Below are 57,671 nucleotides of genomic sequence, written 5' to 3' on the forward strand. Positions count from 1 at the left end.
GATTCATTGAAAGCAGAATTCAAGCAAAAAGAAGGCTTCAACTTGACGTACTTCGCATTTTTCGTCAAAGCAGTTTCTCAAGCACTAAAAGAATTCCCGATGATGAATTCAATGTGGGCTGGCGACAAAATCGTACAGAAAAAAGACATCAACATTTCGATTGCTGTAGCAACAGATGAGGCATTATATGTCCCAGTAATCCAGCAAGCGGATGAGAAAACAATTAAAGGCATTGGCCGTGAAATTACTGAGCTTGCCGGAAAAGTTCGTTCGGGCAAACTGAAATCACAGGAAATGCAAGGCGGTACGTTTACTGTGAATAACACAGGATCATTCGGTTCTGTTCAGTCAATGGGAATCATTAATCACCCGCAGGCAGCAATCCTCCAAGTTGAATCGATTGTTAAACGTCCAGTTGTTATGGACAATGGCATGATCGGCGTACGGGATATGGTTAACCTTTGTCTGTCACTGGACCACCGTGTACTAGACGGACTCGTAGCTGGTCATTTCCTGGCACGTGTAAAGGAAATACTAGAGAACGTTACACCAGAAACAACATCTGTCTACTAAATTAGACACACCAACCCCCTCGGCCATATTAAGAAATGGACGTGGGGGTTGTCTTTTCAAAAAGGATCCATTTCAGGTACACTATGAGGTAACAGTTATACAGGGAGGGATTTTAAATGAGCAGCTCTGACATACATAACATGATGCAACAGCGATTTGAACTTCCAGATTGGAACGAATGGGAAGAAGCAGCAGAGAGATCATTGAAAGGGAAGACCGTAGACTCCCTTAAAACAATGACGGCAGAAGGAATCACACTTCATCCGTTATATTCAGCACCCGCCGAGTCAAATGAAAATATACGTCCGAGTCAAAGGAAATGGATAAGCGCGCAGCCCGCGGCTGGACGTACAGGCTCTGAGTGGATTGCTTCAATGTCTGAAAGTCTTGAAAAGGGAAATGAAGCGCTTTATATAGAAGGCAGAACGTCGATTGAATGGGACGATGCTTCCTTACATGCTCTTGCTGAACTAATGAAACAGCATCCAATAGCCTTCATGCACATTGACCCGCAAGATCATTTGCTTGAAGTATTTGAGATGATTCCGCCTCATGAACGTAAAAAGGTGACAGGTCTTTTGATGGCTTCTGAATTTGAGCTGACTTTAGGATATGAGCAAATCAGAACAATCGGTATTGATTTGGAACCTCTTCATATGGATGGAGCCGATAGTGTTACTGAGCTTGCAATTGCATTAACAGAAGCAGCAGATCACGCAGCGAAAGCGCCTTCCTTTGATCAATTTAGGGAAAATGTCTTTTTCAGATTTCCTGCAGACACCCACTTCTTTATGGAAATCTCAAAATTTAGAGCCTTCCGTACCTTATGGCAATTGTTCAGCAGTGCATACGGTGAAAGCGAGTTAACTTCCGTGCCTTTGATTGGAGTAACTTCACTTCGATCATTTTCTAAAATAGATCCTTATGTGAACTTGCTAAGGGCGGGAAATAGCGCATTTTCCGCAGTGTTAGGCGGAGCGGACTGGCTGACGGTTTATCCCTATAACGAGTTGACGGGAAATTCAGCACAATCGCTCAGATACGCTCGAAATGTACAACTCATTATCCGAGAAGAAACACATGCTGACAAAGTCATCGATCCCGGCGGCGGTTCGTATTTCATTGAACAGCTAACAGAAGAACTTGTTCAAAAAGCATGGGAACGATTCCTGGAGATTGAGGAAAGCGGCGGCAGAGAGGTCTTCTTGCAGTCTGGTAAGTTGCAACAGCTTGCTGATGAACGAAAAACTGATGCTGCAACTGGAGTCACTTCTTTGATAGGAACAAGTGTCTATGCAAATCCGGAGAATCATAATGCAGCCGATAATGCTTTTAGAATCGAAACATCGCGTCCAGCTTATCCATTTGAGGAACTGCGTAAAAAGGCAGCTGAAGGGCCGATTGATATTCGACTGCTTGTTTTCGGAAGCTTGAAATCGTATAAACCCCGGGCCGATTTTGCAACAGGATTTTTGGCAGCTGGCGGGTTAACTGCCCTGCATAGTCCAGCGTTTTCAGATGCCGCGTCTGCAATTGAATGGCTATGTGTTGAGAAACCAGACTATGCAATTGTCTGTGCTGCTCCAGATATGACGGAACAGGTTACTCCAGACCTAATTGCGAATAAGCCTGCAAGTCTGCTATTGGATGTTGCTGGGCGTGTCAGTGAAGAGCTAACGAGCGAATGGCTGTCCAGGGGACTAAATGGGTTTGTGTACAACGGACAAAATCGTATAGAGAAGATTACTCAAATCCTCAATCGCTGTAAAGGAGGTGCAGAAGCATGAAAAAGCCTGATTTTAGCAAAGTGGATATTAAGCAAGTGATTCAGAACACGGGATCTAGTCAGAACGATGTCACGGAACCTTTCCTAACAAATGAAGGGATTCTAGTTAAACCTCACTATACTTCTGAGGATAGTGAAGGACTTGATCACTTGGGGGATTTTCCGGGAATCGCACCGAATACAAGAGGACCGTATCCGACTATGTATGTCGCGCGCCCATGGACTGTCCGCCAATATGCCGGGTTTTCAACTGCTGAAGAAAGTAATGCGTTTTACCGAAGGAATCTTGCGATGGGTCAAAAAGGGTTATCCGTGGCTTTCGATTTGGCGACACATCGAGGTTATGATTCCGATCATCCGCGTGTAACGGGAGATGTAGGAAAAGCAGGAGTTGCGATCGATTCAGTTGAAGATATGAAAATCCTATTTGATGGAATTCCTTTAGACCAGATGTCCGTATCGATGACGATGAACGGTGCAGTCTTGCCGATTATGGCATTTTACATTGTTGCTGCGGAAGAACAAGGGGTACCTCCAGAGCAACTTGCAGGTACCATTCAAAATGATATTTTAAAAGAATACATGGTGCGCAATACGTATATTTTCCCTCCAGAAATGTCGATGCGCATCATTGCTGATATTTTTGACTATACCTCAAAGAATATGCCGAAGTTCAACTCGATTTCGATTTCTGGTTATCACATGCAAGAAGCGGGTGCAACGGCTGATATTGAACTGGCCTATACGCTTGCTGACGGTTTGGAATATGTGCGAACAGGGTTGAAAGCCGGCATAGACATTGACTCATTTGCTCCGCGGTTGTCGTTCTTCTGGGCAATCGGCATGAATTATTTCATGGAGATTGCCAAGATGCGGGCAGCACGGATTATTTGGGCAAAAATGATGAAAACGTTCGAACCGGAAAACTCAAAGTCTTTGGCACTTAGAACTCACTCACAGACTTCAGGCTGGAGTTTAACTGAACAAGATCCTTTCAACAATGTAACACGTACATTAATTGAAGCGAATGCGGCTGCAATGGGTCATACCCAATCGCTGCACACGAATGCTCTCGATGAAGCGATTGCACTGCCTACAGATTTTTCTGCACGAATTGCAAGGAATACTCAGCTGTTTTTGCAAGAAGAAACGATGATGACGAAAACAATTGACCCATGGGGAGGCTCCTATTACGTGGAGTCCCTTACCAATGAGCTCGTTGACAAAGCTTGGGAATTAATCGAAGAAATTGAAGAACTTGGAGGGATGGCAAAAGCGATTGAAACCGGGCTTCCGAAAATGAAAATCGAAGAGGCCGCTGCCAAACGACAAGCGAAAATCGATTCGAAAAGTGAAACAATAGTAGGTGTGAATAAATATCGTTTAGACCAGGAAGAACCAATTGATATTTTAGATATCGATAATACGTTAGTCCGTCAAAAACAAATCGATCGAATTCATCGAATGAAGGAAGAACGTGATGATCAGTTGGTTGCACAATCCCTTGCGCAGCTCACTCAAAGTGCAAAAGAAGGAACTGGTAACTTACTTGCGCTTGCAGTAGATGCAGCTAGAGCGCGCGCTACAATTGGCGAAATCTCTGATGCAGTAGAAGTGGTGTCTGGCAGACATAAAGCGGTCATTCGTTCTGTCAGCGGTGTGTACAGTCAAAATTTCTCCAACTCAGAAGAAATTGATGAAGTGAAATCAATGACAGATGAGTTTTTGGAAAACGAAGGGCGGCGTCCGAGGATTCTTGTCGCTAAAATGGGCCAAGACGGCCATGACCGCGGTGCGAAAGTCATCGCATCTTCGTTTGCGGATCTAGGTTTCGATGTAGATATCGGACCGCTTTTCCAAACGCCAGAAGAAACAGCGCTGCAAGCTGCGGAAAACGATGTCCATGTCATAGGGGTCAGTTCGCTCGCTGCTGGACACAAAACGCTAGTACCGGCACTCCGCGCTGAATTAGCAAAAATAGGAAGACCTGATATTCTTGTCATTGTCGGAGGGGTTATCCCTGCACAAGATTACGAATTTCTCAGGGAAAATGGGGCCGCTGCAATATTCGGTCCGGGTACCGTCATTCCGGTAGCTGCCCAAAAAGTAATTGAAGAGATCTATCGCCAACTAGGATATGAGGAAGTGATGGAGTGAACCGGCGTGATGAGGATATGCGGGAAGAGAGCGCACTCAACGTTATGGAAGGTCTGCATTCGTCTCATGATGGCATGAAGTCTGTAAAAAGAAGAAAGTTTAAAAGAAACAAACCGCCGATCGATATGAATGAGCTCGCGCGGGGAATTGCGGAAGGCTCTCGGCTTAGTCTGGCAAAAGGAATTACTCTTCTTGAAAGTGTCGCCCTTCATGACAAACCGGCTGGTCAAGAATTGCTTCGTACGCTGCTGCCTAAAACCGGAAAAAGCATACGGATCGGAGTTACTGGAGTCCCAGGAGCGGGGAAAAGCACTTTTATCGAAGCGTTCGGACTTATGCTGACAAAGGCTGGCCATAAAGTAGCTGTTCTTGCAGTCGATCCAAGCTCATCCATTACGGGGGGAAGTATTCTAGGTGACAAAACTCGGATGGAATTGCTGGCACGCGATCCTCAAGCTTTCATCAGACCATCACCAACCGCCGGAACGCTCGGCGGGGTTCACCGAAAAACACGGGAAACGATGCTGCTATGCGAAGCTGCGGGCTATGACGTCATTCTGGCAGAAACTGTGGGTGTTGGTCAATCCGAAACTGCGGTTAGGGAAATGACGGATTTCTTCTTACTTCTTGCATTAACAGGAGCCGGAGATGAACTGCAAGGGATGAAAAAGGGAATTATGGAACTTGCGGATGGCATCATAGTCCATAAAGCGGATGGTGAAAACGAACGGCTTGCGAAGAAAACAGTGAGGGATTATCGCCAGCTTGCGCATTTTCTTCAACCTGCATCTCCTGGTTGGACAACGCGGGCACTGGCAGTATCTTCCATAAAGGAAACCGGATTGGCTGATACTTGGGAGATGATTCAAGAGTTTAGAACCGTAATGGAGAAGTCGAACTATTGGACAGACAGACGCCAATCCCAGACACGCAGCTGGTTCTATTCAATGATCAATGATCACTTGATTGATTCGTTCTACGAAGAACCAGGACGCAAGCAGGAAGTGTCAGAGTTGGAAAAAAAGTTATTAAGTGATCAGATAACAGTTGCTGGAGCAGTTAAGCAGCTATTCGACAAGCAGAAGGATTAATTGGGAACTCCGTATTGTTGAATAATCCGGTCAAATTGCTGAACTGTTTTCATTGAACTCGTAAACTGGTATGATGGATGTATTATGCATCAGAGGGGGACAACTATATGTCAATGGATTTTAATTTTTATATGGATGATATAACAAGCCAAGCTCGCGGGGAAATGGAAGCTGGCGGCTATGAGCAGTTGAAAACAGCGGAGGACGTGGAAAATGCGTTCAAACGTGAAGGTACAACTCTTGTCATGGTGAATTCTGTATGTGGATGTGCAGGCGGTATCGCACGCCCGGCAGCACTTCATGCAATTCATTTTGATAAGCGTCCAGATCATTTGGTTACAGTATTTGCAGGACAAGACAAAGAAGCGACTGCTCAAGCACGCATGCACTTTGGAGATTACCATTTGCCATCATCACCTTCATTCGTTCTCATGAAAAACGGTGAAATGGTTGCTGAAGTCGGTCGTCATGAAATTGAAGGCCACGATCCAATGTCTGTTGTAACGAACTTACAAGATCAGTTTGATCAGCATTGCGAAGAACTATAAAAAACAGGCCGGCATCAGTCAAACTGATGCCGGCCTGCATTTTCGTGTCTTCTATTAAAATAGTGTGCTGAGACCGAACAAGACACTGGAAGCAACCATGGCAGCAATCATAATAATGACGATTGTTTTTTGGACTTTTTTATTGCTCATGCGCAAAAACCCCTTAATTGGTTTGATACTTTTAGTTTAACAGAATCTGCAGATTTCTCAACTGGTGGCGCAATATTTTAGAAGCGGTTACAATAGAAGAGGGGTGTAATCTTGGAAAAAGTTGACCATATTGGTATTGCAGTAAAAAATCTTGATGATTCAATAGATTATTATATACATACACTTGGGTTAAAATTGTTAGGCGTAGAAAAAGTACCGCAACAGCATGTGACGGTGGCATTTTTAGATGCTGGTAATATTAAGCTCGAATTGCTTGAGCCGATCGGCAATGAAGGGGCCGTTGCAAGTTTCCTGGAAAAACGCGGGGAAGGGGTCCATCATATTGCTTTCGGTGTTCGGAATATTCGCCAGCGTATGGAGGAACTCCGGACAAGTGGTGTCCGGCTGCTGCAAGAAGAACCGAAAATAGGTGCAGGTGGAGCGGAAGTTGCATTCATGCACCCAAAATCTTCGTTTGGAGTTCTTTATGAACTATGTGCCAAGCGCTCATTGGGGGATGAGTAAGGTGGATATTTACGATAAAATTAACGAACTTTACGATAGAAAACGTAAGATTGAACTAGGCGGAGGCGATGAACGCATTGCACGCCAGCATGAAAAAGGAAAGTTAACTGCACGTGAACGGATTGATTTGCTAGTAGACAAAGGAACCTTTGTTGAATTGAACCCATTTGTTGTTCATCGTACTCGTGATTTTGGAATGGACAAAATGGAAGGTCCTGGTGATGGTGTAGTTACGGGGTATGGAAAAGTGAACGGCCGTGCCATTTATTTATTCTCTCAAGACTTCACAGTTTTCGGTGGAGCTCTTGGGGAAATGCATGCTATGAAAATCGCAAACGTCATGGATTTAGCTGCAAAAAATGGTGCTCCATTCATTGGACTTAATGATTCAGGCGGAGCCCGCATTCAAGAAGGGGTTGTCTCTCTGGATGGCTATGGCGAAATCTTCTATCGTAACTCTATTTACTCAGGCGTCATACCGCAAATATCTGTCATTTTAGGACCGTGTGCAGGCGGAGCTGTCTATTCACCAGCGATTACAGATTTCGTTTTCATGACCGATGATACGAGCCAAATGTTCATCACAGGACCGAAAGTCATTGAAACAGTCACTGGAGAAAAAATTTCATCTGAAGACCTGGGCGGCTCAAAAGTGCATAACTCAATTAGCGGTAACGCACACTTCCGAGGAGCGGATGAGCAGACAGTACTTCAAGAAGTTCGCCGTCTATTAACATACTTGCCTCAAAATAATGAAGAGAAAACACCGGTACAGCCATTGTCTGATCAAGATGATTACCGTCCAGACTTAGCGGATGTCGTACCATTTGAAACCATCAGACCGTATGACGTTCGGAAAGTGATTGAGCAAATTGCGGATGCAGACTCATTCATGGAAGTTCAAAAAGAATTTGCGCGAAATGCAGTGGTAGGATTCGCTAGAATAAAGGGAGAATCGGTAGGATTTGTTTGCAATCAGCCAAAAGTGATGGCGGGCGGACTTGATATTGATTCTTCGGATAAAATTTCGAGGTTCATTCGGACTTGTGATTCCTTTAACATTCCGCTGATTACGTTTGAAGATGTGACTGGATTCTTCCCAGGAGTTAAACAAGAGCATGGCGGCATTATCCGTCACGGTGCAAAAATCTTGTATTCCTATTCGGAAGCAACAGTACCCAAAATCACAGTGATTTTGCGCAAAGCATTTGGCGGAGCGTACGTAGCACTTAATTCAAAAGCAATCGGTGCAGATCTTGTGTTCGCCTGGCCGAATGCTGAAATTGCAGTAATGGGTGCTGAAGGTGCAGCGAACATTATCTTCGCACGCGATATAGCGGGAAGTGAAAACCCAGAAGCAACTCGAGCAGCTAAAATCGCGGAATATCGTGATAAGTTCTCGAATCCATATGCAGCGGCTGCAAACGGAATGGTCGATGATGTCATTGACCCCCGTGAAACGCGCATTAAACTAGTGCAAGCGCTAGATATGATGAGAAATAAGAAAGAACAGCGCCCTAAAAAGAAGCACGGCAATATGCCATTATAAGAGGAGAGATACTATGAATTACGAACGCATGCTGGACGAATTTTTTGAATTAGTAAAGATAGATTCTGAAACGCTGCACGAGGAACAGATTGTAGGCGTTTTGAAAGAAAAGATGGAGCAAATGGGCTTTGATGTTTTCGAAGATGACTCAAAAGTACGCACTGGCCATGGTGCCGGAAACTTAATTGCAACGATGAAAGGTACTGTTCCGGAAGCAGATCCAATTTACTTCACTTGTCATATGGATACCGTGACGCCTGGAGCAGGAATTGAACCCGTCTTAAAAGAAGATGGATATGTCTATTCTGCAGGAGAAACGATTCTAGGTGCAGACGACAAAGCGGGACTTGCTGCATTGTTTGAGATGATGCGGACGCTTAAAGAAAGCGGAGAAGCGCATGGTGATCTGCAATTTATCATTACTGCCGGGGAAGAAAGCGGTCTAGTAGGTGCGCGGGAAATTGATAGAACGGTTATGCATGCAAAATACGGCTACGCAGTTGACAGTGATGGAAAAGTCGGAGGAATCGTCACAGCTGCTCCATATAATGCAAAATTGAAGACAATCATTCATGGACGGACAGCACACGCTGGAGTAGAACCTGAAAAAGGTGTTTCCGCGATTACGATTGCTGCAAAATCAGTTGCAGCCATGAAACTTGGAAGAATTGACTCAGAGACAACAGCGAACATCGGAATGTTTTCTGGCGGACAAGCAACGAATATTGTTTGTGATGAAGTTAACATCGTCTCAGAAGCTCGGTCCATCGATTATGAGAAGTTACAAGCTCAAACTGAACATATGGTAAAAGCGTTTGCCGAAACTGCTGAAAAAATGGGAGGTACGGCTGAGACGGAAGTGCGTCTTATGTCACCAGGGTTCCATTTTGACGAGAATGACGAAGTCGTTCAAGTAGCTTCGGAAGCAATTCGTGCGATCGGCCGTACACCGGAATTGAAGACGAGTGGCGGAGGCAGTGACGGTAATATCTTTAATGGACATGGCTTCCCTACAGTTACATTGTCTGTCGGTTATGAAGAAATCCACACTAAAAACGAGCGTATGCCTGTTGAAGAGCTCAACAAACTTGCGGAGTTACTGCTTGAAATTGTGCGTACCGTGACTAACCGCGGAAAGAAGGTTCAATAATATGGAAAACACGAAAGCGATAGTCGTTCGCTGCGGCAATGAAGAATATGCCATTCCAGTTGAACAAACGGTTTCCATTGAAGAATTGGAAAAAGTGAATCCGATTCCTCATTTACCGGAATACCTTCTTGGATTAATGAAAATACGAGGAGAGCTCGTTCCGATTTTGGATTTCCAGCAAATTTTATATGGCAACTCTGCAAAAGATGATCCAAATGCTAAAGTTGTGGTTGTCCAGACGGAAGGAGTCTACTTTGGCTTACTCGTGCTGGAAGCAAAAGAAATTCTTGATATTTCCGAGGATACGTTGACGTCAAAAGGGCTGATGGCTTATTCTAAAACCCCTTATTTCTCTTCAGTAGCTAATTTGGAAAATCGAGTCATTACAATGATTGATCCGACCATTCTTTCTGATACATTGGCAGGTATGGATGATATTACTGACTATGTGGATCAGCAAGTTTCAGAAAACGTGTAACTGTGAAAACCGGGGAGTACGCTGCCCGGTTTTTTCTTGAAGGTGAGGGGAGAATAAATGGATCGCAAAGAACATGTCAACCGTCGAGTCATTCTTCATTTGGATATGAATTGTTTCTTTGCGTCTGTTGAACAAGCGCATAATCCAGATTTGAAAGGACTCGCATTGGCTGTGGCAGGGGACCCAAAAGCACGGAGAGGAATCTTAGTTACCTGTTCATATGAAGCGCGTGCATTTGGAGTCTACACGACAATGACTGTCGGCGAAGCGAAACGACTGTGCCCTCAGCTGGTCCTGATACCTCCAGACTTTGAAAAGTACAGACAAGCTTCCCAGGCAGTGTTTGATATACTCAGGACATATACAGAGTTAGTGGAACCGGTCTCGATTGACGAAGCCTACATCGACATTACAGCTATTGGCGGATTAGAGGACGCACTGGGGATTGCTAAAGATATGCAGGAACGGATATTACGTGAACTGGACTTACCGTGTTCAATTGGAATTGCTCCGAATAAATTTTTAGCTAAAACTGCTTCCGACATGAGGAAACCAATGGGGATCACGATACTAAGAAAGCGGGAAGTTCACAAAGTCTTATGGCCGCTTTCCGTAATTGAGATGCATGGAATTGGTAAAAGCAGTGCCGAAAAGCTTGCTCAGGCAAAAATTCAAACAATTGGCGACCTTGCTACTGCAGATGATTTGAAGATGAAAATGACGCTTGGTAAAAGAGGACTAAGATTGAAAGAGCGTGCCAATGGAGAAGATCATCGAATTGTGGATCCTGAAGCATCAGCAGAACGAAAAAGTGTTGGAAGTTCTACTACACTTGCCATTGATGAAACCGAGTTGGAACCGTGTCTAGCCGTATTTCAAAAACTCGCAGAAAAAGTGGCCAGCCGGTTGGAAGCTAAACAGCTGGCGGGCACAGTTATTTCTATTCAAATCCGTACAGCAGCTTGGAGGAACCAATCTAGAAGTAAAACTGTCTTGAATCCATTATATCGCTCAAACGAGATCTATACAGAAGCCGCACAGCTGTTTCGTCTGCACTGGGATGGAGAACCTATCCGACTTTTGGGAATTACAGTATCCAATGTCATTCCATTTGAAGAATTGCACGAACAGCTTTCTTTCGATACCTTTGAGCGTCATGATAAAGAAGTGTCCATGCAAAAATTAGTTTCACGAATGAATGATCGATTTGGTCCGGGTACGATTCATAAAGGAAAACAATAGAAAGGAGGAGTTGATTATGGATTTACAGTTTTTAGGTACTGGCGCAGGGATGCCTTCAAAATTGCGCAATACGACGTCAATTATTTTGAATCTGTCTTCCGAAGAGCGAGGATATTGGATGTTTGACTGCGGGGAAGCGACACAGCATCAAATGCTTCATACAACATTAAAGCCGAGAAAAGTGACAAAAATATTTATTACACACTTACATGGAGATCATTTATTTGGAATACCGGGATTTATCGGTTCCCGCTCATTCTTGGGCGGAGACAGTCCGCTTGATATTTATGGGCCAGCAGGAATCGAAGAGTGGATCCAAACGACATTACGACTAACGAAAACTCACCTTACATACCCGTTAAAAATCCATGAGATTAAAGAAGGTAATGTATTTGAGGATGACGACTATATCATTACTGCGCGCGAGTTATCGCATGTCGTCCCATGCTTTGGATTCAGGGTCGTTCAAAAGCCGCTTCCTGGAAAGTTATTGATCGACAAAGCTACGGAAGCTGGTGTGCCGAAGGGTCCTCTTCTGCAGCAGCTCAAAAACGGAAATGATATTACATTAGAAGATGGGAAGATTGTTACAAGCGCCTCTGTCATAGGTGAGCCGAAATCAGGATTTGTTGTAACGATTCTAGGAGACACCAGTGTGTGTGAAGCGTCCATAGAACTTTCAAAGGGTGCTGATCTAGTCGTGCATGAAGCGACATTCAACGAAGAAACGGGCCAGCTGGCAAAAGATTTTGGGCATTCTACGATTCAACAGGCCGCAGAAATTGTGAAAACAGCCGGTGCAAAAGCGCTCATCGCGACACATATTAGTTCCCGCTTTCTTCCAAGTGACATTGATGCATTTAAGAAAGAAGGACAAGAAGTTTACCCTGACGTTTTTGTAGCAAGTGACTTTGCTCAATATTCTTTACATAATGGGAAAGTCATTGAAAGTAATTTTAAGAAATAACAAACTTCTTCAATTCATTGGATTGCCTGCAAGTGAACGCTTAAATGACTGCTCAAACAGTAGTATCCTTTAATAGTGAGACGAGTACTCTGGAATTCAAGGATCTTTTCAGATGAAAACTTTCAGAAGTAAGACAAACACTAAATGCCTCCATTCATAATAAGATGGTATAGGAGGCGATGAGGATGAACTGGCATTATAAAATAGACACTTTAATCAATCAGCCTGTTGGAATTTCATTGTCAAATGGGCAAGGGACGTCAGGGATTTTATGCGGAGTTACTAATGGTCAACTTCATGTAATTGAATACTTATACCAAGCGCAATTTGCTTTAAAAAAGTACGATTTCTATATGATTCAGGATATAAATGGATTTCCTCCTTGTCAGAATCAAAGCCGGCTCTATTAGAAGCAGTGGGTGAGCTGTGAAATAATGCTATTGAAATAATGAGAAGATGAGACTATGTATCAACTTCTGATTTCTATTTGCAAAAACGTGAGTCAGTCTAAAAATATCCAGTTTTGCAATAGTGAAACCAACAATAAATTCACATCAAAATAAAGTCTTGTTAGTAGCATCGCAATTAGCGATGCTTTTTTCATTTTTTTGAAAATTTTTATGGATATCTTTGGTATAATGATGTTAGCGTTGTAGTAGTTTTTGATATTCAGCAAAAATGGCGAAACAATATTGCATATAAACTGTTAGTTTCCGTACCTCCGAACACTTTCCGAAGGAAGAAGCTTAATCCGTTTCCTTCAGGCATAAGATCCATACAAAAATCCAGTCATTTAACAGACTTTTTGAAAGGAAGAATTTTATGGATGGAGAAGTGAAGAAAAAAGACGTCCAAGAAATTGATGGCATTCATATTATGATTATTTTAGGCATTGTCATTTTAACCAGCCTTTTGCACCTTTCAGACACTATCCAGTGGTTTTTACTAGTAGGATACGCTTTAGTAATGATCTTTTTTCATGAAAAAGGGAATCTTAAACGTTCTCTGGTTTTTGTTGCAATTGGTTTTGGGCTTGTTTTATTGAAAATGGTTTATATGAAATTAAACATTTGAAAAATAAAGTCAGCGTATTCTTGATTTATAAACTGGCGTTTTAACCGTATATGGTTTGGGCTTCAAACGGTCCATTTTTTGGTTAATACAAAAAATTTAGATGGAGGATAGCAATGAAACCCAAATTCCATGTTACACAAAACAGTTCCTTTATAGATACAGCATTGGAAATCCGAATCACCAATCTTCCACCGTGTGAGGTTGTAACGTTAAAAGCTGAAATGTGCGATAACCTTGGCAAGAATTGGGGGTCGTTTGCAGAATTTATATCTAATGACGAAGGGGAAATTAATTTAGCAACTGCGAAGCCTAGATCAGGTACATATTTAATTCCTGATGTGACTGGTCTTTTTTGGTCTATGTCACCTATCTTGAATGATAAACCGAAAGGAAAGACCCCTTTAAAGCCATTGGAAACAAAGCTGTTTCTAATGAGAGGGCAAGAAGTCTTGACATTCACCTCGATAATTCGTGAGGTTGTTTCGCCTAAAGTGGATAGATTTCCTGTACGTCAACAAGGAATTGTTGGAACATTCTTTTTTCATTCTAAGGCCGGACCGTTACCCACAGTAATCGTATTAGGTGGATCTGAGGGGGGATTAAGAGAAAGTAATGCCGGATTGTTGGCATCGCATGGATTTAACACGTTAGCATTGGCGTACTTTGGTATTGGAGACTTACCAAAAGAGCTTGTGAATATTCCCTTGGATTATATCGAAGGAGCAATAGATTGGTTGACCGGTAATCCGAATGTTGACTCCAAAAAAATAGGTGTATTTGGAACATCTAAAGGTGCGGAACTAGCTTTATTAAGTGCATCAATCTTTCCATCAATCAAAGCCGTTGTTGGATATGTACCTAGTGGAGTTGTTTACCCAGGATTAGGTCAATCCGCACTTGGTTTAACCTCTTGGCAATATAAGGGGCAATCGTTACCATTTGCCAATGGTAAGATTCCCAGGGAGGTCACAGAGAAATTGGAACAGTCAATACGTACAGGTAAACCGATATCCTGGCGTGAAATCTACCAATATTGGGCAAAAGATGAGAAACAAGCAGAGATTGCAGTCGAAGATATTCAGGGTCCTATTCTTTTGATTTCAGGAGGGGATGATCAACTTTGGCCTTCTGATTTCTTGTCTGAAAAAGTAATATTTAGATTAAAAGAACATAACCATCCTCACAATTTCATGCATATCAACTTTCCGAAAGCTGGTCATTCATTGTCGATTCCAGGATTTCCAACTACACAAACAGTCATATCACCATTTGGAAATGGGAAGTTATTACTTGGGGGAACACCTCAAGATAACTCGCAGGCTCAATATACCGCTTGGCGAAGAATAGTCGCTTTTTTAAATGAAACCCTAACTTCTAGATTAGATTGATTCATGGAAGTTCAGCAAAAAGGGACAATTCTGGAATTAAGATTATGCCGTCAATGGGCCATTTTGAGGGAGAGGAAATAATTGCTTGAAGAAATAATTAATCACTGGAACTCGTATTGTAAAGATGAAAACTTTGTTGGTATTGGCTCTACACGAAAAGTATTTAAAGTATCGAATTATGTAATTAAAGTACACTTGCACACAAACGGGTATAAGCAATCACAAAATGAACTCAAAGTTTTCAGAGCAATGGAGAAAAAAGGGCTTGCTTCAATACTTGCCAAAACTTATTACGTGGATGACTTCATTTCCATACAAGATTTCTATCATCCTTTAGAACTTATAGATAATCAATCCTATGAAATCAATTCTGGAATTCACAGTCACCTCATCCCAGATCTTTTTGAAACGGTTATGAATGAGTTGGATAAAAACTTCGATTGCTTTGATTTAAAAGACAGCAGTAATTTTGGTTTAAATAATAGCGGGAAACTTGTTTTAACTGATTATGGCATGACAAAAGAGTTGTACGAAAAAGAATGGGTTCCATTAGCTGAAGAAGGTTTGCTTCCACAAATATATTTTGAGTCATGTAACACTTGTGGAGAAAAGAAAGAGTTACGGATATATGGTGATAATGATATAGACAAACGTTGCTATGATTGCGGGAAAGAATAACATCCCTGTTAACGGAAAATTGGCAAATCCGTCTGCCGTTAGTGGGGGCGATTCTTTGGTAATACATCCTTAGTTGATTGGAGTGCAAGCCGTCGACTCTGAGAGGATTAGCGTGCGCTTGAGACCCTGGACGTAGCGAAGCGAAGGAAGCGGCTCAAGCCACGTCCTCCGGAAAACGTGCGGCTGGAACGCAAATCAACGTGCTTAACATTATTCCAGATATGGGGGCTATTCACTAAAATGATCCGTTCTTCAAACGGACCATTTTCATATATTTGAAACTTTTCTATAGCATCAACGATTAACCTTTATAAAGGTGGAGAGAAAAAATGAAAAAACTTACTTTCTTAGGAGTTTTGTTCATTGCGATGATATTAGGTGCTTGCGGGGTTTCAAATAATAAAAATGCTGACACGATTTTAAGCGGAGACAAACCACCAAATGTAGTTGTAAAAATTAACGGCGAAAAATACGAAACGGTATTAGGTACATATTGTTGGGAAATCCGTTCTACTGGTGATAAAAAGACAGGTGAATGTGTCGACACTGCGGGTCCAGTAGATTTATTAAAGGATAAAGAGCCCATCCAAATTACGGCAGGTGAGGAAGTCACATTGATTATGGATTACACACCAAAGCCTAATGAAATGCATCTTTCACAGGTAAAGAGTCATAACGATGAAATGGAAATTGAAGTGAAAGACAATCAATTTATAGCTCCCAATGAAAAGGGTATATACTTTTATAGTTATGGCGTCTGGTGGATGGATGAAGAAGATAAAGATTTATCCCATGGTGATGCTTTTTATGCTTTTTCTTTAGAAGTTAAATAAACGGTTGCGTTTGCGTGATAAGGACAATGCATCAAACTTAAGATATTGGATTGGACCTAGGTAAAGGGAGAGATTTAAATGAATCAGGAAAAGGCGGAAATTCTTATACTTGGCAGCTTTCACATGTCCGAAATCGAGGGACTAGATACGCATCAAAGGCAAATGGAAATCGAGGAATTGGTTTCGAAAATAGGGAATTTCAAACCGACCAAGATTGCGGTTGAAATGGAACCGAAGGAGAGTAAGACATGTAATGAGCTATATAAGCGATATCAATCGGGTTCTTTTTCATTACCAATCAATGAAATCTACCAGGTAGGCTTCCGGCTAGGGGTTGAGCTTAAGCATAACGAAATCTATCCGACCGATTGGATGGGGACTGAAGACATGAGCTTCGGGGAAGTTCAGAGTTGGGCGGAGGAACACCAATCGGAGATGTTAAAAGAAATTCTTGCAGGAGTCGAGGATATACCTGTATGGACTGAGGATAAAACTGTACTGGGCTACTACAGAGAGTTAAATGAGCCAGCTTTTCTAGACCTGTTACATAAAGTCCATTTAAACATTGCGCGTATTGGTGAAGTAGATCACTATGTGGGTATAAACTGGCTCAGTTGGTGGTATAAGAGGAATCTAATCATGTTCTCCAACTTATCCCGTCTCATTGAATCCAAGGAAGAACGCATTCTATTCATTGTAGGGATCGGACACTCTTCCATTGTCACGAAGTTTATTGAGGAAAGTGAACTTTGCGAGGTAGTTAAACCCCTTCATTATTTGTCTTGAAAATATATTTTTTGAAGGATTCTTCAGAATCTGGGAGCGTTTGCTTTATAAGAGATTTAGTCTATATCGCAATGGACCATTTTGCTAGATAACTTTGTTTGAAAGGCGTGAGTAAAGTGGGGAAAGAAAATATAAAATTATTCGGGATTCCTATTGTCTTCTTATTGTTGGGTATTTTGTTTTTAATATTGGGAGCAAATGGGGATAGTATTGCGGTAAACTTTTCAAGACCACCTGGTGCTACATCGTGGACGACTTCAGGCAGTACCGCTGATGCTTTTACATCAGTCTTAATGATTATAGGTATCTCTTTTCAAATATTGTTTATTAGCACTTTTTCTATATCATTTTATCTCTGGCAAAAGGGCAGTCGCTAAATTTGACCTTCTGCAAAAGGGTGCGATTCCGAAATTGGGACCTGCACTCTTTGAACAAAAGGGCCACTTTGCGGTGTAAATATATTCTTTAAAAAAGGAACTTTTACTATTTGAAAAGACGTGTTTTGGGGAGGGGCAGACATAAATATAGCAGAATTCAAGAAAAATCTATCCACTGTAAACTAGATTATTTACTTCGATAAAGGTCAGTATCTTCGTGAAAAGACCTCTAATCCTGTAATGTTAAACCAAATTATTAGCCAAGGAAAAGGCTTATTAGAAGACAGTAATGAAAACGATAAGTATTTTCTTTATGGGGCTTTAGGAAATTTATACAGAATAAATGGGCAACCCAAAAAAGCAATTAACTGTTTAACATATTGTCTTAATCAAGCAGTAGTAGAAAGAAACCCCACAAGGAAAATCGTTGCTTCAATTCGTCTTGGTGAGGTTCTTAAATACGATAGCAATCATAAAATGGCTTTGGACCATTTTAATAAATCTTTGAGAATGTGTGAAGCCCACAAGATTGACGAATACTTGGATTTCGTACTGCAACACAAAGGTAAATGTCTAATGGAATTAGCAAATCTAAACGAAGCCGAAGAATGCTTTCAAAAAGCATTGATACTAAGAAAATCAAAAGAAAATCGCTCCTTAATTGACTCGACTGAACAAGCAATTGGATTAGTAAGAGAAATGCAAAGATAAATAGGTGCAATAAGCCTGTGTATTAAGTTAACAGGGGCCATAGTTCAGTGACTGCTGAAATAAAAACGGGCCAATTACTGAAAAGTATGCCCTACAAGGTTAAGCAACAACTGCTAAATTAAACTTGGAGGTTTGAAAAAACATGAGACAATTGGGGACGTTATATTTTTTCTGCGGGAAAATGGGTGCAGGAAAATCAACTAAATCAAAACAATATGCAATAGATAAGAATGCAGTACTATTATCTGAGGATGAATGGCTTTCATCTCTTTATCCCAATCAGATCGAATCATTTGAAGATTTTCTGAAGTTTTCGGCGCAGATTAAGCCGTTGGTGAGAAAACATGTCCAAAATATATTAAGTGTAGGTACAGATGTAGTAATGGATTTTCCCGCTAATACTCAAAAGCAACGTAAGTGGTTTTTGGATATGGTGTCCGATGTCAATGCAAGCCATCAATTAATTTTCCTTAATCTAAATAACGAACAATGCTTACGTCAAATTGCACAAAGACGTAACGAACAACCTGAAAGAGCGGATTTTGATACTGAAGAAATGTTTACCCATGTTACTAACTTTTTTGAGGCACCAGAAGCATCAGAGGGATTAAATATTTTAGAGTTTAATGGATAATAACAAGGAGTTCAATATAACATTGTCGTACATTGCAACAATAGGGCGCAATTCTTGAAGAAGGATTGCGCCTATTTCAGTAATCGGGCCAAAGAGTTGAATTAGAACTTAACTTCTTCTGCTAAGGGGTAGTGGAGTGAAGAGGATGACTTGTCTTATGGGGGAGTTTATGAAAAAGATAATTATATCGTTTGTTCTTGTAATATTAGTTGTTGTAATTCTGGTGAATTTAGATACAGTATACCTAAAATTACAAGAAAGTAATGTGAGTAATGGAGATTACTATGTCAGTGAGATAAATGCCGAAAGAGATAGAAAAGGACAAAATATCTTAGATATAACTGACCTTAACTTTTATACAAAATACTCCGGAAACAACATTTATTTAACACAAGTATTTTTTGAAAATAAACTTGAAATGATTTTTTTAACGAAAGCGTCTAAAAACGGTTTCCTTGACTGGGAATATCACACGCTCCCATTTACAACCACAGAAAACATTACTAAAGAATCGTTGGACGATTGGATCTTAAACTAATGGGGGCGATTGTTTGGTACTACACTCTTAGTTGATTGGAGTGCAAGCCGTCGACTCCGGGAGGATCAGCGTGAGCCTTGAGACCCTGGACGTAGCGAAGCGAAGGAAGCGGCTCAAGCCACGCCCTCCGGAAAGCGTACGGCTGGAACGCAAATCAACGTGCTTAACACTATTCCAGATATGGGGGCGTTTCTTGCATAAGGTGTTTACTTCAAACGGGCCATTTTGAAACTTAATAATTTATATGCTTAAGGGAAAGAGTCAACATTACTCTAACTTTTTTCAGGTTTGTATAATTTTTTAGTTTTAGAAAGGTTACAGAATTTACTAAAATTAACTATATACCTCTGAATGCAATAAAAAACCGCAATTTCATTTTTGAATTTGCGGTTTTTCACGTCTGTAATTTGTTTTTTGTAATTTACATTTTTAGCAGGTCATCTGGACAAAAGCTATGACTTTATAGAAAGATTTGATGTATTTAAGAAAATAGCTTGATTGTGACACTTAGGACAACCATTTTAAAACGTCCATCCTCTGCTGTATTGAGCAGGAGCCTCAATTTCTGTATGAAGTTCACGAGCAGCTCGATATGGCCAATACGCGTCTCGCAACAGTTCTCTGCCGATTAATATGAGGTCAGCACGGTCATTCCTTAAGATTTCCTCGGCTTGGAGACCTGAAGTGATTAATCCTACTGCGCCAGTTGCGATATCTGCACCTGTTCGGATGGTCTCGGAGTAGGGAACTTGATAACCGGGAAATGGATCGATTTTTGCAGGGACCACAGCTCCGGAGCTCACGTCAATTAAGTCTACTCCTTGATCCTTCATCCACTTAGCCATTTCAATATAGTGTTCAGAAGTCATGCCGCCAACCGTATAGTCTTCAGCAGAAATTCGTACAAATAAGGGTCCTTCCCACGAAGTTCTGACGGCATCGATGATTTCACGAAGGAACCGGTAGCGATTTTCAGCGCTTCCGCCATATTCATCAGTACGATGGTTGGATAGCGGGGATAGGAATTCGTTGATGAGGTAACCATGCGCCCCGTGAAGTTCCAATAAGTCGAATCCCGCATCTGCTGCACGTTTTGCGGCTGCAGCGAATGCTTGAATGGTTTCTTGAATCGCATCTTTGCTCATTTCAACTGGTGTTTTGTATTGATCACTAAACGCTAGGACGCTTGGTGCCTGGATGGCGCCGTCCACTGTTGCTTTCCTGCCTGCGTGTGCAAGCTGGATTCCTGCAGCTGCACCGTGTTGTTTAATGAGACGTGTCAGTTCAGTTAAGCCTTCAATATGAGCATCTTCCCAAATCCCGAGATCTTGGGGACTGATTCGCCCCTGTGGCTGAACGGCAGTCGCTTCTAGAATGATTAATCCCGCCTGACCGACAGCCCTTGAGCCGTAGTGCACGCGATGCCAATCTTCCACTTGACCATCTTCGTTATGCGATGAGTACATGCACATTGGCGCCATCGCGATTCTATTTTTCAATGTGAGATTGCGAATCGTGTAAGGTTCGAATAATTTAGCCATTTCTAAGTCACTCCTTTTCATGAATGACTATACTATAGCAAAAAAACTTAAAAAGTCCTTTATGAAGAGCTCGGACTTTCTTTAAACGTATCGGACCCAAGTTCCCTGGAACGTTTCTCAGCATGTTGGATGCAACTGAAAACTGCTTCATGAAACCCGCCGGCAGTGAGTGCCCGAAGGCCGGCTTCCGTCGTACCGCCAGGACTGGTTACATTTTCTCTAAGTGCGGCTGGCTCTTCATTCGTTTGGCGCAGCATGGATGCAGCGCCTTCAATCGTTTGGATGATAAGATTACGAGCAGTCGGCTGATCAATTCCAGCATGCATGGCAGCTGTCTCTAAGGCTTCGGCCAAATAGTAGATATAGGCAGGGCCGCTTCCTGAAAGAGCAGTAACGGCGTGCAAGTCATCTTCTTCAACTTCTGCTACGATTCCTATTGAACTTAATAAGGTTAGAATTTCTTGTTTTACTTCTGAAGTCACCGAACAATTGAATGCCACACCTGTAGCAGACTTACCAATGGCTGCTGATGTATTTGGCATAGATCGGGCAATCGCGTGTTTTCCTAAACCTGATTCGATGGTAGCGATTGAAATTCCAGCAAGTACAGAAAGGATAGCTGCATGTTCATTTATAAAAGGAGAAATTTGTTCCATGACCGTATAGACATCTTTAGGTTTAGTAGCCATTACAATTAAATCTGCACTGGTTAGCTCTGATTTGTCTGCACTTACTAAAGAAATACCGTATGTACTTTTCAACAGTTGAAGACGTGATTCATCTGCACGGTTCATGACATAAATATGAGAAGGGTTAATCGTCCCTTGCTTACAAATCCCGGAAATTACAGCTTCAGCCATCGATCCGGCTCCTACAAATACGATTTTCTCCATGGAATTCCCTCTTTTCCTAAATGCGTGTATTCCATCAGTGTATGCGTTTATGGAAATAAGTCAACAGACGATTCAGTCATCGATACATGACGAACGTACAGAAAGCATGTACAATGGAATGAATAGCGATTCAATAATGGAGGCAAAACCATGATTCAACAACTAACGATTCCCACGCCTTATGCTGTAGGCGATGTTAATGCATTTTTAGTAAAAGGAGATACACTGAGTCTTTTCGATGCGGGTCCTAGAACTCCAGAAGCTTTAGAAGCAATCAAGGCGGGACTTAACGATTCGGGCTATTCACTGGAGGATATTGAACAAGTCATTCTAACCCATCATCATCCAGATCATTCAGGCTGGGCTGATGGATTTCCAAATGCAGAGCTTTACGGTCATGAGTATAATAATCTATGGTTAACGAGAGATCCCGATTTCATCAAATTTCATGACGAATTTTATATGGACCGATTTATAGAACAAGGGGTTCCTGAAAAAGCGCTGGGAATTGTCGGGAAGATGAAGCGTGCGGCTGACTTGATGGCGCATCGTCCACTTGATCATATTTTAATGGAAGGGGACGAAATTCCGGGACATCCAGGTTGGATAGCTCTTGAAACGTTAGGGCATGCTCAAAGTCATTTATCATTTTGGAATTCTAAACGGAGCGAACTTATAGGCGGAGATTTGTTACTGGAAAAAGTTTCTTCCAATCCGCTTGTAGAACCCCCTAAAGGTCCTGACGATCCTCGACCTAAAACAATGCTGCAATATAATGCATCATTAAAACGATTGCTGGATCTGCCAGTTGAGAAGGTCTTCAGCGGACATGGAATGCCTGTAACGGGTGTTCATGAACTTGTTGAAAAACGTCTGCAAAAACAGCACGAGCGGGCAATGAAAGTTTACGATATGCTGTCACCGGGTCCGCGGTCTGTCTTTGAATTGACCGTGCAATTATTTCCAGCTGCCTATAAAAGAGAGCTGGGGCTGACACTCTCCGAGACACTTGGTCAAATGGATTACTTATTAGAGCTTGGCAAGGTTATAAGAAAAACAGACGAGCAGGGAATTCATCGGTATGAGAAATCTTAAAAAGATTTTAATAACAGGGGCTACTAGCGGAGTAGGTTATGAAACCGCGGTGAGGCTAATATCGGAAGGTCACCGCGTTCAAGTAACGGGGCGCTCATTGGAAGGTCTGGCCTTGCTTGAAGCTCTTGGGGCAGATGTGATTCAACTGGATTTAACAAGTGAGGGTGCCGCAGACCGGTTGCTGTGTGAAATGGAGATGCCGGATGTCATTATATTCTCAGCGGGAGTGGCAAAGTTTGCGCTTGCACATGAAACGGAGGATCAGCAGCTTGAGCAAATGTTTTCAGTTAATGTGATGGCACCGATTCAACTTACACAAAGAATCATCCCTTTATGGATGGAGCGCAAGGCCGGACATTTAATTTACATTGGCTCCCAAGCAGGAAAAGTTGCTACCCCTAAAGCCGCTGTTTATGCAGCGACGAAACATGCGCTTATTGGCTACACAGATGCAGTGCGTATGGAAGTTTCACAATATGGGATTGACGTATCTGTTATCCATCCAGGTCCAATCGATACAGCCTTTTTAGATAAAGCAGATGACGCCGGAACTTATAGAAAATCTTTGGGTAAGCATTTACTGTCGGTTGAGGAAGTTGCAAAGGCCGTCGTAAAGACAGTTCATCTACCAAAACGGCAAATCGATTTGCCAAGGGTGATGGGCATCACAAGTAAACTTCACGCAATAGCTCCAGACTGGGTAGAACGCATAGGAAGACCATTTTTCATGAAAAAGATGCAGTAAATCTAAACTTAACAATTAATTGAGCAATGAAGAAGAGGCGTCCATGTCGTTCGGACGCCTCTTCATTCGCGGAAAATTTGTTTGAGTTCGCTGCATGTAGCTGACGTATTACTCGAAAGCGTACTGCAAATTCATCTTGCACGCATTTCACTTCATGGTTCTTTAATCGAAGAGAAACGGTTGTTCATGTTGCACTTACACAAAAAACTTACTTCTTACTGGTTTTACAAACACACGTAACTCTTCTTACGGTGATGCTTCGTCAGTACAGCAAATTTCCCGCCAAGGCTGTGCATTTCTCCAAGTCAGCGCTAAGCGCCTTCCTTGATTTCGCCTTGTAATTATCTATACCCGGCAACACAAACTATAAACCTGTTTTTAAAAATTCTTTTGTTTTTTATTTTAAAAAGTTTCTAATCGCTTAAGCTGTTAGTCAACCTGGTATGAATCCAGCAATAGAGGCACTGCATTTAAAAAGTGTTTATGCTAAACTGAGACTAAACAATCCGATCAGGAAAGGTGTTCCTTCATGAAACAGTTAACTGTACAAAACATTGTACAAAAATTTTCTTTTGAGATCCTATCTGGGAGCGATCATTTAGGAAGACCGCTGAAAAAAACAAAAGTGCGCCGTCCGGGTTTGGAGTTCATGGATACGTTCGACTTTATAGCACGGGGACATATTCAAATACTCGGGAAAAACGAAGTGAATTATTTACATACCCTTACAGACGATGAATGCAAATGCCGGATTTCGAATCTGGTAGAATATGATCCTCCTTGTATTCTAATCACTTCCAATCAGGAGCAGCCTTATGGATTGCACACTTATTGTACCGAAAACGGAATACCTGTATTAAGAACTCCGGACTCGATGGGTGTCGCAAGTGCGAAACTGGATGCATTTGTCATAAGCTCAATGGCTGAAGAAATTGCAATCCATGGAGTCGTTGTAAATGTTGCAGGAATTGGTGTTTTACTAAGAGGTAAATCGGGTGTTGGGAAGAGTGAGACTGCACACACTTTAATTGGCCGCGGGCATCGCCTGGTAGCAGATGATATTGTTGTACTCCGAAAACTCAGTCCGCAAACGCTGCTCGGTACCCATAACCAAACTAACCGAGAGTTTTTGGCACTTAGAAGTATCGGTTTGATGAACGTGGTCCGTTTATATGGCCGCGCTGCTTTTCAAGAAGAAACCAGAATCGCTCTAGATATCGAATTGACGGAGTGGAAAGACAACTCACTTAACAACGAGCTGGAATTGGACGAGAAGTTCACAGAGTATATGGGAGTGCCTGTTCCTTACATTCAGATTCAGCTGCAACCAGGACGGGATGTGGCTGGATTGATTGAAGCAGCTGCAAACAACTGGTATTTAAAACAGCAAGGATATAGTGCTCTTGAGGAATTCATGGAGCGGCTGGAACCTGAATTTAATCAAGAATGAATTGGCATGCATAGAATCTCTTTCCCTGGGAAAACTAGAGGGACACTAGTTTTTGAAGGAGGATTCCAAATGACTGAGAAAAAAGAACCGTATGAAATGATGACAGAGAAAAATAACAACCTTTCCTCAGCACAAGAAGTTGAGTATCCAAGCGATTTCAAGAAAGCAGACAACGCAGATGATACTAAGAAAAAACGTAAAAATTAATCATAACAAAAAGTCCGGAAACGACTCATGGTTTCCGGACTTTTTGTTTACTTAACTTTCTTCAATAATTCCAATACTTCATTCGACCGTATGAACATTCCCACTTTACCATAGGGGTCTAACTCGGTTATTGCAAAAACAACGCCGATGACTTCGTCATTCTGAAAAACAGGACTTCCACTGTTTCCTCTGTAGACCGGTGCATCCAAAAGGATAATGGGAACATCCCGACCCGCCCAGCTGCTTTCGCCAATTAATTCACCTTCATTGGCAATCCCAAAAAAATTCAACGGATTTCCGATAAACCTGACTTTCGTATCCGGGGTATAAGCAGGAGATTCCGCTAGTTTAAGAGCAGGAATGTCCGGCGGATCATTTATTTGTAAAATAGCCAAATCATTTACGGAATCCTGTGCAACGAGCGATGCCGCAAAGCGACCTTGTTCTTCAAAAGATACTGTAATTTGCTTTGTATTTTCAACTACATGATTATTGGTAACAATCAGTCCATCAGGGGATACGGAAAACCCAGTGCCTTTCCCATCTTCGGTCAATACAACAGCAACGGATTGTTTCCACTTCGTAATATCTTCACGTTTTGAAAGCTTTGCAGACGTTTTCAAAAAATCAATCGCTGGCAATGAATAAATATCAAAAATGAAAGCGACAGGCTGAAATAGAAGAACAAGTGCCATGATCCATACAATCCATTTAGGGACCCTGCGTTTACTTGCCTGCGGATTCGTTCGAAGTGCAGCCTCCTTCGCAAGGGCCTCTCGCTGTGCTTCTAAAACGAGTTGACGAAACTCCTCTTCTTCGATTTCTTCTTGTGTCAGTTCAGAAGTGTCTAAGCAATCCGAGTTATCGAATCTAACTTCCGAATCACCGGTATCTTCTGCTGGTGACACTTCATTATTCAGGCTATCTCCATGTTCATCTTGAGTATCGTCTTGGTTCATATGTACACACCTTTCAATGATCTTCATTGAATTTCAATAAAACGCAGGTCACCAAAAGTGTACCATACATTCTATTTGAACAATTTGACAAGAAGTTGACAAAAGACTCTATCTACTTCCCATTATACTTGATATACTTTTTATAAGTGTATTTATGTTTATCTGAGAGGAGATGTGTTACGGTGGATGAAAATGCATTGCAGAAAACGGAACCGGAACGGTATCCAAGCACCGTATCTGACGAAGTGTATACTCTTACCACTAAAGTGAGAGCACTTGAAGAGGAAATCAGTGAACTGAAAAAAGACATACACGCTATCGATTTTTTACAAAAGAAGCCAATTATTTCAGGTGATACGATTGCGGTGGGCGGCTTCTGGATTGTAGCAGCACTCGCAGTAATCGGAATATTTTTCTAACGGAAGGGGAACTGCAGTATGATGAAAAGCCCAGGACTGGCAGCAGTACTTAGCTTTTTTTGGACAGGTGTTGGACAGATCTATAATGGTCAAATTCTGAAAGGTCTTATTCTAATCGGGGTCCAAATTATTAACTCGCTTCTTATGTTTGTTTTAATTGGATTTATTACGTACCCTATCGTTTGGATATGGGGCATGTATGATGCATACAAAACCGCAGAAAGACACAATATGCGCCAGGCCATTTAATCTGAAAAACCTGTCAATATTCAAAAGGACGTCCACTCATTCGTTGAGGGACGTCCTTTTTTTATTTCCGTCTCGCTTTAATCAAGTTTAATTCTGAACTTAACGCTTTCATAAGAGAGAAGATCATTAACAAGATTACGAATGAGAATGGAAGTGCGGCAATGATTATTGTATTTTGCAGAGCTTCTAATCCATTGACCGATAGTAAAATTAACGCAATGGCTGACTGAAGTACTCCCCAAACGAGCTTGATGCTATTTGGCGGTGTCAATGATCCATAACTGGATTGCATACCTAACACAAATGTCGCTGAATCCGCTGATGTGATAAAGAAAGATGCGATAAGGATGATTGCAACAATTGAAATGAATACACCCCAAGGCATTGTATTAAACAACTCGAAGACTACAAGTTCAGTAGCTTTATCCGCAAGTTTAACACCGGCTTTTTGAGCTTCAATTGCGGTGGTTCCAAACGCTGTGAACCAGAATGTACATAGGATTGTCGGAGCAATCATAACGCCAATCATGAATTCGCGGATTGTCCGTCCTTTAGAAACACGCGCAATGAACATACTGACGAATGGTGCCCAAGAGATCCACCAAGCCCAGTAGAAAATGGTCCAGGCATCCAGCCACTGACGATTTTCAGAATTCAATGGGGAAGTGGAGAAACTCATTTTTACAAAGTTCGCCATGTAACCGCCTAGTGAATCTGAGTACATATTAAATATTAATAAAGTTGGTCCAAGAATTACAACAAGAATTAGCAAAGCAACAGCTAGGACAAGATTCAAGTTGGATAAATATTGAATTCCTTTACTTAGACCGCTCCAAGCAGAAATTATAAACAGTACAGTTACTATGAAAATAATAAAGAACTGTGATTGAATTCCTATTGAAACTCCAAATAAATAATTTAAACCTGCATTAATTTGAACAGCGCCAAAGCCGAGGGTTGTTGCAACACCGAAAGCGGTTGCAAAAACAGCGAGAACATCGACAAGAACACCCCAAGGACCGTTCATTTTATCACCAAAGATCGGCTTTAATGTTGATGAAATTAAACCAGGTTCCCCCTTGCGGAATTGGAAGAATGCGAGGGATAAGGCAACAAAACCATACATTGCCCATACGTGGATTCCCCAGTGGAAAAAAGATTGGCGCAAGCCTTCTTTAAAGGCAGCGGGAGTATTGAGCTCACCGTTCGACGACATGACAGCGTAATGTGAAAGCGGCTCAGCCGCGCCATAAAACACGAGACCGATTCCCATTCCAGCTGAGAACAGCATGGCAATCCATGATACTGTCGAAAACTCAGGTTTATCTGTATCTTTGCCAAGACGAATTTTTCCGAATGGACTAAAGATCAGGAACAGACAAATGATAACGAGTACGGATAATAACATTAGATAGTACCAACCAAAGGCAGATGCGACGAAGTTTTGAATCTTTCCTGTTTGTTCGGCAAAGCTTTTCGGCGCGAGCACACCATAGCCAACTGCCAAGACGATCAGTCCGATCGTAATGTAAAAAACATTTGAAATTTTTCTCATGATTCCCCCTAAGGTAATTGTAGTGTTTTAACGGTTATTAACTATAGCAATAAAGAAATGAAAATGCAAAAAAATATAAAAAAGGAGAATGCCGCAACATCCCCCTTTTTCTAAATGCGAAAAAATACTGTCCTCACAGGTTTTTATAAGAAATCAATTTAAGATAAGCGATCTTGCTCATTAATATTTTCAGGTTCAAACTTTAAATAGTACTTTCCTTTTGTGGCTTTCGCTAAAATAACTGTAAGGATGGAAGCTAATACTGCAGCGAAAAATGCAGCGGTAGACTCCAAGAAAACTCCCATATAACCTAGAGCTGCAAGTGTTCCGATGAAACTTGATATAAGAAGAGAGGCAACACCTACTGGATTCCAGCGATATAAAAATTCTTGACGGGCGACATAATAGTTAGGACCAATCTTCATAAGTTTTTTGACGACAAGTGCATCTGTAACCAAGATTGCAGCCCAAGAAAGTAAAAATACACCTTGGAACGTCATCATTGTGCTTAAATGATCGACGATATTTCCGAGCATGAGCAAAATTGCACTTATCCCTGATACAACTACCCAAAAACGTCTTCCAGGTGTAAATCGGAACATATTTTCAAAGAAGTTGGACAGCGATAAGGAACTGCTGTAAATATTTGTTACATTAATACGTATTTGGGTAAGCATCGTAAATAATGCTCCGCCGATTCCGAGCAGCAGGACAATGTATACGCCTGGATCTGGTTCCATAAAACGAACACCAAACCAAATACCGAGGCCGCCCATGACGCCAAAACAAAAAATTTGTGGGATAAATCCAATCATCACGGAGCCGAGTTTAATATCTTTCGGCTTTAAAAAACGTGCATAATCGGAAGCAAGAAGGGCTGTGAGTCCCATAATCCCATTGTGCATGCCAATACACATAAGTAATGCTGTACCTCCAACTGCAACACCTTCAGGCATGTATGAAAAAACTGCGCCTGTATAAACAGCTGGTTTATAAAATGAGATAACGATTGCAGCGATTAAAAACACAACAAATATAGGCATTGACCACTTTTGCAATTTATCAAGTTGTTCAATTCCGAACCAATTCAAGGGGATGACAATTGATCCGAATACTATGATGAGAATCCACTTTGGGAGGGTAGGGAAAAAGTGGTGAACTGCAGATACTAAAATTAATCCTTCAAATGCACAATACATAATAAAATTAGAGGCGTATATCAAGGAGGTAAGGGAGGACCCTACATATCCAAAGCCTCCGCTTCGTGACAATAGATTTACATTCATCCCTGATTTAGCGGATAAATAGGCGATGACTGTACCTAAAATTCCTGCGACAATGATTGCGTAGGCTGACGAAATCATCGCATTGACAGCCCCGTATGAGAGAGCCATAACACTGCCCATCTGGAAGTAGAAAATAGCAGTTGCGATGCCGAATGTAATATTGGTAATACTTAACCAGCCTTTTGTACGTTCGTCTCGAGGAACGCGATCAAGCGTATAGTCATTTTCCAACTCTTCGATTTCTTCGTTATATACATTTGTAGTGTCAGATATTTCTTTCATTCAATTCCTCCTATTCGATATGTACATCTCCTTCTGCTCAGTCAATTATTTTTTCGCATATTAAACCCTTAGTAAGCATAACAAAAAAACTATGGATTTTTCAAGGAGAGTAAATTAACCTCCCTATATTCTGTATATAAATGCTGAAATATATCCATTATTGGAACCCCTAACTATGAATTCAAGCCTTTGTGTACGGTAAACAAATTAGGGTAGAATAAAACAGGAATGTTTATTTTCTATTCTTTAAGTGTTAAACTAGTATTGATAAAAAGGAGTGGATATAATTGGGTAAATTAGATGGTAAAGTAGCAGTTATTACTGGCGGTGCTGGCGGAATCGGAAGCGGAATGGCGAAAGCTTATGTTAAAGAAGGCGCAAAGGTTGCAATCGTTGACTTAAACGCTGAAACTGGTGAAGCTATGGTGAAAGAACTTCAGGAATTCCAACCTGAAAGCATGTTTATTCAAGCGGATCTAACAGACCGCGACAAGTTGAAAGATATCATTACAACTGTCGTTGATAAGTATGGCAGACTCGACATTCTGATCAACAACGCGCACGCTTCTCGTCAAGTATTACTTGCAGATGCTACTCAAGCAGATATGGACTTTTCCTTTAACACAGGATTCTACCCTACATTTTACTTGATGCAAGCCGCATATCCTCATTTGAAAGAATCTGAAGGGACAATCATCAACTTCTCTTCAGGCGCTGGCATTAATGGAGACGTTATGCAAGGGACTTATGCAGCTGCTAAAGAAGCAATTCGTGCGATTACACGCGTTGCAGCAAATGAATGGGGCCAGTTCGGAATTAACGTGAACTTGATTTCACCGATTGCCAATTCACCTGGTATCCAGCAGTGGAAGAAAGACCAGCCTGAAGCTTACGACAAAATGCTTAACAACATCCCTATGCGCCGTCTAGGCGAATTGGAAGGCGATATTGGCCGAGTTGCAGTTTTCCTCGGCAGTGAAGATGCATCTTACATCACTGGACAAACTATAATGGTTGACGGTGGCGCAACTAAATTACGCTAACTATATAAAAACACGATCCTCAATATCGAGGATCGTGTTTTTTATTTTCGTAACAATAAATAAATAAAATAGGGAGCGCCTATTAAAGAAACGACTAACCCTGCTGGGATTATCCCTAAGCTGGATACATTTCTGCCGATAGTATCCGAAAGCAATAGCAGCCAGCCCCCTAGCAGAATGGCGATGGGAAGATAGAGCTGACTCCGCGGACCAATTAATGACTTGGCAATGTGTGGAGCCATTAGCCCGACGAATGCAATTCCTCCAGTAACGGATACGGCCGAAGCTGCAAGTGCTACAGCAGTAATGAGAAGAATAATGCGCTCTCGCTCAACTGAAACACCGATTCCGATGGCAACAGATTCACTTAGTCCCAACACGTTTAATCGACTCGCTTTATACAAAGCGAAAGGGACAAGAATCATTAGCCAGGGAAGAAGAGCAATGACAAACGGCCAATCAGATCCCCAAATATTTCCTGCCAGCCATTTTGAAATGAAATCTACTTTGTCACGATCCGCTGTAGAAGTAAGGACGATCATAACCCCGGAAAGTGCTAAAGAGAACCCCACGCCTGTTAACACCAATCGAATTGGCTGCATGCCTGTCTTTTTATCATACGCAAAAAGATAGATGAGAAATGCGGTAACAAAAGCACCAACGAAACCGACAATCGGCATCAAATAGACAAACGCACCTGCCTCCACAGGCACAAAAAGAAAGAATACGGCAATTGAAGCCCCGGCCCCAGCGTTAATGCCTATAATTCCAGGGTCGGCTAAGTCATTTCGTGTAATCCCTTGAAGAATTGAACCAGAGAGTGCAAGTGCTGCGCCTGCTAAGAACGTGATAGCAATGCGAGGTAACCGAACTGAAAATAATACGAATTCCTCTTTAAAAGTACCATTTCCAAAAAGTGCTGGGAAGATTCGGGCAGGATCTACTGATGCCGGCCCAAGTGCAATGGCTGCAACTGCTGTTCCAACAGTAAGAAGGCTGAAAACAATCAATAACAAACGTTGTTTTCTTAAAACTGCAGATTGAATCATGAGAATGCTCGCCCTCCTTTACGGACAATGATGAGGAAGAATGGCAAGCCCATCACAGCTACAAGTGCAGCAACGGGTGTTTCATAGGGGGCATTCATCGTTCTGCCTAATGTATCTGCAAGTAACATGAAGGCACCGCCAATAACTGCAGACATAGGAAGTATAAAACGATAATCTGTTCCAACTGTTGCTCGTACGATGTGAGGGATCATAAGTCCAACAAACGCTAGGTTTCCTACTAGAGCTACAGCAGAACCCGCCAGGAGAATAATTAGAATGAACAGAATCATTTTTGTTCTGAACGTGTGCTGACCTAATCCGACAGCCACTTCTTCACTTAAACTTAACAAGGTTAATTGTTTCGACAATACAAGTGCGATGACAATTCCGATTAGAATGACCGGTGAAATAATTTGAAGCTGGGACCACGTAGTCCCAATGACACCGCCAGCGGTCCACATGGAAATGTCTTTCGATACCTTGAAATAGATTCCTACTCCTTCGGCAATTGCAAAAAAGAACGTCGACACGGCTGCTCCTGCCAATACAAGTCGAAAAGGGGAGAACCCGCCGCGTTTTGCGGAGGCAATTCCAAATACGATTAGCGCCCCGATTGCCGCACCTAAAAAGCAAGCAGCCATAATTCCATAATAATTGAGTGAAGGGACTAGAGCGATGGCGATAGCCAGTGCAGCATTGGCTCCTGCGGTTAAGCCAAGCAAACCGGGGTCAGCAAGAGGATTTCTGGTCATCCCTTGCATGATGGCACCTGAAACAGCTAAAGCAGAACCAACGAGTAACGCCGCCAGTTCTCGCGGAATCCGAATTTCCTGTAATATTAAGCTGTTTTTACTTGTGTCGCCGATAATAGCAAGCCACACATCGGAAACGGAAATGGTTGCTGCACCAAGGATCATTGCCAGGAATAAAGAAGCAACAAGACCTATACATGCAATAACAAATTTAATTGAAAATGGCATGGTTCTACGATTCATTAGCCAGGACTCCTTTCACAAAAGAAAAGGACTCTTTCAAGGTGAAAGAATCCTTCTTGAACAACGATTACTTTAAAAAGTTTTCTTTGAAAAACTCAAGCTGATACTCAAGTGTTAGCGGATCATTGAAGTAGAATTCACTCGCTTCTGCTTCAAATACATGGCCATCCTTAACAGCTGGTGTGTTTTTAAATGTTTCAGTTTCCATAAAGGAATTATCCCCATCATTGTTGCGGCTTAAAACAACATAGTCACCCATATATTCAGGAAGCACTTCTGTGGAAAGAGCGAAGTATCCATCTTTTAATGCATCTGCTTTCACTTTTTCCGGCATAGGAAGCTTCATTTCCTGGTATAGGATTTCAGTTCCGCGAGCCCAGTTATCGCCGTATACATACAGTTGCTTGTCAAAATTTTCAATAACCGAAACGGTTTTATCTTCACCGATTTTAGCTTTGATTTCTTCACCAGCATCTTTTGCACGGGCTTGAAAATCAGTGACCCACTCCTGTGCTTCGTCACCTTTGTTCAGTAATTTACCGATTTCAACTTGTTGAGTCAAATAATCGACTTTGCCGTATGTGAACGTAACGACAGGAGCAATTTCTTTCAGTCGATCAATATTATTCATTGTTGATAATCCGATGATCAAATCCGGTTCCAATTCAATGATTTTTTCTAGATCTTCGTCAGTTACTTCTTCAGCGTCTTTTAAATATTTGTCAAAACGAGGATTCGTTTTTGACCAAGAGTCTACACCGACAATCGGAACGTCCAGTGCTGCAACGTGACCTGCATAAGTAGATAAAACAACAACACGCTGAGGATCAGCAGGAACTTCAATTGGACCATTTTCAGATTCGTAAGTGATAGTACCTGTTTCTTTCGCAGGTTCTTCTTTAACGGGTTCCTTAGAAGTATCTTCATTTTTCGACGAGCAAGCTCCTAAAACAAGTACGAGTGCAAGTGCTAAGAATAACAATGCTTTTTTCATGTCAATTTTCTCCTTTTAATAAATCGTATGTAATACACATCGGTTTACCGCTTCTTGGATCTATTCCAATTTCTGCGTCGATCCTAAAAACTTCACGCAACGTAATAGGTTCGATCACTTCTTCGGAAGGACCTGCCTTAATAACTTTGCCATCTTTCATCGCTATCAAATAATCAGCGAAGCGGGCAGCTTGATTTAAATCATGCAGCACCATGATGATTGTTCGCTCTTGTTCGACATTCAATTTTTGAAGCAATTCCAGAACTTCCAACTGATGAGCCATATCTAAATAGGTTGTCGGTTCATCGAGAAAAATAATGTCTGTTTCTTGTGCGAGTGCCATTGCGATCCACACTCGCTGGCGCTGACCACCTGATAATGCATCTACTTGACGATCCCGAAAAGCATCCGTATTTGTAACAGAGAGTGCCCAGTTAATGACATCGAAATCATTCGCTGTTAACCTGCCTAATCCTGTTTGATAAGGAAACCTTCCATAAGAAACGAGCTCTGATACTGTTAGTCCGCTCGCTGCCTCTTGTGTTTGCGGAAGTATAGCCATTTTACGGGCTAGGGCTTTTGTCTTATGGTCAGCGATATCTCCTCCATCCAGCAAAACTTTTCCAGAATGGCGGGGGATTAAGCGTGTCATTCCTTTTAGAAAAGTCGACTTACCACACCCGTTAGCCCCGATAATCGCAGTGATTTGCTTATTTGGAATCGTAACGGATAGGTCGTCCACGATGATTTGTTCACCGTAAGCAATTTGTAAGTTCTCGGTTGCTAAGCGTACCATTCGGAACACTCCAATCTTTTATACACGATAATCGTTGATAATGATTCTCATTGTCGGTATAATGATACTATAAAGAGTGAACCCAAGGAAGTCAAATATAAATTTAGGGGGATGAAGTATGTCTCAAGCAACGCTCGTAGATGTAACGATTATTGGTGGTGGACCTGCAGGATTATATGCTGCTTTTTATAGCGGTTTACGCGGGATGTCCACAAAAATCATTGAATTCCAACCGGAACTTGGCGGGAAACTGCATGTTTATCAAGAAAAAATGATATGGGACATTGGCGGCGTGACACCTGCACCTGCAGCCGAGATGATTGGCAAGTTAGTAGAGCAAGGCATGACCTTCAACCCCGAAGTTGTTTTGAATGAAAAAGTGACAACCATTGATAAGGATGACGAAGGCAATTTCGTCCTGACTAGCTCAACAGGAGCTAAACATTATAGTAGAACAGTCATTCTTGCGGTTGGCGGAGGTATCTTGAAACCACAAAAGGTCGAAATAGAAGGAGCAGAGCGATTCGAAGTTTCGAATTTACATTACACAGTAAAATCACTGCAGCATTTTAAAGGAAAACGGGTATTGATTTCAGGCGGGGGGAACGCTGCAATCGACTGGGCTAACGAACTCGAGCCAATTGCAAAAGAAGTGATTTTAACGTATAGAAAATGTGATTTGAATGGTCATGAAGCTCAAGTTGAACAATTACTGCAAAGCAAGGTAGTATGCCATTTCAATACTCGCATCGACAAACTGGTTGCTTCAGATGATCATCATTCAATAGAAAAAGTTGAATTGAAACATTGTTTGGAGGAATCTGGTTTAGTGTTAGAAGTTGACGAAGTGGTGATTAATCACGGGTATGAAGTAGATACGTCTTTAATAGGAAGTGAAGCAAAAATTGAGCTCACGAACGATTACAGAATTGCAGGAACACCAATGAGCGGAACATCAGTTTCTGGCATTTTTGCAGCTGGCGATGTTCTATTCCATGAAAGTAAAGTTAATCTTATCGCGGGTGCATTCCAAGACGCGGCAAATGCCGTAAATAGTGCTAAAATGTATTTAGATCCAAAAGCATCGCAAGCAGGAATGGTCAGTTCACATAATGAAGTTTTCAAGGAACGCAACAAAAAACTTGTTGAACAATTGATAGGTTGAGTAATTGAATATAGTTTTCCAAAAGAAAGAAGCAGATTCAACAAACCTGCTTCTTTCTTTTGCGTTTTTATCCCCAGAAATGGCTAATGACAGCAAGTACGAGAATATGAAAGACTTGGTCTGCCATTATGAGTAACCACGCAGGCTCGCCATCTTTTACGCCCATAATTGTCTTAGCCCACCAAGCGACGAAACGACGGCGATCTAGAAAAACATGACTTATAAAAATAATGGCAATTACACTTGCAGGCATCATTCCGGTTCCTATTAAAAAAGCAGTGCTTACAACCGATGTATAAACGAAACAGTGTGTTATAAGCGGGACCCATTTTGTAGCCTTGCCCGAAGCCATCCAGCTCGTTTGCAACAAATAATCACCAATTAGATGACCTACAATTAAATATGAGAACAATGTCACGCTGTTACCTCCGTAGTGAAATTTTTTTGGGTAAATTATGACTTTAGTTGTGTATTCTAATCTATTTCATGCTACTATTATTACAAACAGATAGGAATGTGACAACAGTTTTTTAGGAAGGATTACATAAATGGATAAATTTTTTGCAATAACAACTCCCGATGTCTCTGAATTTCCACAGTCAGATCTGCTATTATCTACGATTTTTGAATATATGGGTAAAATGTCTACCGAAACAGATATTGCTAAGATGCTCTTGTTACTAGCCGATTTAGGTACAAAGTTAGTACAAGCCGATCGGTGTACGGTTTGGCTGCATGAAGCGTCTTCGCAACGTGTTTGGACGGTAGCCGGACACGGTGTAGAAAGAATAACAATTGCTGATAACAGCGGGTTTGTTGGAAGAAGTATACAAACCGGATCTGTGCTAAATGTAGAAGATGCTTATTTGGATAAACGATTTAATAAAGCGGTTGACCGGGAAACAGGGTATCGCACGCGCTCTATACTGTGCATCCCATTTACAAACCAAGAAGGAAAAATAATTGGAGCATTCCAGGCGATTAATAAGCTGGGGGAACCTCATTTTACAAAAAAAGATGAAACATTGTTAACATTTGCGTCAACTTATGCCGGTAAATCCCTTGATACATTCATACTGCACAATGAGTTACTTGAAACACAAAAGGAAATTATAGAAACGATGGGGGAGATAGGAGAAAGCCGGTCACAAGAAACCGGTAATCACGTTAAACGTGTCGCTATTTACTCGTATAAGCTAGCTCAACTTGCAGGCATTTCCGAATCTCAAGCGCTGCTTCTTCGATATGCATCTCCTATGCACGATATCGGAAAAGTGGCCACGCCTGATTCGATTTTGCTGAAACCAGGCAAGTTAACGACAGAAGAATTCGAGGAAATGAAATTGCATACAGTCGTTGGATATAATGTTTTCCGAAAATCAGAACGTGAATTGTTAAAAACAGCTGCAATTATTGCTTACGAACATCATGAAAGATGGGATGGAGCTGGATATCCGAGAGGGCTGGAGAGGGAAGAGATTCATATATTCGGAAGAATCACCTCAGTTGCGGATGTGTTTGATGCATTAGGCAGTGATCGAGTGTATAAAAAGGCGTGGCCACTTGAAAAAATCGTTTCTTATTTGTCTGAACAGCGAGGGAAACAATTCGATCCCAATTTGATTGATTTATTCCTTAACCATTTAGATGATTTTGTCGCTATTCGTGATAGTCATACCGATAGGATGTGAGACTAAAATGTCGAAAACAATTTCTGTAGAAGAAACTCGTCTTGTGAAAGTACCAATTGAGGCAGTATGGGAACTTGTTTCCGATACCAATCGACTAAATCGATATATTGGATTGTTTCCAGTGAACTTCTCTCCATTCACAACCAGAACGCAGCAACTCATTCGAAAAGCTAAGGGAAAAGCGTTTGGATTGATTGAAGTGGAGTGGGATGAGAATGTATTTGAATGGGTACGAGAATCATTTTACACGGTTGAAAGAAATTATACGAAAGGTCCTGTAGAACGTGTGATTTGGAAAGTGTCAGTAGACAAAGTGAGTGATCAAGAAACGAGCTTGACACTGACAGGATTGTTCGAGTATCGCTCGATTTTAGGGAAAATCGCCTTGAACAAAGGAGTTATTCCACAACTGCTTACAACATTTGCTTATGTCGAAGATGCTGTACTAACAGCTGAAAAGCAACTGACGGAAAGAGAGCAAAAAGCTATACAGGTAGATGAACGTGTATTACAAGATGCTGAGCATCATTTGAACGAATTATCAATTGAGCCAAGACTTGTCAATGCACTTGTCCAAACCATCCGAACCGAATCGGATGAAGCTGTCACATCCATACAGCCATATCGATGGGCTTTTGATCATGGGTTTACAAAACAACAAGCTGTACGCCTATTTTTGTTTGCGAGTGAAGCAGGAGTTTTGGATTATGAATGGAGTTTAATGTGTCCGAACTGCCGAGTCGCGAAAGATCATGCTTCTGTCTTGAAGGATGTTAAAAAAACAGTTCACTGCGACTTATGCGGAGTGGATTTCGAACTTGACTTTGAAAACTATGTGGAAATGACATTTCAAGTGAACGCTGCGATTCGCAAAACAAATAAAGAAACCTTTTGTATTAATGGACCAACCACGTCACCGCATACCATTGGCCAATTTAGGGTACCGCCTCAAAAGACAACTCGGATCTCTTGGAATTGTATTGAAAAAGACATGCAAATTCGGGTAGTGAAGCATAATTTCAAAGTGCCGTTTACATATCAGAGAAATATGGAGTCTTCTGAAATTCATATTCAACAGAATGGTATTGCCGAGGCGTTTGTTATGCAAAGTCCGGACATATCCATTGTGAATAATAGTGATGAAGAATATATTTTGGCATTTGAAGAGACCAACTGGGATGAATTTGCACTCACTGCACGAGAAGTAACCTCATTACAGTTATTTCGGGATTTGCTTCCAGCAGAAGTCCTTGCACCTGGTATGCAAATCGGAGTAGGAAAGTTAACAATTCTCTTTACCGATTTAAAGGACTCAACACAGTTATATGAGCGAGTTGGAGATGCTAGCGCATACAGTGATGTACAAAAGCACTTCACTTCACTGGGAAGTATAATTAGAGCGCATGATGGGACAATTGTTAAAACAATTGGAGACTCAATTATGGCGGCATTTTCATCCAATCGTCTTGCCTTAGATGCAGCATTTGAAATCCAATCTTCCGTAACAGCCTTAAACGACATTCTGAATAGCCCGGTTACAATAAAGGTAGGCTTACATGAGGGACCTGTAATTGCAGTCAACGCTAATGGTGTTTTGGATTACTTTGGAAGAACCGTGAACATGGCAGCGAGAGTCCAACAACAGAGTATAGGCGGAGACATTGTATTGAACAAGAATCTATTTGATGAGATGCTTATTGAAAAAGACACAGTGGAAGTAAATGAATTTACGACACAGCTGCATGGAATGGCATCTCCGATTCAATTGGTCAGATTGAATCCTATCGTAAAGGGCGTTATTTAAAAGAGCTATTTTAGCTCTTTTTTTCGTTTTATGTGTAATTTAAAGTGAGGAGGGAAAATAATAAAAGTATTCATTTTTACAATGGGAGGTAGATTGAGTATGAAAAGGGTTCCTATAATGCTTTTAATTGTATTAAGCGGAAGTTTAGCTGCTTGTTCTGCATCCACATCAGACGAAACAGACAATTCAACTCAACATGAAACCAGCGATACCGGGCAAATTGACAAAAATTCAAACGCAAGCGGTCAACGTAACGGTGAAAATACGACATCCGAGGATGAAGAGGCCAAACCGGATGAAAGACAAGATTCAGAGCAGAGCCATGAAAAAGCAGAAGATGAGGATGACAAAAAATCATCTGAGCAAGATAGCGCTGAAGAACAATCAATTGAAAAAGAACAAAAGCAAATGGCAATTAATACATTAAACGGATTGGTTGAAGATGGAAAAAAAGGTGAAGTGTATCATTTAAATGACGGATTTTACGTAGGAAAGACTACACAAACCGAAGTATATAACACAATCGGAAAACCTGAGCGACAAAACACGTTCGATCGCTATACAGGGTCAATGGGGCAAGCTTCCTATGATCTTAGATATGACGAAAATGGTCTGTTGGTGGAAGCACGGTATCTTGGAACAAATGTTGAAAGACAAACAAATTTAGGCGGCATCACATCAACGGACTTAAAAGAGCAATTGGGCGAACCTGATGAAAAACGAACCCTTAAGGAAACCCATCAAAACAGTTATATTTATAAGCTCGGGAAGTACGAGATCCAGTTTATCTTGAATGAGAAAGATCAAGCAGACCATGTGAACTTACTCGCAATCAATTAAAAGAAGCCATGCGGAGGAGTAACCCCGTATGGCTTTTTAAAATTTTTAGGACTTTAAGCGATCAATGATCTCTTTTACATAGAACATGGTGCGGCTTGCGGCTTCCTCAGGAGTGGCGTCAATCCGATTATTTAGGAAATTCATAAGCATTCCTTGCCAAATTAGAATAGTTACTTCGTTGAGCGATTCGATTTTTTCTAAGTCCAGGCTGCCTTGTTCGACTGCTCTTTTTAAGATTGGATTGCCTCTTTTTACTACATTCTGTTCAAGCAGGCTCATTCTGATTTCTTCAGGAACGTCTACAAGATCCGAAGGGTAGAATTCATAATACTTCTCCAGCAAATGATCGGGGTTATCTCCTAAATCACGGATGAAAACAGAATGGAAGATATCCGGCTGCTGAAATGAATATTCACAGAAGCATTCCCAAGCAGTCATATATTGATCTAAAGCACATGTTTTATCGTTCATGCGTCTCGTTACTTCAACCGTATATTCTTTCATTAATCGCATGGATGCAAAAAAGAGCAAGTGTGAAAATTCATCAAAATAATTGTAAATGGTTGCACTGTTATATCCTGCCCGGTCTGCGACTTTACGAATGGTAACAGCTCTCGCCCCTTCTTCTTCAATAATTTCGGTTGCAGCTTCCACAAAATACTTCCACATTCTACTTTTTTGAAGCTTTTTCTTATCCAATTAAAGCGCCTCGCTTCTCTCAATTATCAGTTGTTGTACAATTCTACCAGTCTAATTCAGTATGCACTATACTTGTACTTGCAAATTTATTCTGATAGTATAAACACGTTCACAAGATAATCATGATTATAAATTAATAATGATGAATCTGCAATCTTTTTTGACTAGACAATCTTGATCAAATATAGAGGAAGTATGTTATTTGAAAGCGTTATCAAAGTTGCGTTTGTGAAACAAAAAAAGGGGGCTGAAGGATGCAGAAAACGAAATTAGATCCTTTCGTATTTTGGACGTCAATAGGATTTATTTTATTGGCAACCGTTTTACTTGTAGTATTTAGAGAAAGTGCAGAACCTGTACTGGATGATGTCATGACTTTCATTACATTTAAAATGGATTGGGCATTCCAGTTTCTTACTTTCGGGCTATTTGTATTTCTAATATGGCTTGCATTTAGTAAATTCGGACGCATTAAACTGGGAGAGGGAAAACCTGAGTTTTCAAATTTCAGTTGGGGAGCCATGCTGTTTACCGCTGGAATGGGAACAAGTATCATGTATTGGTCCATGATTGAACCGATTTCGTACTTTTCAGGTCCGCCATTTGGAATAGAACCAGGTACGAACGAAGCTGCTGAATGGTCACTTACATACGGATTATTTCATTGGGGAATCTCAGCATGGTCGTTATATGCATTCCCAACGGTCGTAATTGCATACTCGTATTTCGTAAGGAAACGGCCTTCCTTAAAAATTAGTACAGCTCTGAGTGGCGCACTCGGCAAATATGCCGATGGATGGGTTGCAAAACTTATTGACGTCCTCGTAATTTGGAGTTTAGTTGGCGGTCTTGGAACTTCACTAGGTCTAGGTGTTCCAATGGTCTCTGCGGTTGTAGGCTCCATATTGTCGATTGAACCGTCTTTAGGATTGGACGCCGTTATCGTCACGCTCATTACAATTATTTATTCGGCCAGTGCTTACTTAGGCTTGCAAAAAGGGATTAGAAGGCTAAGTAATCTGAATATTTACTTGGCAATTGCCCTTGCTCTTTTTGTTTTCATCGCAGGACCTACTTCGTTTATACTTACGTATTTCTCGAATAGTTTTGGAATGATGCTCCAAAACTTCACATTTATGAGTTTCCACACGGATCCGATATCCAAAGGTGGATTCCCTCAAGGCTGGACAGTATTCTACTGGGCTTGGTTTGCTGCAACTGCTATGTTCATGGGATTATTCGTAGCCCGGATTTCCAAAGGGCGAACGCTGCGTGAATTGATTACTCACATGCTTTTGTGGGGGTCAATCGGAGGCTGGATCTACTTCATGGTCTTCGGAGGCTATTCTATGAATTTGCAATTACAAGGAATTGCCGATGTCGCAAAAACACTTTCTGAACAAGGCGGACCAGCTGCAGTAGTAGAAATCCTTCGTTCTTTGCCATTAGATGTACTCATGTTGCCATTCTTTGTGATTGTTGGTGTGGTTTTCCTTTCAACATCCATGGACTCAGCAACATACATTTTAGCGGCTGTTGCTACGAAAGAATTACAGCCTGGGGAAGATCCTCCACGCTGGCACCGAATGATTTGGGGTGCAATACTGGCGATATTATCGATATCATTACTGTTAGTGGGCGGACTTCGTGTCATACAGACCTCAGCAGTTGTCGTAGCTGTACCAATCTTCATCATTTATATTCTTCTTCTGGTTTCACTTATCAGATGGTTGAGAGAAGATTTTCCAAACCAAAACCTACACAAATAATTGGAGGCATTTCCTATGGTATTTAATGTTAGAGAAACGAATCGTACAATCCGTACAAAATTTCCGAAAGAAACGAAAGAATTATCGAACGTCATGATTCCGCTTTCAGACGGAACTCAATTAGCTGCACACATTTGGTTGCCGATAGATGCAGAAACAACACCGGTGCCAGCCGTTCTTGAATATTTACCGTATCGCAAAAATGAATTCACAGCACTGCGTGATTCACTTCGTCATCCTTACTTTGCAGGTCATGGGTATGCGAGCATTCGTGTTGACATCCGCGGTACAGGAGACTCAGACGGTATTTTATATGATGAATACTTAAAGCAGGAGCAAGACGATGCATTAGAAGTATTGGACTGGATTTCAAAACAGCCTTGGTCGACAGGCAGTGTCGGGATGATCGGTAAGTCATGGGGCGGATTCAATGGACTCCAAATTGCCGCCCGTCAACATCCGTCGTTGAAAGCAATCATCACGTTATGTTCAACAGATGATCGTTATGCAGATGACGTCCACTACAAAGGGGGCGCGATGCTTGCTTCCGATATGCTCTGGTGGGCAAGTACGATGTTTGCATATAACGCACGTCCTCAATACCCGGAAGTCCGTGGGGATTCATGGAGAGAAAATTGGCTCGAGCGTATGGAACTGACTCCTCCATATGCAGAAGAGTGGGTTCGCCATCAGCGCTACGACTCGTATTGGAAACACGGCTCTGTTATAGAAAACTATGAAGATGTGACAATTCCAGTCTTTGCAGTGGGCGGCTGGGCAGATGGCTATACAAATGCAATTCCGAGATTGTTAACCGGCTTAAAAGGACCTAGAAAAGGATTGATTGGACCGTGGGCGCATGAATATCCGGAAATGGCGGTACCTGGCCCTCAAATCGGATTCTTGCAAGAAGCAGTCCGCTGGTGGGATGAATGGCTAAAAGAAGAGAAGACCGGCATTATGGATGAGCCGATGCTTCGTGTCTATATGCAAGACAGCGTTCCTCCGCAAACTGATTATTCCTATCGTCCCGGACATTGGGTCGCTGAACAGCAATGGCCGCCAGCGAACGTTTTGGAAAAGCAGCTGTTCTTGAACGGAAAGAACCTAAGTGGAACAGCAGAGGGCAAAGAAGTGATTGTCTCGTCAGTCCAGCAGCATGGATTGTATGCAGGTGTTTTCTGTCCATTTGGCCAGCCAGGAGATTTGCCAGCAGACCAGCGAATAGAAAACGGCATGGCGGTTGTATTCGATGCAGCGCCAGTTGAAGAAGATCAGGCAATTCTAGGCGAACCGGAATTCCGCTGCAAAATTAAATCGGATAAAAAAGCTGCCCACTTGGTGGTCCGTCTTAATGACGTTGCACCCGATGGCTCTTCAACTCGAGTCACATGGGGAGTATTGAATTTAACTCACCGTGACAGCGATGAACATCCAAGTTATCTAGAGCCTGGAAAGCCATATGACATCACCGTGAAGATGAATGTCATAGGCCACACGCTGCAAAAAGGTCATCATTGGCAGCTTGCGGTTTCACCGAACTACTGGCCGCATATTTGGCCATTCCCGGAAGCAGTAACCTTTACTCTAGGAACTGGTGAAGAGACGTCACTCGTCTTGCCGCTTAGAAATCCAAAAGATCTTGACAGCACACTGAAACCTTTTGCTCAAGCAGAAACAGCACCAGTACTTGAGAAAGATATTATGCGTGAAGCGGGCCGTACACGAGAAGTGAAGCAAGATGCAGCGACTGGAGTTTGGACGCTCGATGACTTTTCCGACGAAGGCAAGCGCAAATTGCATTGCAATGGCCTTGAATACGGAAGTACCAATCGAAATGTCTATACCATTCGAGAAAATGATCCACTCAGCGCTCGTGTGGAATGCGATTGGACGTTAAGTGTCGGGAAAGACGAGTGGCAGACGTACTTGGAGACGAAGAGTACGATTACTGCTGACGAAACTCATTATTATCTTATGAATGAATTGAAAGCATGGGAGAACGATAAAGAAGTGTTCCATAAGAAATGGGAAGAGAAGATTGAACGTGACTTCACTTAATTGAATAGGTGAGTTATGTAAGATGAGTTGCCGAGGGAATCAGAGAAATCTGGTTCCAGCAGCAGCTTTTTTTATGGGGAACTTTTCTAATAATGCTTGCGGGAACTCATAGGAATGGTGATACCTTACTGCATGTGCTCATAAATCCTTGAAAGTGCTCATAAACTTCTAGATGTGCTCATAAATCTGGAAATCTGCTCATAACTACAGAAAAGTGATCATAAATACAAAATTCCGCTCATAACCCTGGAATAATGCTCATAAATACCAAGAAACCGCTCATAGAGTTGCTGCTCACGCATAACTGATATGCAGCAAGCTCATTATTCTCAACTTCCAATTAGGAAATCCTTTAAGAAAACATGCGATGAACATATAAAAAGTGCTGCTTGCCGCAGAAAGAATGTTCCACTCCTCAACACCCTTATTTAATACCGATAATTTGTCTGCTTTCATTATTTAGAAAATAATTGTAAGTTACACTTTCAATTATTATGAATTGTGGTAACATATATTAAAATCGAAAAGCGATGAAGAGCCAAGTACATATGCCAAAGCATGACAGAGAACTCCGTTAGCTGAGAAGGAGAATGCAGAAGCACATGGAAACAAACCTCGAAGCTGCACATAGGATATTTTATTTTCATGAAATTGATTGTGTGCCGGGTTCTCCCGTTATAGAGATAAAGTATTTTCTATACTGAAATCAGTATACGTACTTGAAAAGGTTTTTGTGGCGACACAAGAACAAACTGTGGTGGCACCGCGAACTTCTAAATTCATGAAGTCTCGTCCTCAAGTCTATTGACATGGGGGTGGGATTTTTTTGTTGTCTTTATATGACGAAGCTCATTCCTAAGACAAACAGACAAAGATTTAATGCACTTAGAAATTTTATTAATTCAAGCGGCTTTATTCTAGGACCTTCTATTGCAGGTTTTCTGTTTATTATGGGCACTCCGTATCTAGCGGTACAACTAAATTCTCTGGCATTATGCATGTCCGCCATAGTCATATACCTTCTTCCAAACTTGGACATCTTAAACGAGAAACCTGTTACTTCTGAAAAAATGAGCATCAAAATAATCAAAAAAGATTGGCTGGAAATTTTGGCTTACAGTAAATCAAATAGGCATAGTGCATGGGTTTATATACTTTTTTGTGGAATTACTGTTTTTATGACGGGGCTGGATTCTTTAGAAGCAGCATTCGCAACGAATGTGCTTTCTTTATCGGAAAGTGCTTATGGATTTCTTGTGAGTGTTGCCGGACTAGGGATAATTGCAGGATCTTTGACAAATGCTTTATTTGCCAGTCGGTTTAAAACGAATGTGCTGATTGACATTGGTGCGATATTTACACCGGTCGGCTATTTGACCTTTGCATTTTCGCAGAGCTTTATAGCGGCATCAGCAGGTTTTTTCATTTTGACATTTGCGTTGTCATTTGCAAACATTGGATTCTTAACTTTTTATCAAAATAATGTTCCAGTATCGATCATGGGAAGGTTTTCGAGTGTTTTTGGCGTATTAGAAGCATTGCTAATAATAGTATTTACTGCACTAATTGGAGTTTTAGCGGAGTTCTATGAGATTCGTGTTGTATATATAATCGGTTCTTTTAGTTTTCTTGCATTAGGTTTTCTTGTGAGTGTAATTGTTTTGGATAAATCCAAAACAGTCTATTATTAAGAAGACAACATAGATAGCAGAAAAGGCGTTGTTTACAACCCTTGCCTAAAAGGGAATACTCACTGGAGTACCTGAAGGAGGTGGCGTTATGAATCATCCAGCATCGCTAGAAGAATTTGTGAAACATGCGTCGAAATTGCAAGGGGATCAGAAGACCTTGTACGTAACTCAATCTGACTACACACCGGAAGAGATAATTGTATCGGATGAAGATACTGCAGGTGGAGTTAATATGCAAATGATCCGTCTATTAGCTTCATCAGATATGGATGCGGTTTATTGGGAAGAGCCATTTTACGATAGCGGGGAATTGGAGCAAGTTACGATTCAACTCGATTCACTTAAGTCATTCACTCGCAAAGTAATCCCCTTGGAAGAGATGGAAAGAATGAAATCACGTTTTGGAACGGAACCGGATGCTATTCAAGGTGAAAGGGAACCATCGTAACATGTCTTTTCGCACTCGCAGCAAATGCTGTTTTCGTTTATAATGGATACTAGATGATTAATAAGAACAGGTTCAGCCATTTTTTAATGGCTGACCTTTTTTTACGGACCGAAAGAAGTGAAGGCAATGAACCGGGATACGTTTGAAAAGACGGTAAAATGTGAGTTGACCATGACAACGAGTGCTCGTAATGGGATTGGAAAAATCGCCAAAGACGAACACGCTTTTTTTGCTATGCAAAAATCTTTCGCTGTACATATTGAAAAAAGACCTGAAAATCAGCAAGGGAGCCAAGCTTTTTCGTTTTTCTTTGACCCTGAAGAAAATGTGAAACTGAATGAACTGCTGGATGGCCGTGTCCCTGTATTAGAATGTATTGTTAAAAATGATGGGTTCCTCGCAACGGGATTTCATGTGCGAGGCAAACGAGAACCAGCAGCAACAAATCGCCGGCTGGGGGCGAACGTCAAATTCAAATTGGGCAAAAGCTCTGGGATTTCATTGCCCATTGATTTTGCCACGCTTTTACGTGAACTTCCAATTGCAGAAGAGCGTTCGGAATACGTAAAAAAGCGAATTGGCGGCTGGGAAGGCTATTTGCGCATCATGGAGAAAAATGCGGATGTTGAAGATATTCACGCCCGTGTCAAATCTGTCACGCTAAGTGAAGATTTCCGTACGGCTTCTATCCGAATCGATGGTCTGCCTAACAAAGCTTGGAGAACGATCACAGGATTCTCTGCAAAATTTGCAGGAGTTTCTTTTGATCTGGGCAATGTGGTCAACGCGGATAAGAAAACAAACCGCATAGATGTAGAGCTCAAGAATGGCGCTGTACAAAGTGCGCGGAAAACAGGATTTCAAGGAAACGATTTTGAGTCAATTGTTTTCAGTAACTTTGCAGAACTGAGTCAAGTCAGAAGACTGAGAAGAGGATTCAAAGATCTTCAAAATGGGCTGGCTGCGAATGCTAACTTAGAGAAAATCTTGTTTGAAGAACGCCCAGTTGTGAAAATTACGAATCGAAGAGAACCGCTGGAGTTCGAAACGTCTTTGAACAAGTACCAGCAAGAAGCGGTTAATGGAGCCATGAATGCGAATGACTTATATGTCATTCAAGGCCCTCCGGGAACGGGAAAGACAACTGTTATTTCTGAGATTTGCAATCAAGCTGTAAAAGCAGGCTTACGCACACTCGTAGCATCACAGGCAAATCTGGCAGTAGATAATGCCTTAGGAAGACTCCTGAACAATCAAGACATAAGAATTCTCCGTTATGGCAGAACTGAAAGCATTGAAGAAGAAGGACGCAAATTCATTGAAGAAAACGTTGCGGAGCATTGGCGAACACAAACGTTAGAGGCGATGGAATTCCAGCTGGACCAACACAATCAGCTCGAGGCTACTCTTCGAAAAGAGGAAGTAACAGTACAAAAAAAATCTGCTGCGCTAGTAGAGCAGCAAACTGAGTTACTTGAACAGCAGGCCGCCTGGAATGAAAACAAAGAAAAGCTTCGTACAATCCAACAAGAACTAAAAGAAGTGCAGCAGAAAAAACAGGATGCACAGCTTGCTGTCGAAAAAAATGAAGGTGCGAGGAAATCAGCAGAGATTAAGCTCGAAGAAACCATGTCTGAAATTAGTCGATTAAAGAAAGTAACGACTGAAATTTCTTCAGGCAACTTAAAGTTGACTGAACTGAAACAGGAACGCCAGCAGCTGCAAGACAGAATTGACCTGCTGAAAACGAGTCAATCGTTAGCAGAAATGGCCGCTCAAGTAAATGAGTTGCAAACAGCGATTAACCATAATTCGGAACAAATTGAAACTTATCAAGGAGTTCTCTCTAAAGTAACGTCTGTAGGAAAGCTGAATGACTTGAAGGATTTATTGGACGAAGTAAACTTTGTTCCTACACCAGAACTTGATCAGAAGATGACCAATCTGATTCGCCAAATTGATCGGGTTCAAGAAGTTGGCGGGGAAGAGAGCTTTTCAGCATGGTCTGATACGGTATTGCGGATTGATAAAGCAATCACTACTGTAACGAAAATTCTGGAGGAGCATCAGTTCCATAATCGTATACGCATTCCGAAAGGATTTCGTAATCGCCACACGCTGGAGTCAATTCACGAAACGGTTAGCAGAGTCGGCCGTTATTTAGTTCAGCCAAACGTTAAAAAGATCCTAAGCACAACATCGTTTTCAGTAGAATCTTACGACTGTCTTGAAAATTTAACGAAAGCTGTTGGGCTGCTGCATGATCGAAAGAACTTCATCTCTGCATTTCTTCTAGAAGCGCAATCTACAGCGTCGTTGTTTGAAGACATTAAAAAAATCGCAGCAGAAATATTCAATGGGAAACTTATTGAACTAACTGCTAAACAACAAGGCATTCAAGACCGTTTTAATCAGTTAAACGGACAACTAATGGAAATCCGGACCGTAAGTGATGAAACGCAGTCACCCGAAGTGATAGCTGATGTCCTTAATGAGATTGAAGCCTCGCATATTGCTATATCTAAAACCATACAAGAAGTGCTTGAAGCAGAGAAAACTCTTAAGGCTGTTGAAGCAGACCTTGAAAAAGCCCATCAACAAAGGGAAACAATTCGAGCTGACATCCATTCATGCACTGTGGTGGAAGAAGAACAAAGCGAGCAGTTAAATGGATTCATAAAAATATTAGCTGATAAACAAAGTCAGGCAGAGACACTTTCGCAAGTATTATTAACTGACCCCGCTCCTCTTTTGGCGGAAAACTCCAGTAACCAAAGAGAATTGAAACAACAGATGGAGCAGATTACAAAGCAACTTGAAAATGTTCCAGCAATTCAATCCGTTCAAAAGAATTGGCATCAGATGCTGACTGAAGCAAGCCCATATGACTTGGATGAAATCCGGAAACTATATGTTAAACACGCAAACGTAATTGGTACTACGTGTGTTGCTTCTGCTCGAAAAGAATTTGTAGAAGAATATCCGGTTTTCGATTTAGTCATAATAGATGAAGTTTCCAAAGCAACTCCGCCTGAACTGTTACTCCCTATGCTAAAAGGGAAAAAGATTGTGCTTGTAGGAGATCATCATCAGCTTCCGCCATTAGTCGGTCAAGAAACGATGGAAGAGTTTTTAGAGGAAATGCCTGATGATGAACAGAAAAGAGATATGGAACGTTTGTTGAAAGAATCTCTCTTTGAACGATTGTTCAGAACTCTGCCAAAACAAAATAAGACGATGTTAGCGATCCAGTATAGAATGCATGAACGTATTATGAAGTCCATAACACCGTTCTACAATGAAAACGGGTACGAGCTTGTTTGCGGGCTTCCTGATTCTGATACAGCACGCGCGCATCATCTTGAAACAAAAACCATTAAGCCGGATGACCATTTACTTTGGATTGATCAACCTAATACACCTGATTTCTATGAAGCGAAACCAAAAGGCGGAACAAGCCGTTATAATGAAAGTGAACTGAAAGCTATACGAGACATGATACTGGATTTAGATCAGGCTGCTGAAAAAGCGATTGAACAAGGGAAACTGCATGTAAATTCAAAAAAACAAGTGGGAGTGATCAGCTTCTACGGCGAGCAAGTTAAACGCATTAATCAGATGATTCAAGAGGAACTTCAGTCAGAGCATCTTATATTCCGAACTGGTTCTGTCGATAAATTCCAAGGCATGGAAATGGACATCATCATTGTGAGTTTTGTTCGGAATCATGGGGATGCAAGCGGCGAAATCGGCTTTGCAAAAGACTACAGACGTCTCAATGTCGCACTTTCCCGTGCGAAAGAGCTTTTAGTGATTGTCGGAAGTTCAGAAATGTTCATCAACAAACCAAAATCGAAATTGACTCGTGATATGTATCAGCATTTGTTTGAGGAAATCAGCAAACAAGGCGGCATCCGTTCACTTGTTGAATCGGGCTCGTAACGATAGGAGTGCAATCTTAACGTGGAAGAACTTAAAAAAAAGCTGAAAAAAGAATTACAACAATCCTTGGATAGTAAAGTTCTTTCTGAACAATCGTGGACTTTTACAGCCCATAAAGTCCTGGTTTCTTACAATACGGTAACGAAAACAAAGATGGATGTCCTGATGAAAATGATGTTGATGACTCTGCAAAAACTTAATATTGAGCGTCCTGAAGAACTTGCACAGATGCTCGGGGTTGAATTATTATTTATTGAAGATTTGCTTTCGATTATGAAAGGTGCAGGACTTGTTGTGAATAAGGACTGCTGGTCAATTACACAATTAGGCATTGCACAATTGAAGACGGGCATGCTTCTTCACGAAACGGAAATTGAAGAGACTGAGCTGCTGATAAGTCCGCTTCATGACGAATTCTTAGAAGCAGAGAAATCTCATCCATTACAAGGAAATCTGGATTCTTTCCGATATGATCGGGATCCCGAAAACTGGTCAGCAGATACAATTCCTGCAGACTTGTTGCAGACGGAACTTTCTGCAATAGTAGAACAGGACAATACGGCAGAGCGCCAGCGCATTGTAGAACAAGTTTTGAAAGTTACTGCAATCGAGAAAGTACAGATTCCGTGTTTCGAGTTTCATATCCACAACCCAAATCAAGATGCCTTGTATGCAAGAATTTGGAATACCTTTAGCGATCAGTGGGATGAAACATTAGAACAGCTTGTAGTCGGAGAGGAACGCTCTGCTTGGCGAGACCGTTATCTTAGTAAAGAGGAGGAAGTAACTCATGAAACGTAATGCAGCGTATTGGACAAAACAATTAATGCTGGAAAGCCATCCTGAAGGCGGCAGCTTTGCCAGCTCTTATGCAGCTGGAAGTACGATTGATACACCTGCGGGAGCAAGACCGCTTTATACAAGCATCTATTTCATGTTAGCGGACGGAGAAGTTTCCCATTTTCATCAGCTGCAGTCAGACGAACTCTGGTATTACCACGATGGAAGCGCGCTGACTGTCCATAAGATTTCAGCTGATGGTGAGTATTCAGCAGTGAAATTAGGATTGGACATGGAACAAGGTGAACAACCGCAAATACTTGTCCCTGCAGGGGCTATATTTGGTTCATCTATGATTGAAAGCGGCGATTATGCACTTGTAGGCTGCATGGTTTCACCTGGGTTTGATTTTGAGGATTTTAAGTTGTTCACTGAAGAAGAATTGGTAGAGCGATTCCCGCAGCATGAAACGATCATTAAAAAGATGACGCCATAAAAAGACGTTCAGCCGTATAGGCTGAACGTCTTTTTAACTAATTTATTCCTGGTCTGTATTCATTTCAATATTTTTATCCGACGGTGTGGAGGTGCCGGATTTAGATGATAAAAAGTCATTAAGGGCCTGTGTGTTTTCATCAAAATCAATAGTCAGTACTTGACCGACTCCGGGGATCCTTTGATTTTCGTCAAATGACCCATCGATCGGCAAGCGCATAGATTCAATACCAGAATCTTTGTTGTCCAATAGGCCCTTACCTATCGACAGCATGGTTTTCTTATCTAGGTTTGTCGTCACATAGCTATCTGCCATACCAAGTAATTTAGGAAGGCTTAGCAAGCTGTGAAGACTGACAGCTTCTGCTTTAAGCTTAGCAAGTGCTTCTTGCTGACGTTCTACACGTCCGAAATCACTTTTGCTGTCATGACGGAATCGTACATAACCTAGCAGTTCATTTCCGTGCAGGCGTTGAATTCCTGGTTCTAGTGTCATGTTAATGCCGTGCGACATTCGATATGGGATATCAACTTCAATGCCGTCTGGTGCTACTACATCGACCATTTTGGGGAATCCATCGAAATTGACTTCTGCGTAATAATGGATGTCGATTCCAAAGTTCTCTTTAATTGTTTTTCGCACAAGTTCTGGTCCGCCGATAGAGTAAGCGGCATTCATTTTATGTTTTCCGTGCCCAGGGATCTCTACATAAATGTCACGCATCACAGAAACGGTTTTCAATTCTTTAGTATCCTGATTATAATGTGCAATCATCAATGAATCGGATCTTCCTTCATCGTCTTTAGGACGTGCATCAGATCCTAATAATAAAATATTGATCTCTCCATATTGAGGTTCAGGAGCGTTAAATATATCTTCTTCACCTTTATCGGGCTTTTCACCTGCAAGGGACTGTCCTGCTTTAAACTGATTAATCCCGAAATAAGCTGCACCGCCGATAAGGAGGAATAGTATGAGCAAGGTTATCCAGACTTTTTTCTTTTTTTTACGTGTTCTGCGTTCAGAACGGTTCATAGTGCCACCACCTGTAATTGGTTCCGCAATCGTGCGGTTTACTGCTTAATAAGTAGGACGCATCTTTAAGAGAAATGTTTTCTCTCATTATTTATTTGTCTCTAACTAATGAAGCATACGATGGAATTCAACATTTTGCAATACTTAACTGCTTTCTCTTTGATTAGGATTGCGATTGCATCCAAAGGGTATGCTAGTTATAATAGCAATTGAATAGATGCATGACTCACCCTTTTATATGGGTGTGACGGACTGTCCCTGTCTTTTCCGTCAGACAGGACTTTTTTTGTTTTCTCTAATTCAAATTTAGAATCTGGATGGTATTGAAAGGAGATGTACGATGTTTTTTATTGAAGCAAAACGAATTGTTACCGTGATTTTAGGTGCGTTATTATTATCGGTATCTCTGAACTTGTTCCTCATTAATGCAAACGTTTATGCAAGTGGTTTCGCAGGGATCGCCCAGCTGCTTTCAAGTGTTCTCGCGGACTTTGCGGGGATAACTGTTTCTACTGGTATACTGCTCCTAGTACTGAACGTTCCAGTGTTCATATTAGGGTGGTTTAAGGTAGGGAAAGGCTTTACCATTTACAGTATCGTTTCTGTAATTTTCACAACAATTTTCATGGGTATTATCCCAGTCATGTCATTATCTGATGATATCATCCTTAATGCTGTATTTGGCGGAGTCATAGGTGGGGTCGGTGTTGGTATTTCATTGAAACTGGGTGCCTCAACTGGTGGTATGGATATTGTTGCGATGGTCTTGTCGCGCTTACAAGATAAGCCGATAGGTACTTATTTCTTGTTGTTGAACGGAATTATTATTGTAGCAGCTGGATTTTTGTATGAACCCGAAAATGCGTTATACACGATGGTCGCGCTTTATGTTTCAACAGCCGTAATTGATGCAATTCATACACGTCATGAAAAAGTGACTGCGATGATTGTTACTCGAAAAGCGGACGAATTACAGGCTGCGATACATGATCAAATGGTCCGCGGAATAACGATTATTCCAGCCAAGGGCGGCTATACGAAAGAAGAAAAGAACATGTTGTATTTGGTGATTACAAGATATGAACTATACGACTTGGAAAAGATTATTAGTGAAGTCGATCCAAACGCATTTGCTAATATTGTTCAGACGGTAGGCATTTTTGGCTTCTTCCGCCGAGAAGGTCAATCGATCACATAACATCAGAACACCCTGCTTTTGAAAGAAGCAGGGTGTTTTTTTATTTTCTCTTTTGGTTTTCGGATTTTCTGAAAAGCTCTTTTAGCGCTTCACGTTTTTCACCATACGTGGAATAATCTTCTGAAAATTCTTCGCGTCCTGGTAAAGCAGGAGGCTTATTTGTTTTCTCACCATCAATATTGCGTTTAGCCATTATTTCCACCTCCCTTTCTTCAAAGTATGTACCGCATAGAATGCTTTTAGTCACCGGTTGTTGCTGGGTGCCATACTTATAGAGTGAAAGGGGAGGATGGATTGGTAACCGTAACTTCAGTGCAGATTGAAGGGCACAGTTTTACAGCTGTTTCCGTTTCGCTTCCGAAAACTACATTGCTGACAGTTTCGAACGAAAATGGGTATATTATGTGTGGGGCACTTGACGTTGGACTGTTAAACCGTCTGTTAAAAGACCGTAAAATTGTGGCGGGACGTGCGACTGGTGTGAAGACAATTGAAGAGTTGCTTGCTGCGCCGCTCGAATCAGTAACCTATGAAGCAGAAGCTTGGGGAATTCAGGCAGGAATGACTGGAGAACAGGCATTGTTGAAGATGATTTAACGTATATAAGGATGCAAAACGAGAATTTCGGTGATCCATCGAAATTCTCGTTTTGTTTTTGACACATTAACTCAATTAGTTTGTTTGGAATCATGGATTATTGTTGCGAATCGGCACCTGATGTTTTATGATGAGAATGAGAAACAATCTCAATGACTACATAATCGCCATGCGGTAAACTGTGAAATGTCTTTCTGCATGGGAAAGGTGAGTGCTATGAAAAAAATCATTATTGCTGCAATAGTATGCGGCGTTGCATTAGCAGCTCTTGCAACCAGTCCTATCTCAGGAGCTTTTACTGACGGTCTGATCTCGGGGCTGCTGGTTATTACGATTTTAGCAGGCTCATCGGCCATCATTGCAATTAAAGACCGCAGGAAACAAGCGTGGCATTGAACAAATGATCTGAATGGAGCCGGCAGGTGATTTCTGCCGGCTTTGCTATTTAAAATGCAACTCGTTTCATTCAGTCAGATAGGGGACAGTTTATGAATATTCATGTAACGTACGGAGATGTATCAGAACTAAAATCAATTAAAGACAGTTTAACAACAGAGCATCTCGTTCTGATGGAACTTGGAAACGAAGCAGCACTCATCCAGGAAAACGATGGCTCTGCAGGGTTTGCTGAAGCAGATTCCTATACAGTACTCGATGCTTCAGGTGAAATCACTGATGGAAACTATGCAGTTTTCAATAATATCCCGGTCACTCAAGAGGGAAGAGAAGTTTTTGAACAACGCTTCATGGGACGTGCTAGACAAATTGAAAACACAGAAGGATTTTCTGCTATCCGTGTTTTGCGGCCATTAGAAAGCGATACGTATGTTATTTTGACAATGTGGAATGATGAAGCATCTTTCAAAGCATGGCAAACTTCTCAAGCTTACGCAACTGCACACCAAAAGCGTGGTACTGATGAAGGTATTGATAAAAAACCAAACATTTTTTCACGCCCCTCGTTTGTAACAACTTACAAGAAAATAGATTGAATGAACATTTCTAACCGATTTCCTGCTTATCTCAGGGAATCGGTTTTTTCTTTTGCATCATATAGATGTTTAAAAAGGATACTTGAGTGAAAGAGAACACTATAGGTTGAATCAAGGAGGCGTAAAAATGAAGACAAGGCTAACAATTCTTCCTTCTATTGGTCTTATGTTCGCTTTAGCAGCATGCGGAGCTGAAGACAATGCGGATCAGGTGACACAAAATGGAGACGTAGAAGACAGTAATAAGGTATCTGGTACAGAAAGTGAAATGCAGCAGAAATCATTTACAGTTTTAGTAGATTTAAAAGATACAGATGGCAAGACAACTGGAACTGCGGAATTGGAAGAGACAGATGACGGTGTCAATGTGCATGTGAAGGCTGAGGGTCTTCCAGAGGGAATGCATGGTTTCCATTTCCATGAGACTGGTGTTTGTGAGGCGCCGGATTTCGAATCTGCTGGCGGCCACTTCAACCCGGAAGAAACGAAACACGGACTCGAAATGGAAGGAGGACCGCATGCAGGGGACATGCCGAATTTAGAAGTAGGTGAAGATGGTACGGTTGATGATGAATTTACAGCTAAGAACGTAACATTGGAATTGAATGAACCGAATTCTTTGTTAACAGATACGGGTACAGCACTTGTAATTCACTCAGGTCAAGATGACGGTAAAACACAACCGTCTGGAGATTCAGGTGAGCGGATTGCATGCGGAGTAATTAAGTGAAAAAATGGACAGCCTTGGAATCAGGTTGTCCATTTTTGTAGAATTATATGAGTGATGCGATAATTCCCCGTTTGTCATCGAGCAGGAATTTAATACCCGTTGCGTAAGGGTCTTGATGAAGCTGTTCTTCAATCCACAGTCGCAGTGCTTGTGTCATATCAAAAGTATTCATGTTGACGGTCATCCCGTTAACAGCAGCTTCTGCAAAAAAACCTTCGTCATCTTCATAGAACAGTTCGACTTCAACTTGTTCGGGAGTAACGGATTTGTTTTTAGCCTGCTGCAGGCAGATAGCGTTAATAATGTCTTGTTCTTCAATCATTAGTTCTGCCATCTGTGCATGTCGTCCTTATCTTGTTTCTTTTTCTTGAAGTACATGTAGGCCATACGCAGAACACCTATAACCGCGATGATCGCAAAAACATTAACAAGTAAACCTAAAATGGAACCTAGGATACCCATGTTGGCAAACAGGCTTCCAAAAAGAATACCCGCTAGTCCGCCTAGCATAAGTCCTTTCATTAGCCCTCTGGATTTTGGTTTAGCTGTTTGTGATCCGCTGTTTTTAGTGAAGGACGCATTATCTTTCTTCTTATCCACTGCTGGTTTGTTGAAATTGTTTTGGTTAGGTGAAAATCCTTTTTTACCGGATTTGTAGCCCTTCGCTTCAGCCGATGGGGAATGGTCGTTAAACACAATCGTGCCAATCGGTGAAAGAATGAGCGTTAGTGCTAAAAACGCTGCCGCAATTTTTTTCATGAATTAGTCAAACCTCCGATGAAGTAATGGATTGGTTTCAATCCTCTTCACCATTGTACAGCAGAATGATTAAAAGTTAAAATAGTTTACTTATCACACTTGAGGCACAAACGTTTTGCAGTCTGTTTCACTGCTGGACTTCGCGTGGTTGCCTTTCTTGCTGACGACATAAATTTCGTCC

At 41.5% G+C, this 57,671-nt stretch carries 61 protein-coding genes (2 of these 61 running past the window's edge); 44 read left to right on the top strand and 17 right to left on the bottom strand.

Going from position 1 to position 57,671, the window contains the following annotated elements; all coding sequences use genetic code 11:
* From PGH26_RS06605 to PGH26_RS06625, 5 genes are all read left to right on the top strand, one after another.
* A protein-coding gene (locus tag PGH26_RS06605) for a dihydrolipoamide acetyltransferase family protein (protein WP_323693200.1) crosses the window boundary here: on the top strand, window positions 1-573 show its end. It extends 741 nt beyond the left edge of the window; 573 of the gene's 1,314 nt are visible here — the last part of the coding sequence; its start codon lies beyond the left edge, outside the window; the stop codon is at window positions 571-573.
* Between the two features lie 116 nt (window positions 574-689).
* Window positions 690-2,360, top strand: a complete 1,671-nt coding sequence (locus PGH26_RS06610) for a methylmalonyl-CoA mutase family protein (protein ID WP_323693201.1) — start codon at window positions 690-692, stop codon at window positions 2,358-2,360.
* Window positions 2,357-4,516 (top strand): methylmalonyl-CoA mutase, encoded by a 2,160-nt coding sequence (scpA, locus tag PGH26_RS06615; protein ID WP_323693202.1) that lies wholly within the window; start codon window positions 2,357-2,359, stop codon window positions 4,514-4,516. The genes PGH26_RS06610 and scpA overlap by 4 nt, the downstream gene beginning before the upstream one ends.
* Before the next feature lie 17 nt (window positions 4,517-4,533).
* The gene (meaB, locus tag PGH26_RS06620) at window positions 4,534-5,607 is read left to right on the top strand and encodes a methylmalonyl Co-A mutase-associated GTPase MeaB (protein WP_323693479.1); all 1,074 of its coding nucleotides are present in this window, start codon (window positions 4,534-4,536) and stop codon (window positions 5,605-5,607) included.
* A 107-nt stretch (window positions 5,608-5,714) separates the two neighbouring features.
* Window positions 5,715-6,155 (top strand): BrxA/BrxB family bacilliredoxin, encoded by a 441-nt coding sequence (locus PGH26_RS06625; protein WP_323693203.1) that lies wholly within the window; start codon window positions 5,715-5,717, stop codon window positions 6,153-6,155.
* A gap of 54 nt (window positions 6,156-6,209) precedes the next feature.
* On the opposite strand, the gene prli42 is transcribed toward PGH26_RS06625, so the two are convergent.
* On the bottom strand, window positions 6,210-6,305 hold the full coding sequence (gene prli42 / locus PGH26_RS06630) for a stressosome-associated protein Prli42 (RefSeq protein WP_158541020.1): 96 nt from the start codon (window positions 6,303-6,305) through the stop codon (window positions 6,210-6,212).
* Window positions 6,306-6,416: 111 nt separating this feature from the next.
* Between prli42 and mce the strand changes: the two genes are divergently transcribed.
* The 16 genes from mce (at window position 6,417) to PGH26_RS06710 (ending at window position 19,235) form a co-directional block, all read left to right on the top strand.
* Window positions 6,417-6,830 (top strand): methylmalonyl-CoA epimerase, encoded by a 414-nt coding sequence (mce, locus tag PGH26_RS06635; protein ID WP_323693204.1) that lies wholly within the window; start codon window positions 6,417-6,419, stop codon window positions 6,828-6,830.
* A 1-nt stretch (window position 6,831) separates the two neighbouring features.
* Entirely contained in the window at window positions 6,832-8,379 is a 1,548-nt protein-coding gene (locus tag PGH26_RS06640; RefSeq protein ID WP_323693205.1) for an acyl-CoA carboxylase subunit beta, read from the top strand.
* A 13-nt stretch (window positions 8,380-8,392) separates the two neighbouring features.
* Entirely contained in the window at window positions 8,393-9,529 is a 1,137-nt protein-coding gene (locus PGH26_RS06645) for a M20/M25/M40 family metallo-hydrolase (protein WP_323693206.1), read from the top strand.
* A gap of 1 nt (window position 9,530) precedes the next feature.
* Window positions 9,531-10,007, top strand: a complete 477-nt coding sequence (locus tag PGH26_RS06650; protein WP_323693207.1) for a chemotaxis protein CheW — start codon at window positions 9,531-9,533, stop codon at window positions 10,005-10,007.
* Between the two features lie 57 nt (window positions 10,008-10,064).
* Entirely contained in the window at window positions 10,065-11,249 is a 1,185-nt protein-coding gene (locus tag PGH26_RS06655; protein ID WP_323693208.1) for a DNA polymerase IV, read from the top strand.
* A 16-nt stretch (window positions 11,250-11,265) separates the two neighbouring features.
* Window positions 11,266-12,216, top strand: coding sequence for a ribonuclease Z (rnz, locus tag PGH26_RS06660; RefSeq protein WP_323693209.1), 951 nt, complete (start codon window positions 11,266-11,268; stop codon window positions 12,214-12,216).
* Between the two features lie 185 nt (window positions 12,217-12,401).
* Window positions 12,402-12,626: a hypothetical protein gene (locus tag PGH26_RS06665; protein WP_323693210.1), complete on the top strand. Its 225-nt coding sequence runs from the start codon at window positions 12,402-12,404 to the stop codon at window positions 12,624-12,626.
* A 412-nt stretch (window positions 12,627-13,038) separates the two neighbouring features.
* Window positions 13,039-13,290: a hypothetical protein gene (locus PGH26_RS06670; protein ID WP_323693211.1), complete on the top strand. Its 252-nt coding sequence runs from the start codon at window positions 13,039-13,041 to the stop codon at window positions 13,288-13,290.
* A 113-nt stretch (window positions 13,291-13,403) separates the two neighbouring features.
* Complete coding sequence (locus PGH26_RS06675; protein ID WP_323693212.1) at window positions 13,404-14,678, top strand: acyl-CoA thioesterase/bile acid-CoA:amino acid N-acyltransferase family protein; 1,275 nt, start codon at window positions 13,404-13,406, stop codon at window positions 14,676-14,678.
* An 81-nt stretch (window positions 14,679-14,759) separates the two neighbouring features.
* Window positions 14,760-15,356: a protein kinase gene (locus tag PGH26_RS06680; protein ID WP_323693213.1), complete on the top strand. Its 597-nt coding sequence runs from the start codon at window positions 14,760-14,762 to the stop codon at window positions 15,354-15,356.
* 329 nt (window positions 15,357-15,685) lie between these two features.
* Window positions 15,686-16,189 (top strand): hypothetical protein, encoded by a 504-nt coding sequence (locus PGH26_RS06685; RefSeq protein WP_323693214.1) that lies wholly within the window; start codon window positions 15,686-15,688, stop codon window positions 16,187-16,189.
* 78 nt (window positions 16,190-16,267) lie between these two features.
* The gene (locus PGH26_RS06690) at window positions 16,268-16,975 is read left to right on the top strand and encodes a DUF5694 domain-containing protein (protein ID WP_323693215.1); all 708 of its coding nucleotides are present in this window, start codon (window positions 16,268-16,270) and stop codon (window positions 16,973-16,975) included.
* Between the two features lie 116 nt (window positions 16,976-17,091).
* Window positions 17,092-17,352, top strand: coding sequence for a hypothetical protein (locus PGH26_RS06695; protein WP_323693216.1), 261 nt, complete (start codon window positions 17,092-17,094; stop codon window positions 17,350-17,352).
* 240 nt (window positions 17,353-17,592) lie between these two features.
* Complete coding sequence (locus tag PGH26_RS06700) at window positions 17,593-18,063, top strand: tetratricopeptide repeat protein (RefSeq protein ID WP_323693217.1); 471 nt, start codon at window positions 17,593-17,595, stop codon at window positions 18,061-18,063.
* Between the two features lie 142 nt (window positions 18,064-18,205).
* Window positions 18,206-18,697: a P-loop nucleotide/nucleoside kinase family protein gene (locus PGH26_RS06705; protein WP_323693218.1), complete on the top strand. Its 492-nt coding sequence runs from the start codon at window positions 18,206-18,208 to the stop codon at window positions 18,695-18,697.
* Between the two features lie 169 nt (window positions 18,698-18,866).
* A complete protein-coding gene (locus PGH26_RS06710) occupies window positions 18,867-19,235 on the top strand; it encodes a hypothetical protein (protein WP_323693219.1) in 369 nt (122 codons plus the stop codon).
* A gap of 521 nt (window positions 19,236-19,756) precedes the next feature.
* Here PGH26_RS06710 and namA read toward each other — a convergent pair.
* Window positions 19,757-20,776, bottom strand: a complete 1,020-nt coding sequence (gene namA / locus PGH26_RS06715; protein WP_323693220.1) for an NADPH dehydrogenase NamA — start codon at window positions 20,774-20,776, stop codon at window positions 19,757-19,759.
* A gap of 59 nt (window positions 20,777-20,835) precedes the next feature.
* The gene (gene proC / locus PGH26_RS06720; RefSeq protein WP_323693221.1) at window positions 20,836-21,669 is read right to left on the bottom strand and encodes a pyrroline-5-carboxylate reductase; all 834 of its coding nucleotides are present in this window, start codon (window positions 21,667-21,669) and stop codon (window positions 20,836-20,838) included.
* Between the two features lie 150 nt (window positions 21,670-21,819).
* Between proC and PGH26_RS06725 the strand changes: the two genes are divergently transcribed.
* The 4 genes from PGH26_RS06725 to PGH26_RS06740 all read left to right on the top strand — a co-directional run bounded on the left by PGH26_RS06725 (window position 21,820) and on the right by PGH26_RS06740 (window position 25,166).
* Window positions 21,820-22,764 (top strand): MBL fold metallo-hydrolase, encoded by a 945-nt coding sequence (locus PGH26_RS06725; RefSeq protein WP_323693222.1) that lies wholly within the window; start codon window positions 21,820-21,822, stop codon window positions 22,762-22,764.
* On the top strand, window positions 22,751-23,509 hold the full coding sequence (locus tag PGH26_RS06730; protein WP_323693223.1) for an SDR family NAD(P)-dependent oxidoreductase: 759 nt from the start codon (window positions 22,751-22,753) through the stop codon (window positions 23,507-23,509). Before PGH26_RS06725 ends, PGH26_RS06730 begins: the two co-directional genes overlap by 14 nt.
* A 529-nt stretch (window positions 23,510-24,038) precedes the next feature.
* A complete protein-coding gene (gene hprK, locus PGH26_RS06735) occupies window positions 24,039-24,959 on the top strand; it encodes an HPr(Ser) kinase/phosphatase (RefSeq protein ID WP_323693224.1) in 921 nt (306 codons plus the stop codon).
* A gap of 69 nt (window positions 24,960-25,028) precedes the next feature.
* Entirely contained in the window at window positions 25,029-25,166 is a 138-nt protein-coding gene (locus tag PGH26_RS06740) for a YfhE family protein (RefSeq protein ID WP_323693225.1), read from the top strand.
* A 47-nt stretch (window positions 25,167-25,213) separates the two neighbouring features.
* Here the strand turns inward: PGH26_RS06740 and PGH26_RS06745 are convergent, their stop codons facing one another.
* A complete protein-coding gene (locus PGH26_RS06745; RefSeq protein WP_323693226.1) occupies window positions 25,214-26,125 on the bottom strand; it encodes a S1C family serine protease in 912 nt (303 codons plus the stop codon).
* Window positions 26,126-26,307: 182 nt separating this feature from the next.
* Between PGH26_RS06745 and PGH26_RS06750 the strand changes: the two genes are divergently transcribed.
* Both PGH26_RS06750 and PGH26_RS06755 read left to right on the top strand, forming a co-directional pair.
* Entirely contained in the window at window positions 26,308-26,544 is a 237-nt protein-coding gene (locus tag PGH26_RS06750; protein WP_323693227.1) for a hypothetical protein, read from the top strand.
* A gap of 18 nt (window positions 26,545-26,562) precedes the next feature.
* Entirely contained in the window at window positions 26,563-26,793 is a 231-nt protein-coding gene (locus PGH26_RS06755; protein ID WP_323693228.1) for a hypothetical protein, read from the top strand.
* 61 nt (window positions 26,794-26,854) lie between these two features.
* Here PGH26_RS06755 and PGH26_RS06760 read toward each other — a convergent pair whose 3' ends face one another.
* Entirely contained in the window at window positions 26,855-28,348 is a 1,494-nt protein-coding gene (locus PGH26_RS06760) for a BCCT family transporter (protein WP_323693229.1), read from the bottom strand.
* A gap of 158 nt (window positions 28,349-28,506) precedes the next feature.
* On the bottom strand, window positions 28,507-29,916 hold the full coding sequence (locus PGH26_RS06765) for a purine-cytosine permease family protein (protein WP_323693230.1): 1,410 nt from the start codon (window positions 29,914-29,916) through the stop codon (window positions 28,507-28,509).
* Between the two features lie 287 nt (window positions 29,917-30,203).
* Between PGH26_RS06765 and PGH26_RS06770 the strand changes: the two genes are divergently transcribed.
* Window positions 30,204-30,959 (top strand): SDR family NAD(P)-dependent oxidoreductase, encoded by a 756-nt coding sequence (locus PGH26_RS06770; protein ID WP_323693231.1) that lies wholly within the window; start codon window positions 30,204-30,206, stop codon window positions 30,957-30,959.
* A gap of 41 nt (window positions 30,960-31,000) precedes the next feature.
* Here the strand turns inward: PGH26_RS06770 and PGH26_RS06775 are convergent, their stop codons facing one another.
* The 4 genes from PGH26_RS06775 to PGH26_RS06790 all read right to left on the bottom strand — a co-directional run bounded on the left by PGH26_RS06775 (window position 31,001) and on the right by PGH26_RS06790 (window position 34,793).
* On the bottom strand, window positions 31,001-32,008 hold the full coding sequence (locus PGH26_RS06775; RefSeq protein WP_323693232.1) for a FecCD family ABC transporter permease: 1,008 nt from the start codon (window positions 32,006-32,008) through the stop codon (window positions 31,001-31,003).
* Window positions 32,005-33,003 carry a FecCD family ABC transporter permease gene (locus PGH26_RS06780; protein WP_431312520.1) on the bottom strand — a complete coding sequence of 333 codons (999 nt, stop codon included), beginning with the start codon at window positions 33,001-33,003 and terminating at the stop codon, window positions 32,005-32,007. Before PGH26_RS06780 ends, PGH26_RS06775 begins: the two co-directional genes overlap by 4 nt.
* A gap of 67 nt (window positions 33,004-33,070) precedes the next feature.
* Window positions 33,071-33,997, bottom strand: coding sequence for an iron-hydroxamate ABC transporter substrate-binding protein (locus tag PGH26_RS06785; protein WP_323693233.1), 927 nt, complete (start codon window positions 33,995-33,997; stop codon window positions 33,071-33,073).
* A 1-nt stretch (window position 33,998) separates the two neighbouring features.
* A complete protein-coding gene (locus tag PGH26_RS06790) occupies window positions 33,999-34,793 on the bottom strand; it encodes an ABC transporter ATP-binding protein (protein WP_323693234.1) in 795 nt (264 codons plus the stop codon).
* Between the two features lie 118 nt (window positions 34,794-34,911).
* Here PGH26_RS06790 and PGH26_RS06795 point away from each other — a divergent pair, with 118 nt between their 5' ends.
* A complete protein-coding gene (locus PGH26_RS06795) occupies window positions 34,912-35,958 on the top strand; it encodes an NAD(P)/FAD-dependent oxidoreductase (protein ID WP_323693235.1) in 1,047 nt (348 codons plus the stop codon).
* A gap of 67 nt (window positions 35,959-36,025) precedes the next feature.
* Here the strand turns inward: PGH26_RS06795 and PGH26_RS06800 are convergent, their stop codons facing one another.
* The gene (locus PGH26_RS06800; RefSeq protein ID WP_323693236.1) at window positions 36,026-36,376 is read right to left on the bottom strand and encodes a DUF3307 domain-containing protein; all 351 of its coding nucleotides are present in this window, start codon (window positions 36,374-36,376) and stop codon (window positions 36,026-36,028) included.
* A 130-nt stretch (window positions 36,377-36,506) separates the two neighbouring features.
* Between PGH26_RS06800 and PGH26_RS06805 the strand changes: the two genes are divergently transcribed.
* The 3 genes from PGH26_RS06805 to PGH26_RS06815 all read left to right on the top strand — a co-directional run bounded on the left by PGH26_RS06805 (window position 36,507) and on the right by PGH26_RS06815 (window position 40,293).
* On the top strand, window positions 36,507-37,649 hold the full coding sequence (locus PGH26_RS06805) for an HD domain-containing phosphohydrolase (RefSeq protein WP_323693237.1): 1,143 nt from the start codon (window positions 36,507-36,509) through the stop codon (window positions 37,647-37,649).
* Window positions 37,650-37,656: 7 nt separating this feature from the next.
* Window positions 37,657-39,453, top strand: a complete 1,797-nt coding sequence (locus PGH26_RS06810; RefSeq protein WP_323693238.1) for an adenylate/guanylate cyclase domain-containing protein — start codon at window positions 37,657-37,659, stop codon at window positions 39,451-39,453.
* Between the two features lie 99 nt (window positions 39,454-39,552).
* On the top strand, window positions 39,553-40,293 hold the full coding sequence (locus PGH26_RS06815; RefSeq protein WP_323693239.1) for a DUF4309 domain-containing protein: 741 nt from the start codon (window positions 39,553-39,555) through the stop codon (window positions 40,291-40,293).
* 45 nt (window positions 40,294-40,338) lie between these two features.
* Here the strand turns inward: PGH26_RS06815 and PGH26_RS06820 are convergent, their stop codons facing one another.
* Window positions 40,339-40,992 (bottom strand): TetR/AcrR family transcriptional regulator, encoded by a 654-nt coding sequence (locus tag PGH26_RS06820; protein ID WP_323693240.1) that lies wholly within the window; start codon window positions 40,990-40,992, stop codon window positions 40,339-40,341.
* A 254-nt stretch (window positions 40,993-41,246) separates the two neighbouring features.
* Here PGH26_RS06820 and PGH26_RS06825 point away from each other — a divergent pair, with 254 nt between their 5' ends.
* The 7 genes from PGH26_RS06825 to PGH26_RS06855 all read left to right on the top strand — a co-directional run bounded on the left by PGH26_RS06825 (window position 41,247) and on the right by PGH26_RS06855 (window position 52,179).
* Complete coding sequence (locus tag PGH26_RS06825) at window positions 41,247-42,761, top strand: BCCT family transporter (protein WP_323693241.1); 1,515 nt, start codon at window positions 41,247-41,249, stop codon at window positions 42,759-42,761.
* A gap of 15 nt (window positions 42,762-42,776) precedes the next feature.
* Window positions 42,777-44,822: a CocE/NonD family hydrolase gene (locus PGH26_RS06830; protein ID WP_323693242.1), complete on the top strand. Its 2,046-nt coding sequence runs from the start codon at window positions 42,777-42,779 to the stop codon at window positions 44,820-44,822.
* 839 nt (window positions 44,823-45,661) lie between these two features.
* Complete coding sequence (locus PGH26_RS06835; RefSeq protein ID WP_323693243.1) at window positions 45,662-46,513, top strand: MFS transporter; 852 nt, start codon at window positions 45,662-45,664, stop codon at window positions 46,511-46,513.
* An 88-nt stretch (window positions 46,514-46,601) separates the two neighbouring features.
* The gene (locus tag PGH26_RS06840; RefSeq protein ID WP_323693244.1) at window positions 46,602-46,961 is read left to right on the top strand and encodes a hypothetical protein; all 360 of its coding nucleotides are present in this window, start codon (window positions 46,602-46,604) and stop codon (window positions 46,959-46,961) included.
* A 126-nt stretch (window positions 46,962-47,087) separates the two neighbouring features.
* Window positions 47,088-50,903: an AAA domain-containing protein gene (locus tag PGH26_RS06845; protein WP_323693245.1), complete on the top strand. Its 3,816-nt coding sequence runs from the start codon at window positions 47,088-47,090 to the stop codon at window positions 50,901-50,903.
* Between the two features lie 21 nt (window positions 50,904-50,924).
* Window positions 50,925-51,704 (top strand): hypothetical protein, encoded by a 780-nt coding sequence (locus PGH26_RS06850; RefSeq protein ID WP_323693246.1) that lies wholly within the window; start codon window positions 50,925-50,927, stop codon window positions 51,702-51,704.
* Entirely contained in the window at window positions 51,694-52,179 is a 486-nt protein-coding gene (locus PGH26_RS06855; protein ID WP_323693247.1) for a cupin domain-containing protein, read from the top strand. The genes PGH26_RS06850 and PGH26_RS06855 overlap by 11 nt, the downstream gene beginning before the upstream one ends.
* Window positions 52,180-52,221: 42 nt before the next feature.
* On the opposite strand, the gene PGH26_RS06860 is transcribed toward PGH26_RS06855, so the two are convergent.
* Window positions 52,222-53,214, bottom strand: coding sequence for an LCP family protein (locus PGH26_RS06860; RefSeq protein ID WP_323693248.1), 993 nt, complete (start codon window positions 53,212-53,214; stop codon window positions 52,222-52,224).
* Window positions 53,215-53,554: 340 nt separating this feature from the next.
* Here PGH26_RS06860 and PGH26_RS06865 point away from each other — a divergent pair, with 340 nt between their 5' ends.
* Window positions 53,555-54,412 (top strand): YitT family protein, encoded by an 858-nt coding sequence (locus PGH26_RS06865; RefSeq protein ID WP_323693249.1) that lies wholly within the window; start codon window positions 53,555-53,557, stop codon window positions 54,410-54,412.
* Window positions 54,413-54,452: 40 nt separating this feature from the next.
* Here PGH26_RS06865 and PGH26_RS06870 read toward each other — a convergent pair whose 3' ends face one another.
* Window positions 54,453-54,605: a hypothetical protein gene (locus PGH26_RS06870; protein ID WP_323693250.1), complete on the bottom strand. Its 153-nt coding sequence runs from the start codon at window positions 54,603-54,605 to the stop codon at window positions 54,453-54,455.
* Window positions 54,606-54,706: 101 nt separating this feature from the next.
* On the opposite strand from PGH26_RS06870, the gene PGH26_RS06875 reads away from it, so the two are divergent.
* The 4 genes from PGH26_RS06875 to PGH26_RS06890 all read left to right on the top strand — a co-directional run bounded on the left by PGH26_RS06875 (window position 54,707) and on the right by PGH26_RS06890 (window position 56,731).
* Entirely contained in the window at window positions 54,707-55,009 is a 303-nt protein-coding gene (locus PGH26_RS06875; RefSeq protein ID WP_323693251.1) for a YunC family protein, read from the top strand.
* Window positions 55,010-55,225: 216 nt separating this feature from the next.
* Window positions 55,226-55,405: a hypothetical protein gene (locus PGH26_RS06880; protein ID WP_323693252.1), complete on the top strand. Its 180-nt coding sequence runs from the start codon at window positions 55,226-55,228 to the stop codon at window positions 55,403-55,405.
* 92 nt (window positions 55,406-55,497) lie between these two features.
* Window positions 55,498-56,001: an antibiotic biosynthesis monooxygenase family protein gene (locus PGH26_RS06885; RefSeq protein ID WP_323693253.1), complete on the top strand. Its 504-nt coding sequence runs from the start codon at window positions 55,498-55,500 to the stop codon at window positions 55,999-56,001.
* Window positions 56,002-56,128: 127 nt separating this feature from the next.
* Window positions 56,129-56,731 carry a superoxide dismutase family protein gene (locus PGH26_RS06890; protein ID WP_323693254.1) on the top strand — a complete coding sequence of 201 codons (603 nt, stop codon included), beginning with the start codon at window positions 56,129-56,131 and terminating at the stop codon, window positions 56,729-56,731.
* 43 nt (window positions 56,732-56,774) lie between these two features.
* Here PGH26_RS06890 and PGH26_RS06895 read toward each other — a convergent pair whose 3' ends face one another.
* The 3 genes from PGH26_RS06895 to PGH26_RS06905 form a co-directional block, all read right to left on the bottom strand.
* Window positions 56,775-57,065 carry a DUF2653 family protein gene (locus PGH26_RS06895; RefSeq protein WP_323693255.1) on the bottom strand — a complete coding sequence of 97 codons (291 nt, stop codon included), beginning with the start codon at window positions 57,063-57,065 and terminating at the stop codon, window positions 56,775-56,777.
* A complete protein-coding gene (locus PGH26_RS06900; RefSeq protein WP_323693256.1) occupies window positions 57,053-57,490 on the bottom strand; it encodes a hypothetical protein in 438 nt (145 codons plus the stop codon). The genes PGH26_RS06895 and PGH26_RS06900 overlap by 13 nt, the downstream gene beginning before the upstream one ends.
* 93 nt (window positions 57,491-57,583) lie before the next feature.
* Window positions 57,584-57,671, bottom strand: the 3' portion of a protein-coding gene (locus PGH26_RS06905) for a DUF1540 domain-containing protein (RefSeq protein WP_323693257.1). 68 nt of this gene lie beyond the right edge of the window; only the last 88 of its 156 coding nucleotides appear in the window; its start codon lies beyond the right edge, outside the window; the stop codon is at window positions 57,584-57,586.

Origin of the sequence: Sporosarcina jeotgali (assembly GCF_033304595.1) — a bacterium.
Classification (GTDB): Bacteria; Bacillota; Bacilli; order Bacillales_A; family Planococcaceae; genus Sporosarcina; species Sporosarcina jeotgali.

Bases quoted from the DNA above. Each gene is read 5' to 3' on its own strand.
- PGH26_RS06795 (WP_323693235.1), top strand. From the start codon at position 34,912: ATGTCTCAAGCAACGCTCGTAGATGTAACGATTATTGGTGGTGGACCT.
- PGH26_RS06900 (WP_323693256.1), bottom strand. From the start codon at position 57,490: ATGAAAAAAATTGCGGCAGCGTTTTTAGCACTAACGCTCATTCTTTCA.
- PGH26_RS06670 (WP_323693211.1), top strand. From the start codon at position 13,039: ATGGATGGAGAAGTGAAGAAAAAAGACGTCCAAGAAATTGATGGCATT.
- PGH26_RS06685 (WP_323693214.1), top strand. From the start codon at position 15,686: ATGAAAAAACTTACTTTCTTAGGAGTTTTGTTCATTGCGATGATATTA.
- PGH26_RS06765 (WP_323693230.1), bottom strand. From the start codon at position 29,916: ATGAAAGAAATATCTGACACTACAAATGTATATAACGAAGAAATCGAA.
- PGH26_RS06755 (WP_323693228.1), top strand. From the start codon at position 26,563: ATGATGAAAAGCCCAGGACTGGCAGCAGTACTTAGCTTTTTTTGGACA.
- PGH26_RS06880 (WP_323693252.1), top strand. From the start codon at position 55,226: ATGAAAAAAATCATTATTGCTGCAATAGTATGCGGCGTTGCATTAGCA.
- PGH26_RS06730 (WP_323693223.1), top strand. From the start codon at position 22,751: ATGAGAAATCTTAAAAAGATTTTAATAACAGGGGCTACTAGCGGAGTA.
- PGH26_RS06890 (WP_323693254.1), top strand. From the start codon at position 56,129: ATGAAGACAAGGCTAACAATTCTTCCTTCTATTGGTCTTATGTTCGCT.
- PGH26_RS06645 (WP_323693206.1), top strand. From the start codon at position 8,393: ATGAATTACGAACGCATGCTGGACGAATTTTTTGAATTAGTAAAGATA.
- PGH26_RS06780 (WP_431312520.1), bottom strand. From the start codon at position 33,003: ATGAATCGTAGAACCATGCCATTTTCAATTAAATTTGTTATTGCATGT.
- PGH26_RS06825 (WP_323693241.1), top strand. From the start codon at position 41,247: ATGCAGAAAACGAAATTAGATCCTTTCGTATTTTGGACGTCAATAGGA.
- PGH26_RS06790 (WP_323693234.1), bottom strand. From the start codon at position 34,793: ATGGTACGCTTAGCAACCGAGAACTTACAAATTGCTTACGGTGAACAA.
- PGH26_RS06690 (WP_323693215.1), top strand. From the start codon at position 16,268: ATGAATCAGGAAAAGGCGGAAATTCTTATACTTGGCAGCTTTCACATG.
- PGH26_RS06625 (WP_323693203.1), top strand. From the start codon at position 5,715: ATGTCAATGGATTTTAATTTTTATATGGATGATATAACAAGCCAAGCT.
- PGH26_RS06650 (WP_323693207.1), top strand. From the start codon at position 9,531: ATGGAAAACACGAAAGCGATAGTCGTTCGCTGCGGCAATGAAGAATAT.
- PGH26_RS06810 (WP_323693238.1), top strand. From the start codon at position 37,657: ATGTCGAAAACAATTTCTGTAGAAGAAACTCGTCTTGTGAAAGTACCA.
- PGH26_RS06805 (WP_323693237.1), top strand. From the start codon at position 36,507: ATGGATAAATTTTTTGCAATAACAACTCCCGATGTCTCTGAATTTCCA.
- PGH26_RS06710 (WP_323693219.1), top strand. From the start codon at position 18,867: ATGAAAAAGATAATTATATCGTTTGTTCTTGTAATATTAGTTGTTGTA.
- hprK (WP_323693224.1), top strand. From the start codon at position 24,039: ATGAAACAGTTAACTGTACAAAACATTGTACAAAAATTTTCTTTTGAG.
- PGH26_RS06655 (WP_323693208.1), top strand. From the start codon at position 10,065: ATGGATCGCAAAGAACATGTCAACCGTCGAGTCATTCTTCATTTGGAT.
- scpA (WP_323693202.1), top strand. From the start codon at position 2,357: ATGAAAAAGCCTGATTTTAGCAAAGTGGATATTAAGCAAGTGATTCAG.
- PGH26_RS06785 (WP_323693233.1), bottom strand. From the start codon at position 33,997: ATGAAAAAAGCATTGTTATTCTTAGCACTTGCACTCGTACTTGTTTTA.
- PGH26_RS06895 (WP_323693255.1), bottom strand. From the start codon at position 57,065: ATGGCAGAACTAATGATTGAAGAACAAGACATTATTAACGCTATCTGC.
- PGH26_RS06830 (WP_323693242.1), top strand. From the start codon at position 42,777: ATGGTATTTAATGTTAGAGAAACGAATCGTACAATCCGTACAAAATTT.
- PGH26_RS06775 (WP_323693232.1), bottom strand. From the start codon at position 32,008: ATGATTCAATCTGCAGTTTTAAGAAAACAACGTTTGTTATTGATTGTT.
- PGH26_RS06675 (WP_323693212.1), top strand. From the start codon at position 13,404: ATGAAACCCAAATTCCATGTTACACAAAACAGTTCCTTTATAGATACA.
- PGH26_RS06840 (WP_323693244.1), top strand. From the start codon at position 46,602: ATGAATCATCCAGCATCGCTAGAAGAATTTGTGAAACATGCGTCGAAA.
- PGH26_RS06835 (WP_323693243.1), top strand. From the start codon at position 45,662: ATGACGAAGCTCATTCCTAAGACAAACAGACAAAGATTTAATGCACTT.
- PGH26_RS06665 (WP_323693210.1), top strand. From the start codon at position 12,402: ATGAACTGGCATTATAAAATAGACACTTTAATCAATCAGCCTGTTGGA.
- PGH26_RS06700 (WP_323693217.1), top strand. From the start codon at position 17,593: ATGTTAAACCAAATTATTAGCCAAGGAAAAGGCTTATTAGAAGACAGT.
- prli42 (WP_158541020.1), bottom strand. From the start codon at position 6,305: ATGAGCAATAAAAAAGTCCAAAAAACAATCGTCATTATTATGATTGCT.
- namA (WP_323693220.1), bottom strand. From the start codon at position 20,776: ATGGCTAAATTATTCGAACCTTACACGATTCGCAATCTCACATTGAAA.
- PGH26_RS06885 (WP_323693253.1), top strand. From the start codon at position 55,498: ATGAATATTCATGTAACGTACGGAGATGTATCAGAACTAAAATCAATT.
- PGH26_RS06870 (WP_323693250.1), bottom strand. From the start codon at position 54,605: ATGGCTAAACGCAATATTGATGGTGAGAAAACAAATAAGCCTCCTGCT.
- PGH26_RS06705 (WP_323693218.1), top strand. From the start codon at position 18,206: ATGAGACAATTGGGGACGTTATATTTTTTCTGCGGGAAAATGGGTGCA.
- PGH26_RS06860 (WP_323693248.1), bottom strand. From the start codon at position 53,214: ATGAACCGTTCTGAACGCAGAACACGTAAAAAAAAGAAAAAAGTCTGG.
- PGH26_RS06760 (WP_323693229.1), bottom strand. From the start codon at position 28,348: ATGAGAAAAATTTCAAATGTTTTTTACATTACGATCGGACTGATCGTC.
- PGH26_RS06610 (WP_323693201.1), top strand. From the start codon at position 690: ATGAGCAGCTCTGACATACATAACATGATGCAACAGCGATTTGAACTT.
- PGH26_RS06815 (WP_323693239.1), top strand. From the start codon at position 39,553: ATGAAAAGGGTTCCTATAATGCTTTTAATTGTATTAAGCGGAAGTTTA.
- PGH26_RS06865 (WP_323693249.1), top strand. From the start codon at position 53,555: ATGTTTTTTATTGAAGCAAAACGAATTGTTACCGTGATTTTAGGTGCG.
- meaB (WP_323693479.1), top strand. From the start codon at position 4,534: ATGCGGGAAGAGAGCGCACTCAACGTTATGGAAGGTCTGCATTCGTCT.
- PGH26_RS06855 (WP_323693247.1), top strand. From the start codon at position 51,694: ATGAAACGTAATGCAGCGTATTGGACAAAACAATTAATGCTGGAAAGC.
- PGH26_RS06845 (WP_323693245.1), top strand. From the start codon at position 47,088: ATGAACCGGGATACGTTTGAAAAGACGGTAAAATGTGAGTTGACCATG.
- proC (WP_323693221.1), bottom strand. From the start codon at position 21,669: ATGGAGAAAATCGTATTTGTAGGAGCCGGATCGATGGCTGAAGCTGTA.
- rnz (WP_323693209.1), top strand. From the start codon at position 11,266: ATGGATTTACAGTTTTTAGGTACTGGCGCAGGGATGCCTTCAAAATTG.
- PGH26_RS06745 (WP_323693226.1), bottom strand. From the start codon at position 26,125: ATGAACCAAGACGATACTCAAGATGAACATGGAGATAGCCTGAATAAT.
- PGH26_RS06725 (WP_323693222.1), top strand. From the start codon at position 21,820: ATGATTCAACAACTAACGATTCCCACGCCTTATGCTGTAGGCGATGTT.
- PGH26_RS06740 (WP_323693225.1), top strand. From the start codon at position 25,029: ATGACTGAGAAAAAAGAACCGTATGAAATGATGACAGAGAAAAATAAC.